Origin of the sequence: Nonomuraea cavernae, assembly GCF_014646355.1 — a bacterium.
GTDB classification, from domain to species: domain Bacteria; phylum Actinomycetota; class Actinomycetes; order Streptosporangiales; family Streptosporangiaceae; genus Nonomuraea; species Nonomuraea cavernae.
In genome coordinates this window covers 78434-134974 of sequence record NZ_BMNH01000001.1, presented here as the reverse complement: position 1 = coordinate 134974, position 56541 = coordinate 78434, and the positions used below count along the sequence as shown (strand labels likewise).

Here is a 56541-nt window from a genome sequence, read left to right as displayed (position 1 = left end):
GCTGGTCGCCGATAAGGAGAGCGGCGTCTTCGCCGATCCCGGGGCCGTGTCCCGACCCGACTACCAGGGGAAGTGGATCTCCGTACGCGGACCGCTCAGCGTGCCACGTTCCCCGCAGGGCCGCCCGGTGCTCATGCAAGCCGGCGCCTCCGAGCGCGGGCGTCGCTTCGCCGCCCGCTGGGGTGAAGTGATCTTCGCTTTGCAGCACTCGCTGCCGGACATGCAGGCCTTCTACCGAGATATCAAGAGCCGGGCTCGGAACGAGGGCCGCGACCCCGACCAGGTCAAGATCCTGACCGGTGTTCAGGTGGTGGTGGCCGAGACAGCCGAGCTCGCCGAAGTGAAGCGGCGTGAGCTGGAGGCCCTGATCGACCCCGTGGCCGGGCTGCTCACGTTGAGTTACCAACTCGGGATCGACCTGTCCGACTTCCCGCTCGACGACATGCTGGAGGCGATCGACGACGTGCCCGGCACGCGAGGCTCGCTCGACGTGGTCCTGCAGGGGACGAAGGCGGAGGGCCTGACCCTTCGGGAGGCGGCTGTCCGGTACGCGACCTCCGAACTCACCCCGCAGATCGTCGGGGACGCCGATCAAGTCGCCGACGAACTGGAGCGCCTCTTCGTCAACGAGGGATGTGACGGCTTCATCGTGACGCCGGGCCCGCTCCCGGCCAGCGCGACCGACTTCGTCGATCTCGTCGTGCCCGTACTGCAGCGACGGGGCCTGTTCCGCACGGAGTACGAGGGCCGCACCCTGCGCCACACCATGGGCCTGTCCCCGCTCTGACCTTGGCCAGGCGGCCGTCCACGAGAACGGAATCCGTTGATGAGCATCGCACCATCCGCTGTCCCGTACCAGCTCTCCACGACGCGGCACCTGACACGGGTCCGGCGCCTCCTGTCCGCCGAGCCGGGGCGGGGCGGACTGTGACCGGGCGGAAGACCCTCGTGTCCGGGAGCAAGCTCCGCTCAGCCGCCCGCGGCCTGCCGACCGGGGTCACGATCGTGATCGGCGGACGCGGGGCCGACGCACACGGGCTGACCGTCAACTCCTTCGCCACGCTGTCACTGGATCCGCCGCTCGTGTCCTTCTGCCTCAAGGAGGGCGCACGGCTGCACCCGCGGATGGCGGAGACCCGGGAGTTCGTGGTGAGCATCCTCGCCGAGGACCAGGCCGGGCTGGCTCTGCGGTTCGCGGACCCATCCCGTCCGGCCGGGTTCGCGGGAGTTGAGACGACCAGCCTGCCGGGCACCGGTGGGCTGGTCGTCGCCGGGGCGGTCGGCTACTTCGAGTGCCGCGTCCGAAGCATGGCTCCCATGGGCGACCACACCCTCATGGTCGGCGAGGTGACCGGGTGCGACATCCTCAGGGATCATCCGCCCTTGCTTTTCGCCGGTGGAAGGCTGCACCGCCTCGGATCTGCCCTTGCCTGACCTCCTGGCGAAGCCGGACCGGGAGACCGGACCGAGCCCCGGCCCTCCTACACCGCGGCCCTCGAACTCGTCCCGTTGAACGGGCTGAGCGCGGCGATGATCTTCTGCTGAACGGCATCGCGCTGGGGATGGTTCAGCTCGTCGAGGGTCCGATGGGCCTTGCGCCACAGGCGTAGGGCCCCTTCGGTGTCGCCGAGCTCGTACCTGAGGTCGCCGTACCGGCTCTGGGTCTCGGCCTGGCGGTAGCGGTGGCCCAGCCGGTCGAGCTTCTCGTCCATGGAGATGACCCGGCGGTAGCACCTGTCCGCCGCGGTCAGGGCTCCGCTGCGCTGGTGGGCCCAGGCAAGACTGTCCCAGGTGTCGGCCTCACCGGTCAGGTTGCCGGATCCGGCATAGAGCTTGAGCGCCTTGCGGCAGGTAGATATGGCCGTGTCGTAGTCACCGAACGACACGCAGAACCAGCCCAGAGCGTTCAGCGCTTCGGCCTGCCCGGCCAGGTTGGCATCCTTGCCGTGCAGGATGAACGCCTGCTCCGAGTGATGCTGACACTCACTCTGACGGTGTCGTCTGCCGTGGAACAGGGTGAGGCGGTAATGGGTCCGGGCCTGTCCGGCGACGTCGCCGAGCTCCTCGAACAGGGTGAGTGCCCGGTCCAGGCCATGCCTGGCGCTGTCGTCGGCGGGGTTGAGCAGGTCGGCCACGCTGCCGAGCTCCAACTGGGAGACCGCCTCGGCGTACAGGTCGCCGAGGGAGCGGGCCGTTTCAGCCGCCCTCCGGGCGGCCCTCCGCCAGTCATGCCAGTGGCCGAGCCGTTCGAGAAGGGGTGAGATCCGTTCGACCAGGCGCCAGCAATACAAGGGGAAGCCGTCGTCCGGAGCGTGGAGCAGCGCCGACATGATGGAGTCCCGATTGGCCTCGAACCAGGCGGCGGCCTCGGCGGGGGTGTGAAACCGGCTGACGCGAATCCGCCGTTGGGCGGTCGGCAGCGGTTTGAAACGGCGCATCGGCATCAACAGGGCTACGGCGCCGTGCACGGAGTGCACGTAGTAGTTGAGCACGCGGTTGCTCGCGAGGCACCGGCCGGTTTCGGTCTCCTCACGGTTCACCACCTCGACCGCGAAGCTACGGATCAGGTCGTGCATGGAGTACTGGCCCGGCCGCACGTTCTCGACGAGATGATTCCGCCTGAGGTCGACGAGGGCCTTGCGGGTGTTCTCCAGGGACATCGCGGTGAGGCTGGCCGCGGCGGCATGGTTGATCTGGTTCCCGTGATGGAGGCCGAGGAGTCGCAACAGTCTGCGTGCGTCATCGGTCAGGTGCCGGTAGGAGCCGTCGAGGAGGGACCGGACACTGGTCACGGTGTCGCCGGTGTCGAACCGGTCGAGCGGGCTCGGGATCGTCTCGAAGATCCCGATGAGCTCAGTGAGGCTCAGCGACGGCTGGATGCGCGCCTTCGAGGCCATGATGCTCGCCGCCAGTGGTATGCGGTCACACATCGCCACGAGCTTGGCCATCGACTCGGGCTCGGCTTCGGTCCGCTGCCGCCCGATGAGCTTCTCGATCAGTTCGATCGTCTCGCCTACTTCGAGAGGACCCAGGCTGACGGAGTGCGCGCCTGTCCGCACCAGGAGGCCGGTCAGCTGGTTGCGGCTGGTGACAATGGTCAGGCAGCCTTGGCTGGCCGGGATCAGGGGGAGCACCTGCTCCGCATCCTGGACGTTGTCGAGGATGAGCAGGACCCGTTTACCCGCGAGCGTGCTGCGGAACAGCGCGGCCTGGTCTGCCAAGCCCGCGGGGATGTGCTCCTTGGGGACCGCGAAGGCGTCGAGCAGGGACCGGAGCGCGGTCTCCAGAGCCATGGAATGGTCAGCGGTCTCGAAGCCGCGGAGATTCAGGAAGAGCTGGCCGTCGGGGAAGAGATCGGCCACCTGGTGTGCCCAGTGCACGGCCAGCGCGGTCTTTCCGATGCCGCCGATGCCGCCGATCACCACGACGGACGCCGCCGTCCGGCCCTCCCGTTGAGTCTCGTTCAGCGCGAGGTTCAGAGTGTGCCGGGCGTCGAGGCGTCCGGTGAAATGGCGGGGCGCGAGGGGAAGCTGGCGGGGGACCAGCGTCGGCGGTGGTTCGATCGTGGGCTGCGGCGCTCCAAGACGGCCGGCGCCGCCGCCGCGGCCTTCATCGACCCGCGGCTCCTCCTGAGCCTTGGGGAACGCCAGGCCGACATCGTCGTTGAGTATCGCCTGGTGCAGGCGTTGCAGTTCCGGTCCGGGCTCGATCCCCAGTTCGCCGACGAGCTGGCGGTGGACCTTCTGGAAAGCGGTGAGCGCGTCGCCTTTACGCCTGCTGCGGTAAAGCGCCGTCATCAACTGGGCCCAGAACCGCTCGCGGAGCGGGTGGGACTCGATCGTGCGCTCCAGCTCCAGCACCGCGTCATGGTGCTGGCCGAATCTGAGCTGCGCCTCGTAATGCAGTTCCAGTGTCCGCAGGTACAACTGCTCGATGTGCGGAAGTTCCCGCTCACGCAGGACGGTGGACGGGACCTCGGTGAACGGCTCGCCGCGCCAGAGTGCGAGGGCCTGCAGCAGCTCGGCCGCGGCGGTCTCCCAGCTGTCCTCCCGGACCGCGGCCCTCGCGTTCGCCGCGTGTCGCTGGAAGAGCAGGAGGTCGATCTCGTGTGTCTCGGCCTTGATCAGATATCCCTGCGGCCGGGTGACGATTCTGGCGCCCAGCTCCTGGCCGAGTGTCTGGCGCAGCCGCATCGTGTAGGTGCGTAGTGCCGCTCTGGCGTTCTCGGGGGGACGGTTGCCCCACAGGACCTCGATAAGGTGGTCCGCGGACAGCGGCTGGTTCGGGTTGACCAGGAGCGCGGCCAGCAGCGCCCGTTGTCGTCCCGAGGTCACGTGAATCGTGCGACCGCCGTCGCTGACGCACAGGGGGCCGAGAAGCCGTGCTTCCATCGTCCTTGTCGAGCCTTCCCGTCGATCGCCCAGATCCAGGCTGCATCCTATGCATAGAGATGATCTTAGTTTCGGTGATCTATAGGCGATATATCCGTGATACGGGCCATATGGCACGTTATGAAACGAGATCATTACTTCTTATGGCAGTCCTGTCACGAAAAGGTGTTGATGACCAGGTGACACCTCGCCGCCGGGTTCCGCCCAGGGCCGGCGCTGATCGGCCCGATCGGCGCCCAGAGAATTCCAGAGAGGAGCCGCCTTGCCCGACGAGGTGTTCGAGCGGTGGATCAGACGCTTCCACCCCGCGCCCGAGGCCCGCGTACGTCTCGTCTGCCTACCGCACGCCGGCGGCGGCGGGTTCTTCTCCCTCTCGGCTGCCCTGGCCCCCTCGATCGAGGTGTGGTCGGTCAAGTACCCCGGCCGTCAGGACCGCAGGCATGAACCGCTCATCCCCGACATCGGGCGCCTGGCCGCCGAGCTCGCCGGCGTGTTGGACGGGCGACTGGAGGGACCGTGGGCTCTGCTGGGCCACAGCATGGGCGCCGTGGTCGCTTTCGAGACCGCCAGGCTCCTGCCGGGAGCGCTCTGCCTGATCGCCTCAGGGAGACGTGCCCCCTCCACGCACCGCGACGAGCGCGTGCACCTGCGCGACGATCAGGGCATCGCCGATGAGCTGCGCTTGCTCAGCGGCACCGATCCGGCGTTCATCGGAGAGCCGGAGCTCTTCCAGATGATCCTGCCGGTCCTGCGCGCCGACTATCGCGCCGTCGAGACCTACGAGGCGGGTCGGGAAGCGGTCGTCGACTGTCCGATCACCGCCTTCGTCGGCGATGACGACCCCAAGACCACGATCGAGGAGGCCCGCGCCTGGCGGCGGCACACCTCCGCGACCTTCGGCCTGCGGATCTTCCCAGGCGGCCACTTCTTCCTCGATGACCGCCGGGCCGAGGTGGCCGCGGCTCTGTCGGGCATCCTGCTTGACCGGCCCGTGAAACGGCCATGACCCGGCCGCTCGCGGTCCTGCGTTGCGGAACGCCAGGCTCGGCTACCCGTTCTCCGGCGCGGTGCGCTTCGTGAACGGCAGCACGAGCCGCGACCGGTGGACGGCGTCGCGATAGATCTTGTGGGTGACGGGGCGACCCACCGGCAGGTGGAACGCGTCCGGCGGCAGCAGCGAGTTGTGCGCGTCGGCCAGCGGCTCGTCGTTGGAGAGCTCCACCAGCAGCCGATGACCGGGGCCGAACGTCGCCGCGAACGGGTAGAGCCGCAGGACGTACTCCTCGATCTTCCCGGGCTCCACCGGCACGGCGCGGGTGTGCGGGTGGTACGGGTCGCCCTCGGTCGTCCGGTCGTCCAGCTCACGGTGCGACGCCTTGAGGAAGCCCGTGGTGATCAGCTGGCGGCTTCCGTTCGGGGCGACGTCCCACAGCCGCAGGATGAAGTTCGTGTCATCCTGGTCGATCTCGGCGAACAGGTGCGCCGCGCCGGAGCCGATGAGCTCCGTGGGCTCCTCGAACGGCTCGGTGCTCCAGCTGATGATCTCCACCTTGTCGGTCACCGTCAGCGGCGCCTGGTAGAAGCCGTCCGGGGCGGCGTGCTCGGCGCCCATCAGCTCGGGCTCCGACGAGAGCTTGCGGCGCGGGCGCAGGTACAGCGGCCGGTACTCGATCTCCTTCGGCGGCCACTGATCGGCGGTGACCACCTCCCGCGAGCCCTCCACGAAGACGCTCACGGCCGGCTCGTCCATGACGCCGTTGTCGACGCCCTTGAGCCAGTACTCGTACCAGCGGAACATCTTGTCGTGCTCCTCGACCCAGGGGCGTGACTGCATCGGCGGGTAGGAGCCGATGTCCAGCCGCTTGGGACCCTTCAGCACGTTGAACAGCTCGATGTGGCCGTCCACGGTCCAGCCGCGACCCTGGTCGATCTGCAGATAGACCGGGATGTCGATGTTCTCGGCCAGCCGGATCGGGTTGCGTTCCTCGTACCACTCCCCGTCGAGGTGGTTCATCACGATGTCGAACCAGAACTCGCGGTTCTTCGGGTACTTCAGCACGTGCACGAGATTCGGCCACGCGGCCACGTCCGGGTCCCGGAGCCGCTCGTCGACGAGTTTCCCGAGCTCCTCCGGGGAGTGGACCTCCCGCATGCGGGACCTGACGTCGGTGTGCGCGATGCCGGAGTCGCCACCGCGTCCCTCGCGGGCGGCCCGTGGCATGAACCACATGACGCCGCCGTGGTAGGTGGTCTCGTAGAAGTCGAAGTGGCCGCCGCTGACGAAGATCGCCTTCAGGTGCGGCGGCCGCTCCGCCGCGGCGAGCACCTGCATCGAGCCGAAGTAGGAGATGCCGATCATGCCGACGTTCCCGTCGCACCACGGCTGCTCGGCGACCCACTCGATGACGTCGTACAGGTCCTGACCTTGGGGAACGCCACCGGCGTTGTAGTTGCCGATCATCACGCCGCCGGAGTCACCGGTGCCGCGCATGTCACCGATGACGTGGACGTAGTCCTCCTTGACGACGCGCGCGATGTCGCCGGCCTCGATGCAGCCGTCCCACATCGGGCTGGGGCGGCGCTGCGGCGGCGTGGTGAGGGCGAGGGCCTGCAGCTCCTTGCCGTACGCGCTCATCGCGATCAGGGCCGGCCGCGGCCTGTCCTCGGTGCCGTGGTAGGCGTCCACGGCGAGGGTGACCCCGTCGCGCATCGGCACCCGCAGGTCCTTGCGGACGGCGATCGTCTGCTCGCCCGCCTGGATCGTCTGGAAGTCGGCCATCAGTGCGAATCCTCTGTCACGTTCTGGTTGAAGTGTGTGCGGTAGCCGTGCATCGAGGTGAAGAACGGCGACGGCTCGAGCGTGGGATCGCCGGTGTAGCCGAGCCTCTCGGCCACGGAGGCGAACGGTGAGTACGGCGAGTCCGTCTCCCGCAGGCCGTCCGCAAGGCAGCGGCAGGCCGCTTCGCCGACCTCGGCCTCGATGGCCAGGCTCTCCTGGAGTGCCTCCCGAGCCTGGGCGGCGTCGAGCTCGACCCCGTACGGCGTGCCGTCCGCGCGGCGGTAGGGGTGCCCGAGGTACAGGTGCCGCGGACGGACCTCGTCGCGCAGGTGGCGCAGGCCGGCCCGGTAGGCGACCGGATCCAGGTAACCGGGGAAGCCGTTGGCGGCCCCGTGGACCTGGACGGCGTCGCCGACGAACACGGATCGCGGGCCGTCGATCACGTAGGCCACCGAGCCGGGCGTGTGGCCCGGCACCGAGTGGACGGAGACGGTCACGTCACCACCGAGCGAGAGGGTCTCGCCGCCGTTGAGCAGCATGGTCGGTTCCATCTCGCCGGAGATGACCGCATCGGCGGCGGCCGTCACCTTCGCCGCGCCCTCCGGGTCGTTCAGGTACCGCCCCCGGCCGTGGAGGTAGTCGTCCACGTGCGCCCGGCGCGAGCGCAGCATCGGGGCGTCGGCCTCGTGGATGACCACCCGCGCCCGCCGTCCGGTGAGCTCCCACAGGGCGTGGGCGCCGCCGACGTGGTCGATGTGGCCGTGGGTCAGCAGGATCCAGCGCACGTCCTCGATGCGGCGCCCGAGGGCCGCGAGCGCGGGGGCCATGCCCTCGGCGGGCGAGGAGGCGATCCCGGTGTCGACGACGGCCGGCTCGGGGGCGTCGATGAAGAAGCTGTACAGACCGAACCGGCCCCACGGCGAGACCAGGGGATGAACGTTCACCCGCGTCATGACTCGCGCCCCAGGAAGGCGGCCGTCTCCTCGAAGACCCGGTGGTAGGCCGGGATCCAGGAGAAGTTCTGCACGAATCCGTGGTTGGCGCCCGGGTAGCGACTCACCGTGGCGTCGACTCCGGCCTCCTTGAGGCGCCGGCCGTAGAGTTCGCCCTCATCGCGCAGCGGGTCGCACTCCGCGGTCACGATCAGCGCGGGCGGCAGCCCGGTGAGGTCGGCCCGCTTGATCGGAGAGACCCGCGGATCGGCGGGGTCGGCGCCGCCGTCGAGATAGAAGGCGTTGAACGGCTTCAGTCCCGCCGTCTCCAGGCCGTAGCCGACGGCGTTCTCGCGCAGCGAGGCGTAGCGGTCGACGTCGAAGTCGAGATCGAGCGAGGGGTAGAAGAGGATCTGATGGGTGATCCGGTCGAAGCCCTCGTCGTGCGCCATCGCGGCGACGGCCGCGACGAACGTGCCCCCGGAGCTGTCACCGGCGATGGCCAGCGTCGTGCCGTCCCAGCCCAGGGTCTCGCCGTTCTCGGCGGCCCATCGGACCGCGGCGTAGCAGTCCTCGAGACCGGCCGGGAAGGCGTGCTCGGGCGCCAGCCGGTAGCCGACGGAGACGACCTTGAGCCCGGTCTCCTTGGCCAGGGCGCGCGCGACGTGGTCGTGTGTCTCCAGGCTGCCGAGGAAGAACGCGCCGCCGTGGAAGTAGACCAGTACGCCGTACGCGTCGGCCTCGACCGGCGTGTAGACCCGGACCGGGACCTCGCCGGCGGCGGTCCGTGCGGTGAGGTCCTCGACGGAGTGGAGCGGCAGGCGGGCGGACACGGGCGGCACCGCGGCCTCCTCGCCGGCGCGCATCGCCTCCGGGTTCGGCGGACCGGGAGGCGGCGCCGGCAGATCGGCGAGGACCCGGGCGATGTCGGGGTGCAGTGGCATGGCGTCAGACCTCCGGCTTCTGGGAGGCGGGCTGCGGGGAGGCGGGCTTCTGGGAGGCGGGCTTCTGGGACGCGGGCTTCTGGGACGCGGGCTTCTGCGAGGCGGGCTTCTGGCCCGGGAAGACGTCGCTGATCTCGTCCTCGGTCCAGCCCTGGCGCGAGATCCGCTGCAGCTCGTCGGTCACCGGCTTGCGGGTGGCCTGGTAGCGCGCCAGCGCCTCCTTGACGGAGCCGGCCTCCCTGAGGGCGTCGGCGAGGCCGCCGGCGTCCAGGATCGCCGAGTTGGCGCCCTGACCCTGGTGGTGCAGCATCGAGTGGGCCGCGTCGCCCACGAGGACGACGGAGTCCGAGTGCCACGTGTCGACCGGGTCGATGTCGTAGACCGCGCGGCAGTTGACGGCGTCCATGTCGAGGCCGCGGGTGATGCTCACGATCCGCTCGTCGAACCCCTCGACGGTCTTCAGCAGGTCGTCCTTGGTGACCTTCGGCGCCCAGGTGCTGTCCGGGCACAGGGCGGTGATGTCGAACGAGACCTGGCCGCGGTGGCGCAGCGGCAGGAAGTAGATCTTCGTGCCCCGGCCGATGTACATCCGGAGGTTGTCGTCGACGGCCATCCCGAGGGCGTCGTCCACGGAGATCACGGCGCGGTAGGCGTGCTCGCCGGAGAACACCGGCTGGTTGTCGCCGAACAGCTGAGCCCGCACGACCGACTTGATGCCGTCGGCGCCGACCACCAGGTCGGCGGTGACCGACTCGCCGTTGGTGAAGGTCAGCGTCGCCTTGTCACCCACGTCCTTGACACTCTCCAGCTTGTGACCGAGGTGCACCATGCCGTCGGGGAGCACGCCCAGGAGAGCCTCGATGAAGTCACAGCGGTGGATGAGGTGGGTCTTCTGGCCGAAGGTGTCGATCTCCGGCCACGCCTCCTTCATGATCGGGTCGGCGGTGGGCGTGAGGATCTCGAAGTAGTCGCTCGGCGAGCTCACCTTCGCGATCGCGTCGAAGATGCCCCACTGGCCGAACTGGTCCATGGTGGACGGCCGCAGGCCGATGCCGGCGCCGACCTCGCGGGTCCGGCTCGCCTGCTCGTAGACGTTGACGGTGGCGCCGAGGAGGCTCAGGGCCTTGGCCGCGGCGGCTCCGGCGTACCCCGCGCCGACGATGGCGATGTTCAGGTTCTTCAGGTCTGAGGTGTTCATGCTTTGTGTCCTTGCTGGATCGTCAGGAAGTCGGCGGGGTTGTCGACGAAGATCGTCTTGATCGTGGCCTCGTCGAGACCGGCGGCACGGAGGTCCGGGATGAGGTCCTCGAAGAGGTAGTTGACGGTGTGGCCCTTCACGCCCGGCCAGCCCAGCGGGCTGCAGTTGGCGTCGGCCGAGGCGAGCACCTTGCCCAGGTGTCCCTGACCGATGAACCGGAGGAAGTGGTCCAGCCGCTCCTTGCGCGGACGGGCCCAGAACGGCGGGTCCTCGAGCTCGGTCTCGTAGCCGAAGGTGTCGAACCCGATCCGGCCGCCCTGCTCCGCGATCCAGGTGTCACGGGTCTTGTCGGCGTTCACGCCGTCGTCGACGTGCCCGAACAGGACGCGGTCGAGCGGGAGCCCCTCCGCGTCGAAGACGGCGATCGCGTTCTCGGCGTCGATCGCGAGGTGGGTCAGGACGGGCACGCCGGTGATGAGGGCGGCGCGGGCGGCGGCGCGGTAGATGCGCTTGTCCAGGTCCGTCATCCGGCCGCCACGGCTCACGCCGACCTTGATGATGCCCGCGCGTCCGCCGGTGTCGCCGATGCCGACGGTGATCTCGTGGATGAAGTGCTGGGCCAGGTATTCCACACTCGCCCGGGCGAAGAACGGCAGCGCGGTGTCGCCGCCGACGAAGCCGGTGCTCGCCACGATGTGCACGCCGGTCTTCGCGGACAGCGATCTGTAGTAGTCGACGTCCCGGCCGTTGCAGATGCCGGTCGCGTCGACGAACGTGCCGCCGCCGTACTCATGGAACCGGCGCAGCTTCGGGACGGTCTCCTCGTATCGCTGCTCGGGGGTCTTCCACCACTTCGTGTCCAGCTCGGAGCCCGGCATGCCGTACCCGATGTGCTCGTGGACGGCCACCAGACCCAGCTCTTCGGCCGGGATCGGCCCCAGGACGGTATTCACTCTCGACACAACACTCACCCTTCAGCGGAGAACTTGACGATCTCGGGCCGCGCTCAGCGCACCGACAGCAGGTCGCGCGGGTTGTCGACGAGGATCCGCTGGACGTCCGCGTCGCTGAGGCCCTGTGCCTTGAGGAGGGGGACGAACGCGGTCAGGACGTAGCTGTAGGGCAGGTCGTTGGCCGGGTGGCCCTTGGCGACGCCGGTCGCGCCGCTCGAGAGCAGGATCCGGTCGCCGTGACCGGCCTCGACCAGCTCGGCGACCAGGGCGGCGCGCTCGGTGTCGGTGACGTGGGCGTCGTCCTCGGTACCGACATGGTCGAGGGCGACGTAGGCGCCACGGGCCGCGACCTCGAACGGCGCGCCGGCCGCGACGGCGTCCTCGCGGTCGAGCCCGCCGACGACGACGCGGTCGGCCGGCAGCTTCTCGTCCAGGACGATCTCGAGGTCGCGTACGGCGTCGTCGCCGTAGCGGATGGACACCGGGACACCGGTGGTCAGGGCGGCGCGGGCCGCGCCGCGGAACAGGCTCTCGTCGGTCGCGGTCATGCCCGCGAGGGTCGCGGCGGTGGCCACGAGGCCCGCGGCGCCCCGCCGCTCGACGCGGGGGACCACCATGCCCTCGGTGACCTCCTTGGCGAAGAGGTCGGCGAACTTCTCGGCCGGCCACGGCGTCGGCGGGTTGGTCTGCGGCGTCAGGAAGTAGCCGCCGAGCATCTCCTCGGGGCCCTGGCCGGTCGACGCGACGATGTGCACGCCGGTCGTGCGCGAGAGGGTCTCGTACAGCCGCACGTCGCGCCCGTGGAACATGCCGGTGCTGTCGACGATCGTCCCGCCGCCGTGCCCGCGGAAGTCCCGCAGCTTGTCGGCCAGGGTCTCGAAGATCTCGGCACGGTCGATGGTGACGTCGAACGCGTACTCCGCTCCCGGAACCACCGACAGCAGAGCCTCGTGAACCGCGACGACCCCCAGCTTCCGCGCGGGAACGGGGCCTAGGACGGTGTTGACGACGCTGTCGGTGGTGTTCTCGGCAGTCTGGGCACCCATCGCTGCCCCTCCTTTCGGTGTCGGCGAGTGATCGCGGTCACGCCACTCTGGAAGCGTGTCATTTAGGTTTACGCCACGTCAAGAGAATGTCCTGCACGTAAATTCAATTTTATACGCGTACGAGAGGGTCACTCGGCGGGGGCGAACTCCTCGTCGCTCAGCGGCTCCTCGGCGTCGGCGCGCTTCACGCCGAAGAGCCCGAACAGCGTCAGGGCCGCGGCAGCGGCGGCGCAGAGGCCGGCGACCAGGAACCCGAGGCTGTAGGCGCTGCCCAACGACTCGAACGCGAGCAGGCGAAGGCTCTCCGGCATCGGCACCGGCGGCAGGTCAGGACCGGCGCCGGGCACGACCGGCATCGAGTTGATCGCCAAGGCGCCACTGCCTTGCGCGATGCCCCCGGCGATGTCGGTGTAGGGCGGCTGGAGCCCGGACTGGCCGAGCGCCCCGCCGAAGCCGGCGCTCAGGTCACCGTTCGCCCGGCTGACCGCGAACGCGGCGATGAGCACCGGACCGAGCGCGAAGCCGAAGTCGCGGAGCAGGTTGGTGGTGGCACTGGCCATGCCGGCCAGCCGCAGCGGAACGGTGTTGATGGCGACGGCCGTGATCGAGCCGACGGTGAGCGCGAAGCCGACGCCGAGGGCCAGCATCGGGCCGAAGAACCGGGTCCAGTCCAGGTCGTGCACGTCGAACGTCGAGCACCAGAGGCCGCTGACGGAGATCAGGGCGAAACCGACGGTGAGCACCCAGCGAGGTGAGAAGTTCCGGATCAGGTGGGAGACGGCCGGCACCAGCACGAAGGCCGGACCCTGGATGAACAGGAACAGCACGCCGATCTTCAGAGCGCTCTGGTGCTGGATCGCGCCGAGCCAGATGCTCATCGAGTAGCAGGTCGCGAGGAACGCGAACATGCCGACCACCGTGGCGATCGCGACGATCGCGTAGGAACGGTTGGCGAAGATGTTGAGGTGCAGCAGCGGGACGTCGGTCCGCAACTCGATGACGACGAAGGCGGCGAGGAGCGCGAGGCCCGCGACGAAGGCGCCGATGATCTCGGGCCGGGCGAAGCCGGCCTCGGAGCCCTGGGTGGCGGCGAACAGGATGGCGATCAGGCCGAGAGCCAGCGTGACCTGGCCAGGGATGTCCAGCTTGCGCCCCTCCGGCGCCGAGGAGTCGGCGGCGAACTGGGTGATGATGATCGAGACGACCGCCGCCATGATCACCACGAGGTACGACGTCCGCCAGTCGCCCTCCGCGGCCAGCCACCCGCCCATCAGCGGGGAGATCGCCGCGCCGATCGACAGGAAACCGGCCCAGACCGCGATGGCCTTGGAGCGGGCCTCCTGCGACGGGCTGACCGCGGCCAGCATGGCGAGCGAGATCGGGTAGAGGATCGCGGCTCCGAGGCCCGCGACGACCTGCCCGATCCACAACATGTGGACCGTCTCGGCGAGGCAGCTGACGAGCGAGCCGGCGACCGTCAGCAGAGCACCCGCCTGCAGCAGTCGCTTGCGACCGAACAGGTCACCGATCACGCCGGTGGTCAGCTCGAAGACGACCATGGGGATGGCGAAGGCGGCCGTGACCCAGGTCAGCTCGGCGCCGGTGGTCTGGAACTCCTGTTGGAACGTGCCATTGAGCGCGCCGGGCAGCGAGTACGCCACTTGGGCGAGGAGTACGGCGAAGCAGCCGGCGACCACCGTGGCGGTGTAGCCCTGCTTGCGCGCAGCGGTCTGCGTCATTGCGATTTCTTCCTTGTCGATAGGCCGGACCGTCGATTCCGGCCGCTCGGGATCGGCCACCCGATGTGAGCGCAATCACCTGCTGGGTGTGCAAGGTGCCATATGATTTAACACAGCGTCAATAGTTTGAGCAGCACGTATTCAGCACGATCAGCGAGAGCGGAGTGCGGCCGCGGTGCCCTATGCTGGCCGGCATGGCGACGCTTCGTGCGGCACAGAAGGAGATGACGCGCAAGCTCCTGCTCGACGCCGGCCTGGACCTGTTCGGGTCGAAGGGCTACGCGACGACGACGGTCGACGACATCGCGTCAGCGGCGGGGACGACGCGGGTGACCTTCTACGCGTACTTCCCCTCCAAGGTCGATCTGATGAAGGCCCTCGTCTCGGAGCGGCTCAACCCCGCGCTCGACCGGCTCCCCTCCGCCGAGCACGGGTCGACCGAGCGTGAGCTGGTCGCCGTGGTCGAGGACGGCTCGCGCGAGCGCGTCCGCGCGTGGCTCGCGTCGACCTCCGAACGATGGGATGTGATCCGTCCCTACACCAAGGCCGCCTTCGAGGCCGCGGCCGTTGACCCCGAGATCCGCACGCTCCTCGACGAGTGGCTGAACGAGGCCATCGGTGACATCAAGGAGGGGCTCGACCGCGCCGACCGGTTCCCGGTCGGCACCCGCCACTTCCGCGGCGTCATCGCCATCACCGAGCTGGACCACGTCGCCCGCCACTGGAAGCCGGGGACCTGGGGCGTCGACCGCGACGAGATGCTGGACGTCCTCACCGAGAGCTGGATCGGCTCGATCGGGCGTCAGTGAGCGCCAAGCCGCGTCCACCCCACGGCGAGCGCCCCCGATCCTCCCGGCGCGCCCTGGTGAGGCTGGTGGTCGTGACGCTCTTGCTGGGCATCGCACTTGGCGCGGCTCACCTCGAACGAATACGCCCGCGTGCTTCCCGATGTCGAGCGGACGGCGCAGTTTAGGCCCAGAAAAAAAGTGACGCTATCGTCGGCAATATCCGAATGCCTACCGCCGCGATGGCCAGGCCGAACAGGATGGCGACCTTCCTCCCGCAGAGCAGGGCGACCACGAAGCCGGTCGGAGGGGCGCCCATCCACAGCAACCCCACCAGCGATGTCGGCATGCCGATCACCTCATGCAAATAGAGGTAGCCGATGTCCGTGGTCAAGAAGTTGTACAGGTCCAGCGTGGTAGCGAGCCATATGATCGCCAGCACGAGCAGAGTGCCTGATACCGGCCGTCCACCTTGGGGGTCACGGTGGGCATTATCCACGCCGCCTAGCTCGCCGGCGTGTTGGCCGCGCGGCCCAAGCCCACGATCGAGGAGCCCCGCGACTGGCGGCGGCGCACCTCCGCCGCCTTCGGCCTGCGGGTCTTCCCCGGCGGCCGCCCTGGCATCGGGCCCGGCGCGCAGCTGCCAGACGACCGCCCGGGACAGGATCTTCGGCGGACAGCTTCAGGGTCTGATCACATGATTCCGGCGGCAGCCGTGTCCATGCGGCGGCCAGCGGGTCGAAGCCGCCTGGACAGACCGGTGAGGATCACCAGCACGCCCAGCACCGCCACCTCACCCAACTGGCAGCCGGTGACCAGGTGGGAGACGATGGCGCCCGGGCAGTGAGCGAGCACGCGATGACCTACACCAGGCACGCCCGCTACGCCCGTCCCGCACAGGTGGACGGGGACCCGGGGCTGGCCTTCGTCGTGGGGGGACGGCTCGTGGGGGCGCTCGGCTTCACGTTCACCGACGACAAGATCATGGAAATGGAAGGGATCTTCGATCCGGAACGCCTGCGGCGGGTCGTACCGGAAGGAGCAGCAGGGTGACGCCGGTGGCGGGGCGGGCCCGCGGATCGGCGCCGGAGAGCGACCTGGACACGTCAGCAAGGCTTACGTACGATTCGAGAACGCCGGGGGGCCACGTCGCTGCATGTCCAGGGGGGCATCTGTGCGTGAGGGGGAAAAGCGGAGCAGGGCCGAGGTCTGCATCCGCCGGGCCGAACACGCCCTCCATGAGGAGGGCAACCTGCGTACCAGCCGTCGCTGGTTCGAGGAGGCACACCAGGAGGCCGAGCGCTGGGGCGACACCGCGGCACAGGCCAGGGCGGCGCTGGGCCTGGGCGGGATCTGGCTGAACGAGCATCGCACCACCGCCGAGTCGGTGATGATCAGCACTCGCCAGCAGCAGGCCCTGGCCGCCATCACCCCCGGCTCTGCCCTCGCCGTACGGCTGCGCGTGCGATTGGCCGCCGAGCGGGACAACCTCATCGGCGAGCACGCCTCGGTCCTGCGGACGCTGGCCCACGCCAGGGCCACCGGCGATCCGGTGGCCCTGGCCGAGGCGCTGAGCCTGTCCCACCACTGCTTGATGAGCCCCGAACACCAGGACCTCAGGTTCGAGCTGGCCCGGGAACTGATCGGCCTGGCCAGCCGGACCGAACGCCGGGGCGACCTGCTCATGGGGCTGCTGTGGTGGACGGTCGACCTGTTCCTGGCCGCCGATCCGCACGCCGAGCGATCTCTGGGCGAGTTACGCGACCGGCTGGCCGCCTGGGACCATCCCGCGATCGGGTTCGTCATCGACGCGATCGAGGTCATGCTGCTCATCAGGGCGGGCCGGTTCGAGCAGGCCGAGCGGGCGGCGGCGGCCTGCTCGGAGCGCGGCACGGCCGCGGGTGATGTCAACGCCGTCGGCTGGTACGGTGCGCAGCTGGTGACGATCCGCTGGTATCAGGGACGCGTCGCCGAACTGCTCCCGCTGCTGTCGGACCTGGTGAACTCCTCGGCACTGTGCCACGCGGACTACGCCTACTTCCCCGCGCTGGCGGTGGCCGCCGCCGAGGCGGGAGACCGGCGCCTGGCCGAGACGATGGTGGGCCGGCTGCGCGACATCACGCTCCCACCGGCGAAGAACTGGCTGGCGGCGATGTACGGGCTGGTGGAGGCAGCCCACCTGCTGGACGACGAGGCTCTGGCCGCGCGGGCCTACGACCTGCTCAAGCCCTACGCCCGGCTGCCGATGATCGCCAGCCGCGGAGCGGCCTGTTTCGGCTCCGCCCACCAGTCTCTCGGGCTGGCCGCGCTGACGGTGGGCCAGGTGGAGCGCGCCGTCGAGCACTTCGGCGAGGCGTTGCGGGCCAACCAAGCGCTCGGCCACTGGCCTGCGGCGGCGCTGAGCCGCTGGCGGCTCGGCCATGCGCTGGTCCGGATGGGCGGGCCCCGCGATGAGCTGGTGATGGCGGAGAAGGAGGCGGCGGAGCTGGGCATGGCGCTCCCCGAGGTGCGAGGCCCGCAGGCGCGTGCCGCCGGGCCGTCGGTGGCGGTGTGCTCGAACGGCGGGCGCTGGTGGCGGGTCGAGCTGGCCGGCCGGACCGCGCTGGTCAAGCCGAGCGTGGGCATGCGCCACCTTGCCATGCTGATCGCCAACCCCAGACGGGAGATCCGCGCCATCGACCTCGTCGCCGGCGGGGAGGACACGTCGGCCCAGCGGGCCCACTCCGCACAACCAGTCCTGGACGAGCACGCGGAACGCACCTACGTGGCGCGGATGACCCAGCTCGAAGAGGAGATCGGAGAGTTGGAGGCCGCCAACGACCTGGAGCGCGCCGCGGCGCTGCGGGCCGAGCGTGACTGGCTGGTCTCTGAGCTGACCGCGAGCACCGGGCTGGGCGGCCGGGTGCGGCACTTCACCGATGACCAGGAACGGGCCAGGATCGCGGTGAGCAAGGCCATCCGGCGGGCGCTGACGCATATCGCCGAGGTCGACGATGTGATCGGCGCGGAGCTGCGCGCCACCGTGCGGACGGGTCTCCGCTGCTCCTACCTGCCTCGTTGATCACGGGGCCGGTCATGCCGGTGGTCTTCAGCGGGGCGGCTCGCTCGTCGCTCCCTGACCGAGGACATGCTTGATTTCGTCATCTGTCAGATCAGGATCGCGGCATTGTCAGACAGTGGCGCTTTTCTACCTCAGTGCACAAGCTTTGGTTATCTATAAACATCTGAGGTATGCCTGGTGGTCCCACGGCCGCATGTGCTAAAGGTCCTCCTGGTGGAGGTAGGCGATCACATGTATTGCGTTTGGGTCACATGCATATCGCCAACCTTGACGCTCCTGAATACATCTGAGGAATATAGGTCGCACCGTCGCCCCTCAGCTGGAGATAGCTCATGTCGGCTCGACTCATGCACCTGTCCCGCTACAGATCCCTACGACGTGGCCCCGTGAAATTCGCGGGCCTGGCGTTCGCCACGGTCCTCGCGCTGAGCGCCTGCGGAGCGGGCGAGACCGCGGACACGGCCGCCGCAGCGAAACCCAAGATCGACGCGCCGGAGATCAGCGCGAGCCTCTCGCCGATGGATCAGGCTGAGGCGTACGACAAGGCCGTGGGCAAGGCGTCCACCAACTACAAGATCGCGGCCCTCAACACGTGTTCCGACCTGAACGCCTGGTGCCAGGCCATGTCCAAGTACCAGAAGGAAGCGGCGCAGAAGTACGGGATCACCCTTGAGGTGTACGACGCGGCGTTCGACCCGGCCAAGCAGCTTCGGCAGGTGCAGGACGCCATCGCCAAGGGCGGCTACGACGGATTCATCTTCCAGCCGGTCGCCGCGGCCCCCGGCTGCCAGATGATCAAGCTCCTGCTCGACACCGGCCTGCCGGTGCAGCAGGCCAACAGTCCCGTGTGCCAGGACAAGGACTACCACGAAGGCACCACCGGGATGGTGGCCACCAGCACCGAGGCCTACTACGGCAAGTACCTCGAGCACATCTTCGACTCGTGCGACGGCAAGCCGTGCAAGGCGGCTGTCATCGGCGGCGTGGCCGGCCAGGACGGCTGGCGTCGGCTCCAGGCCGCCATCAAGGACACGTCCGCGAAGTACCCCAACGTGGAAATCGTCGTCGAGCAGCCCGCGGACTACGACCCCAACAAGGCACTGCGCATCACGCAGGACGCGCTCACCGCCCACTCCGACGTCTCCGTCATCATCTCGGCGTACGACGAGATGTCCCGGGGAGTGCTACAGGCGCTCGGCGACGCCGGACGCAAAGTCGGTAAGGACGTCAAGCTGTTCAGCATCGGGGGCACCCCGTACGGGCTGTCGCAGGTGAAGGCGGGCAACTTCACCGCGACCGTGCAGTCCGATCCCAAGCCCGAAGGCTGGTTCTCGGTCGTCGAACTGGTCCGCGCCCTGGACACCGGGCAGCAGACGAAGGGCTGGTCCAGCACCGGCGACTGGGACGGGATCAAGGACGGGCCGGGCAGCGAGATCCTGACCGTCGAGAACGTCGACCGTTACACCCCGAGCTACGGATGAGCGGCGCGACCGAATCCGGCGCGACCGCCCTGGAGGTGAGCGGGTGCTCGAAGACCTTCCCTGGGGTCAGGGCGCTCACCGACGTCTCCATCGCGGTCGGCGCCGGAGAGGTACGCGGACTGGTGGGCCAGAACGGCGCCGGCAAGTCGACGCTGATCAAGGTGATCTCCGGGGCCGAGCACGCTGACAGCGGGACCGTTTCGGTCAACGGGCAGCTGCTCGCGCCGGGCGTGGCCGCGCACCGCGATGCCGGCATCGCGGTCATCTACCAAGATCCGGGAGTCGTGCCCGCGCTCTCCGCGTGCGAGAACGTCTTCCTCGGCGACCTTCCGACTCGTGGGCCGTTCGTCGACCGCGGTCACATGCGGGCGCGGTTCGAGGAACTGTGCCGGGAGTTGCAGGTCTCGATCGATCCGTCGGCTCGCGCGGCGAGTCTCTCGCTGGGAGATCGCCAGCTCATCGAGATCATGCGTGCGATTCGATCGGCGTCGACAGTGCTGATCCTCGACGAGCCCACCAGCGCCCTGCCGGAGGAGGAGCGGGTCAGGCTGTTCGAGGTGATCACCAGGCTCAGTGGAGCCGGCGTCGCGGTGGTGTTCATCTCCCACGACCTCGACGATGTGCTCGACATCTGCGACACCGTGACCGTGCTGCGCGATGGCGGCCTGGTGTGCACCAAAGCGGCGTCGAGCATGACGCGGGACGACCTGGTGACCGCGATGACGGGCCAGACGATCGAATCCGCGCCGCGCTCGGTGACCGATCGGTCGATCGGCGCCGAGGTCCTCCAGATCACCGACCTGACGACCAGGTCGGGCGCCGATCAGGTGGATCTTCGAGTGCGCGCCGGTGAGATCGTCGGACTGGCGGGTCTTCTCGGTTCCGGCCGTTCCGAGATCCTGCGCGCCATCGCGGGAGCCGACCGCGTTCAGTCAGGCCGGATCTCGCTCCTGGGCGAACAGGTGGCCTGGCCCAGGTCCGTACGCGAGGCCAAGAGCCTGGGCATCCACCTGGTCGCGGAAGACAGGCGTAGGTTCGGCCTGGTCGGCGGCGAGAGCACCACGATGAACGTGGCACTCGGCGGTTTCGACCGGCGACGCTGGTTCGGACACGTGTCCCGGTCAGCCGAGATGCGAAGCCAGCACGAGGTGCTCCAGCATGTCGGCTACCCCATGGGCAGGGAATCCCAGCCGGTCAGGAACCTCTCGGGAGGCAACCAGCAGAAGGTGCTGCTGGCCCGGCTCCTCGCCCTGCGGCCCAGGGTCGTCCTGCTCGACGAGCCCACCGCGGGCATCGACGTGCAGGCCACCGCCCAGATCCTCGACCTGGTCCGCGGCCTGGCGAGCGAGGGGGCCGCGGTCATCGTCGTGATTTCCGACCTGCAGGAGCTCATCCACGCCTGTGATCGCATCAACGTCGTGCGGAGCGGCCGCATCGTGGGCCAGTTCGCCTCCGACGCCGTCACGGAGTCGGACATCTTGCACTTGGCGTTCGCCCAACCAGCCTGAAAGTGATCCATGACCACCGAAAGACTTGCCCCCACACAACCAACCTCTGGGAAGCGAAGCGCTGTCCGAGCCACGACCTGGCTGCTCGACCACGCGGTGGTCGCGCTCCTTGTGCTCATCGTGCTCGCGCTCGCCGTGCTCAGCCCCTCCTTCTTCACCGGGGCCAACCTGGCCAACCTCACCGGCCAGTGGGCGGCGGTCGGTGTTCTGGCCATCGCCGCGACGTACCTCATCATCGCCGGTGGATTCGACCTGTCGATGGGTGCGACATTCGCCTTCTGCGCCGTGGTCGCGGCCGGAGTCGGCACCCAGTATGGAACGATCCCAGCCTACGGAGCCGCCATCGCCGTGGGCTGTGTCGTAGGGCTGGTGAACGGTCTGATCGTACGGCTCGGCGGGATCAACCCGTTCGTGGCGACCTTGGGCACCAGCTTCATCATCACCGGCATCGGCTTCGCCATAACCAATGCGCAGCCCTTCTACATCTACGACGGTTCGTTCCAGTGGCTGGGCAGCGGGCGACTGTGGACGATCCCCTACTCAGGGGTGCTGCTGCTCGCCCTCCTCGTCATCGCCGGCCTGGTGCTGTCCAAGACGGTGTTCGGAAGATCTCTCTACGCGATCGGCGGCAACGAGGAGGCGTCACGCCTCGCCGGGCTGAGGGTCGACCGGACGCTGATCACCACGTACATGATCTCGGGGCTCGCGGCGGCCGTCGCCGGCATCATCTCCGCCTCCCAGCTCGGTGCGGGTCAGATGACCACCGACATCTCGATCCTCTTCGACGCGCTGACCGTGGTCATCATCGGCGGCACGTCGCTGTCCGGTGGGGTGGGGGCCATCTGGCGTACGGGGATCGGCCTGGCGATCCTGGCCTGCCTCGGCAACGGGTTCACACAGCTGAACCTCTCGTCACACCTGCAGGACATCATCACCGGACTCATCGTTCTGGCCGCGTTGGGCCTGGACCGACTGCTCACGACCTATCGCAAGAGAGGAATGGAGGTGTGACCGTGGAGACCCAGATTCACGGGTACGTCGCGCCTGGATTCGAGCGCGTTCGCACCCAGTTCGAGCGGAACTTCGCGGTGTTGGGCGAGGTGGGGGCCTCGGTGGCGGTTCATCACCGGGGATCGCTGGTGGTCGACCTGTGGGCGGGGAGCGCGGGCGACGGGCGGGACTGGGAGGAGCGGACCATGGCGCCGGTCTTCTCCGTGTCGAAGGGGATCGCCGCCATCGTTCTCACGTACCTGGCGTCCCGGGGTGACCTACGGATCGACGCGCCCATCGCCGAGGTCTGGCCGGAGTTCGCGCAGAACGGGAAGGCGGGCGTCACCCTGCGGCACGTGCTGTCGCATACCGCGGGCCTGCCGTGGTTCGACGGTTCCAGTGAGGTCGTGAGCTTCGACTCCATCGAAGGCTGGGCCTCCCGTGATCACGTGGAGGACTGCATCGCCAGGCAGGCGCCGCTGTGGGAGCCGGGCACCCAGGTGGCCTACCACTCCTTCACCTATGGGTGGATCGCCGACGCCGTCGTACGCCGAGCCACCGGGCGAACGATCGGTGAGGTGCTGGCGCGGGATCTCGCGGGTCCCCTGGATGCAGACTTCGCGATCGGTTATCGCGGGGACCCTGGTCGCGTGGCCGAACTGGTCCCGCCGAAGCAGATCAGCGACACCCGCAAGGCGGACACCGCCGGTGACGCCGCGCGGGCGATGTTCTACGGCCCAGAGGTCAGGCCCATGTGGGAGATCGCGGGCATGCCTTCCTACTGGGCCCTCGGCGGTTGCGCCGCCGGAGGCGTCGGCAACGCGCGGGGCATCGCGCGCCTGTACTCCTTGCTGACCACGAGCCAGGAAGAGGGCGGGCTGATCCCCGAGGCGAGCGTCGCCGAGCACACCAGGGAGCAGTTCTCCGACCGGGACCGCGCCTTCGGCTTCTGGTCCCGTACCGGACTCGGCTTCGGGCTGGCCACCGAGGACGGCATCTCCTACGGTCCGTTCGTCAACGCCGCCGGGTTCAGCGGGATGGGCGGGGCGCTCGGCTTCGCCGATCGGACCCGTGCGGTCACCTTCGGGTACGCGATGAATCAGATCCGGCTGGAGAGCTATGGGAATGTGTCGACCGTGGCCGCCCTGCTCGACGCGCTAGACCAGTGCATTGACTGATCCACGCCCACATTTCCGGCTCAGCGATCTTGTGATCTCCGGCTGAATCGTAGGTGAACCTGCTTCTGGCCCCGAGCGCATCGGACGTGCGATGTGCTCGGGCTGGCGGTGCGGCGGGCGAATGCGATGAGTGCTCTGGAGACACGAGTCCTTCGTGGAAGGACTCAGGGGCGTCGAGACCGGCGACAGGCGGGTTCGGGCCAAGAAGATCAGGAGCATTCTGGACCGAGTTCGGCGGCTCGGCCACGATGAGGGCATGACGAAGAGTGGATCAGCGCAGCCACCGACGGCGGGTGGAGGAGCAGGCTTGCGCCTGAACTGGCCGGCTGTGAGCGCTCTGGCGGCTGTGGCTGCCGCCGTGGTCGCACTGATGGCCTTCCTGGCGCCGCCGGCCACGCCTCCGCAGCCCCAGCCCGACGCGGTGGCCCCCACCCCGGCCACGCAGTCGTCGTCATCAGATCCTGAGACCACCCGGCCCGCACCGCCGACCCCGAGTCCATCGCGTGAGTCCAGCCCGCCCCAGTCACCGATGCCAAGCTCCACGCGGGCGGCTCCGGCTTCCTCCGAACCGCTGTCAGCGGTACGCCCCGGCGGCTGCGACGCGGCGGCGGCGGCGCTGACCGCATACCGTCAGAACGCCGGGACCGTCCGCAGCAGCCAGGCGGCCGCGGCTCAGCAGACGTACCGCGACCTGATGGGCGCGGGCCTCGACGCGCAGGGAGTGGTGGGGGCGAAGATCAGTCGGCTGGCCGCCGAATTCCAGGAACTGAACTTCCGCTTGACCGGCATGACCGGCGGCGATCCCAACCAGGTGATCGCGGACATCAATACGGACGTCACGGAGCTCAACAGGCTGTGCGGATCCCTCTGACCCGACGACACGTCGCAACCGGACTGGCACGCGACGGCTGCGGAGCGGCGAGGGCCACGTGCTGCTGGCCGCAGGCCTTGCCTGGACGGTACGGCCTCTCGGGCCAGATCAGGCCTGGTCGGTCCAGACGAAGCCCTTGTTACGACACAGGCAGAAGGGGTGGCCGATCGGGTCGGTGTAGACCCGCCAGCCGTAGCCGTTGGGGCCGATGAAATCCTGCTGCAGCGTCGCGCCGAGATCGAGGACGCGGCGCTGCTCGGACTCGATCTCGTCCACTTCGAAGTCGAGGTGGAACTGCTTGGGGTGCTCGCTGTCGGGCCACCGCGGAGCGCGGTAGTCGTCCACCCGGATGAAGGCCAACTCGACCTCCCCGAATATGATCCCGGCCCAGTCCTCGTGGCTGCCTTCCTTGATCGGGCGGCCCGTCACCTCAGAGTAGAAGGCCGCCAGCTTCATCGTGTCCGGGCAGTCGATGATGAAATCGGTGAGTCGCAGCATCTCGCGATCTTGTCACAAGATCTCGATGCAGGCCTTGGGCCACGTTCGTGGACGTGCAAGACCGCGGGTCCGGCCGGAGCCGCAGGAGACGAGGAAGCATGCTCGGGTGATCGCATGGACGTGCTCGTGCCGGGCCATGGTGTACGAGCCGTGCCAGTCGGGCGGTATGGCCTTCCTGCGGCGCACGGCGCGCTGCTGGAACGCCATGGTGGCGGAGAACCGGCCGTATCCGGGACGGCCAGGACTCACCGGTCAGTCGACGGGTTGCGAGGCCGCAGTGATCACGTCGTCGAGGACGTCGCGGGAGGTGATGAGGTCGCCGATCATGCGGTCGATGCGGTCACGTTCGGCGGTCAGCTCGGCGACCAGCTTCGCGTCGGCGATCATTGAGGGGCCGCCGTCGGCGTCGCGCATGCACGGCAGCAGCTCTGCGATCTTCCTGCTGTGCAGTCCCGCGGCGAACAGCTCCTGGATGCGAATGACCCGGTCGATCGCGGCGTCCGGGTAGTCGCGCTGGCCGCCCGAGGTACGGTCGGCGGCCAGCAGGCCCTGCTGCTCGTAGTACCGCAGGGACCGCTCGCTCACCCCAGTCCGCCGCGCCAGCTCACCGATGCGCATGTCACCCCTCGCTTGAACTTGACATTAATGTTAGGTCTTACCGTTCCGGCATGGCACAGGACCTGAATCTCTTCGAGTACAACCCCATCACCGAGCGGCCGACGATCACCTGGCCCGGCGGCGCCCGGGTCGCCGTGTACGTCGGGCTCAACGTCGAGCACTTCCTGCTCGGTCGCCCGTCCACGAGCATCTGGCCCGGTACCGCCCATCTGGTGCCCGACGCGCTCAACCACGGCTGGCGTGACTACGGCGCCCGGGTCGGCATCTGGCGCGTCACCGACATCCTGGACCGGCACGGCGTCCGGGCCAGCGTGCTGCTCAACTCCGACGTCGTCCACCACTACCCACAGATCGTCAAGGCCGGGGTCGAACGCGGGTGGGCGTGGCTGGCGCACGGGCGGACCAACTCGATCCTGCACACCGGTATGGACCGCGACGACGAGCGACGCGTTCTCACCGAGATCACCGACACCATCGCCGAGGGCACCGGCCGCCGGCCGAGCGGCTGGATGGGGCCCGGCCTGACCGAGACGTTCCATACCCCAGGGCTGCTGGCCGATCTCGGCTTCCGCTACCTGCTGGACTGGACCAACGACGACCAGCCGTACCCACTACGGGTACCCGGGATGATCAGTGTCCCGTATTCGGTCGAGCTCAACGACCTGATGCTGTTCGGCAACGGCACGACCGGGCCGGAGTTCCTCCAGATCGTCACCGACCAGTACGAGCAGTTGCACGCCGAGTCCGCGCACAGCGGCCGGGTGATGGCGCTGGCTCTGCACCCGTTCTCGATCGGCCAGGCATTCCGTGCGAAGTACCTTGACCGGGCGCTGGCGTATCTGGCGGCGCAGCCGGATGTCTGGCTGACCACCAGCGACGAGATCGCCGAGCACTACCTGCGTACAGCCGACCCGCGCCGGGACTGATCAACGCCACGTTCGCCGATCCCGCCCTGGCCGGGGTCACCTGAGGACGCCGGCCGTCCCGCTGTGGTAGGGCGCCCGGGGCTCGATTCGCACCGACAAGCGCGAGCGGATCTACCAGGGCACCGTCGTGCATCGGCTCGATCTGCAGTTCTGCGCTCCCGACTGGACGAAGCACGCCCCCTCCTGCCCCGTACGGGTAGGCGGCTGGATCTTCGTCAAGCCCAAAGGCAAGAGCAAGCGAACCGTGATGATCCCACCGCCGCTGATCCCCCTGCTCAAGCTGCACCAAGAAGCCCAGCAGTCCGAACGGCAAGCAGCAGGAGAAGCGTGGCAGGACTATGACCTCGTCTGGTGCAACCCGGACGGACGCCCCATCGACGCCGGTCAGGACTGGGACGAATGGAAAGGACTCCTCCGCCTGGCCGAGGTCGACGAGGACGCCCGCGTTCACGACGCGAGGCACACGGCCGCGACGCTGCTCATCGAGCAGGGCGTGGACATCAGCGTCGTTCAGGAAATTCTCGGCCACTCACAACTGACCACGACCAAGCGCTACACCCACATCACGGCGTCACTCTCGAACGACGCGGCAGCCCGAATGGGCCGCGCGCTCTGGGGCTAACTGCAACTGGAAATGCAACCGGGCGGACTTTCTGATCATGAGGATCGGGGAGTCCGCCCAGGTCATTGAGGTAGGGCGCCCGGGGCTCGAACCCGGAACCTACGGATTAAAAGTCCGCAGCTCTGCCAATTGAGCTAACGCCCCCTGCAACAGCAAGGGTACAGAGATTACCGCCCTCCACGCGACGCACTTCCCGCCCCCCTCAGCGGTAAGCGGACAGCCCGGTCAGCGCCTCGCCCAGCACCAGCGTGTGAATCTCCTGGGTGCCCTCGTAGGTCAGCACACTCTCCAGATTGTTCATGTGCCTGATCACAGGGTACTCCAGCGTGATCCCGTTGCCCCCGAGGATCGATCGGGCCTGCCGCGCGATGTCCAGGGCCGCCCGCACGTTGGCCAGCTTGCCGAAGCTGATCTGCCGCGGCTCCAACCGCCCCGAGTCCTTCAGCTGTCCCAGGTGCAACGCGGTCAGCCCGGCCTGGGCCGCTCCGACGTACATCCAGGCCAGCTTCTCCTGCGTGAGCTGGAACGCCCCGATCGGCTTGTCGAACTGCACCCGCGTCTTGGCGTACGACACCGCGGCCTCCAGGCACGCGCGGGCGGCGCCCACAACACCCCAGAGGATCCCGAAACGCGCCTCCGACAGGCACGACAGCGGCCCCTTCAGCCCGGAGACACCGGGCAGCACCGCGGACGCCGGGAGCCGGACGTCGTCGAAGTAGAGGGAGGAAGTGACGGATGCCCTGAGGGACAGCTTCTTGTGGATCTCAGGGGCGGAGAATCCCGGGCTGTCGGTGGGCACGACGAAGCCGCGGATCCCGTCGTCGGTCTGCGCCCACACCACGGCCACGTCGGCGATGGAGCCGTTGGTGATCCACATTTTGGAGCCGTTGAGCACCCAGTCGGAGCCGTCGCGCTTGGCGTGGGTGCGCATGTTGGAGGGGTCGGAGCCGTGGTCGGGCTCGGTGAGGCCGAAGCAGCCGATCGCCTCGCCGGACGCCATCCGGGGCAGCCACTCGTCCTTCTGCTCGTCGGAGCCGTACCGCCAGATGGGGAACATCGCCAGCGAGCCCTGCACCGACACGAACGACCGCAGGCCCGAGTCGGCGGCCTCCAGCTCGCGGCAGGCCACGCCGTACGAGACGGCGTCCGTGCCCGCGCAGCCGTAGCCCTCCAGGTGCATGCCGAGCAGGCCGAGCGCGCCGAGCTCGGGCGCGAGCTCGCGCGCCGGGAAGGTGGCCTCCTCGAACCAGTCGCCCACGTACGGCAGGACGCGGTCGGCGACGAAGGCGCTGACCGTGTCGCGGATCAGCCTCTGGTCACCGCTGAGCCGGTCGTCGAGGCGCAGCAGGTCGTCCATTGCGGGTCCTCTCCTCGAATTAGGGGGCTACCAGGGTTGTACCAGGGGCAATCCTGATGTGCGAACACCGGGTCCAGGGGCAGTCTTGAAGCATGAACGAACAGAACATCAAGCACCTGCGCAGGACCCACAACGGCCGGATCATCGCCGGTGTCTGCTCGGGAATCGGCGACTACGTCGGCATCGACGCCAACCTCATCCGCATCGGACTCGCCATCGCGACGCTGTTCGGCGGCGTCGGGATCGGTGTGTACGCGATCGCCTGGCTGCTCCTGCCCGAGGAGGGCAAGGACACCTCGATCGTCCAGGACCTGATCAGCAAGCAGCAGGCCAAGTCCACCTGGCAGGGCAGCACCGACACGTGGAATGACGAGCAGAAGCCGCAGCAGTGATCAGGCGGGGGCCTGCGCGCCGCCTCGGGCGGCGGTGCCCTCCTCACGGGACTCGGTCCAGATCATGGCGAGCACGGCCGCGCACGTCACTCCCATGACGCCGGCCAGCGCGACCACGGGCTCTGGGCCGAGTCTCTCGGCGGCCAGCCCGCCGGCCAGGATGCCGATGCCCTGCGCGGCCATCAACCCCGCGTGCACGAGACCGAACGCCTGGCCGCGCCGCTCGGCGGGCACCCGCTGAACGAACGCGGCGTTCGCGGCCAACTGGTAGGCCCCGCCGATGCCCGAGACGACCCACGCCACCAGCACCACGGCGAGCGGCGGCCGCATCGCGGTCACGATCAGCGGCAGGCAGCTGAGCATGGCCAGCCAGCCCATCATCCGCAGCCGCCCGGACGGCGACACGAACCTGCTGAACACGAACGCCCCCAGCACCGTCCCCATGGGCATCGCGGCCATCAACAGTCCCGTGATCACCGGAACGGGCAGCGTGCCCGTGTAGAGCTTGGCGGCGTAGGGCGCGGCGAGGCCCTCGGGCAGGATGTAGAAGCCGCACAGCCAGGCGAACAGCACGAGCGTGCGTAGCTTCCGGTCACCGAAGACCAGCCGCGCACCCGCCCTCGTCATCGCCCACATGGACGGCTTGGCCCCGTCTCCTCCGCTCGCGGCCGGCCGCCGTCGCACACCTATGACCAGGATGAGCGCCGACGCCAGGAACGTGGCAGCGTCGAGCGCGAGGGCCCGGTAGGGGCCCATGGTGGCGATCATCGCGCCGCCCGCCGCGAAGCCCAGCATCTGAACGGCCTGGTTCGTCATGTTCTGCAACGCGGAGCCGGCGACGTAGCGGTCGCCTTCCAGGATCTCCGGGAGCAGCGCCGCGCGAGCGGCCGAGAACGGCGCGCTGAGCAGCACCACGAAGAACACCAGCGCGCAGAGCACCGGGAACGGCACGCCGGGCAGCGCCATCACGGCGACGAGCGCGGCGCGGACCAGGTCGCAGACGAGCATGACGCCCCGGCGCGCGAACCGGTCGGCCAGCCCCGCCAGCAGCGGGCCGCCGAGGATGGACGGCAGGTAGGTCAGCGCGTAGACCGACGCGGTCGCGAGCGCCGATCCGGTGCGGTCGTAGACGAGCACGGCCAGCGCCACCTGGGCGAGCTGGTCGCCGAGCAGCGACAGGCTCTGGCCGTACCAGAGTGCGCGAAACTCCCTGATGGCGATGACCTCGCCATAGGTGGCTTGACGTTCCAGATCACGGCGATGCCGCCCGGGCAGCCGTCGCGTCCGCATGGCCCCCATTGGACTCCGCTGTGCCTGACTCAGAGTGTTCGGTATGTCACCTAAGGTGCCTGAACACTTGGCAGGCCGCAACCCAAAGCAGTCAACCCGCTGCAAGCGGTTACCAGCCCAGCTCGTGCAGCCTGTCATCGTCGATGCCGAAGTGGTGACCGACCTCATGGACGACGGTGATCCGCACCTCGTCGACCACATCGGCTTCGGTATCGCAGATCTGGCATATCGGATTGCGGTAGATCTCGATCCGGTCGGGCAGAACTCCCGAGTACCAGTCGCCGCGTTCGGTGAGGGGGACGCCGGTGTACAGACCCAACAGGTGGGGTTCGGGCGGGTCGTCGACCACCGTGACGACGACATTGCTCATCGCGCGGGTCAGCTTTGGCGGGATCGTGTCCAACGCCTCGGCCACGAGCTCCTCGAACTTCTCCCGCGAAACCTCAATCACCTTAACCATTCTGCCCCGCTGGTCAGGTAAGCAAGAAACTGTATGAAGTTCGTCGACAGGTTGACCGCCGTTGTCCAGTCCCGCCTGGCCAGAGCACTGGTCGTGCTCCTCGTCGCCGCCGTCGGCGCGTGGCTGGGCATCTTCCTCAGCGGCACGCTCAGCACCCAGGTGGGCCCCGTCGAGACCGGTATGTCGCTCCGTCCCGCCTGGGACGGCGAGACCGTCGTCGACGCCAGCCCCCTCGGCACGCTCACGTTCAACACCCACGACGCGCCGCTCCGGCTCCGCATCACGCTCGAGAACATCGACCAGGAACGTGCCAAGACCCTCTTCGAGGACCCGCGCCTGGCCGACCGGCTCCCCGAGATCATCGAACGCGACCTGCTCGACGGCACGCGTGCCCTGATCATCCGCTCGCTCCTGTGCGCGGGTGCGGGCGCGCTGATCGCCGTCCTCATGGTGTTCCGGCGCCCACGCGTCGCGCTGCTCGGCCTGGTGGCCGCCTCCGTGGCGCTCGCCGCCACCGGCGCGCTCGCCGCCCTCACCTTCCGCCCGAACTCCCTCGTCGAGCCCCGCTACACCGGCCTGGTCGCCGCCGCGCCGTCCCTGGTCGGCAGCGCCGAGTCGATCGTGACCAAGTTCGAGTCGTACCGCTCCCAGCTCACCAAGCTCGTGACGAACGTCTCCAAGCTGTACGACACGGTCTCCACCCTGCCTGTGTACGACGCCGACCCGCGATCCATCCGGGTCCTGCACGTCTCCGACATCCACATCAACCCGATCGCCTGGAACGTCATCCGGTCCCTAAAGGAACAGTTCGCCGTCGACCTGATCATCGACACGGGCGACATCTCCGACCACGGCACCAAGGCGGAGAACAAGTTCGTCGAGGAGATCAGCCGCCTCGGCGTGCCGTACGTCTTCGTTCGCGGCAACCACGACTCGAAGGTCACCCAGAAGGCGGTCGCCGCCCAGAAGAACGCCATCGTCCTGGACGACAAGACCGAGACTGTGGCCGGCCTCAAGATCTACGGACTCGGTGATCCGCGCTTCACTCCCGACAAGACGACTGCGGTCGACTCGAACCCCGAGGCGCTGGCCCAGTTCGGCCGCTCCCATCTCGGCAGCCTGGACGAACCCGACCTCGTCGCCGTCCACGACTCCCTGATCGGTCGCGGCTTCTCGGGCGCGACCCCCATGGTTCTGGCCGGCCACGCCCACGCCCGTTCCACCAGCGTGCTGCCCAGCGGCACCCGCGTGCTCGTCCAGGGCTCCACCGGCGGCGCCGGCCTGCGGGCCCTCGAACACGCCGAACCCACCCCCGTACAGGCCTCGGTTCTGTACTTCGACAAGGAGACCAAACGCCTCCAGGCCTGGGACGACATCACGCTCGGCGGGCTGGGGGAGCAGTCGGCGTACATCCAGCGTCACGTGGAGGAGAACCCGGGACGTATGATTTCTCCAGAGCCATCGAGCGCCCCGTCGCCAACGGGATCCGTGAGTGGCACGCCAACGCCGGCCGCCGGTCCGCCACTTTGGCATCAGGGGCGATCGTCCCCTATGCTTCAGAGGTCTCCGACGGAAGGCGACCGGGAATCCTAAGCCCCCATCGTCTAGCGGCCTAGGACACCGCCCTTTCAAGGCGGCGGCACGGGTTCGAATCCCGTTGGGGGCACGGCGAAGCGTCTAGCGCCACTAGGAAAACGGTAGGTCGAAGACCTCCGGAAGACTGGTAAGCTAAGCGAGTCGCAAAGCAAGGTCCTGTAGAGCAGTTTGGAGTGCTCGCCACCCTGTCAAGGTGGAGGTCGCGGGTTCAAGTCCCGTCAGGACCGCTTCTGGTCAGGTAGCTCAGTTGGTACGAGCGTCCGCCTGAAAAGCGGAAGGTCGGCGGTTCGACCCCGCCCCTGACCACATCATCTGACCGGCCAAGATGCCCCGAAGCGAAGACCGCTCCGGGGCGTTTTCGCGTCTGCGACAGCAACGTCGCCACCTCCAACGCATGGTCGACCATGGCACGCTGGTGTTCGTGTGGTTACTTCCTTGGCCTGTGGCGAAAGATTCGGACCACGGCACAGTGCTGCCCAGGGCGCTCCGGACGGTTCGTGCCGTCGACACCGCCACGATGATCGAGTTGCTGCATGAGACCTCAGGCTCCGTCAAGCCGCAGGCCATCGAGCTTCTGGCTGCCCATCTTGCTCCAGGTGGAACCCACTACGTGGTCCCTTGGCCACGTACGTCGTGGGATGTGGCCGTAGAAGGCTGTATCTCTGCAGCCATGGTGCTCAGAATGAACGACGGTGCGCTCATCAAGAGCGGTCTCAACAGGTCTGTACCGATGCCGCGTTTCCAGCAGCTTCCCAAGACGCTGTCTCGGTGGGAGGAGTATCGGACGGCTTGGCGCGCCAGGGGCATAAGGCAGGACTTCCATGTGTGGACCCGTGATCACCGGCACGACCACAGTTGCAAGCACCCGCACTGCGTTGTAGAGCGCGAAGGCCACTGCCCCTGCTACACGTTCTCGGAAGACCTGCGGACAGCGCGTGACCGGCCCGCTGGCTTGGAACGTGGTTCGGCGCAGGAGGCCGTCAGGGGCTTGATGGCCAATGCGTTCATAGAGATTCGTGCCGTCAGTCACCTGGCGGAGCTCGCGTTGGCTGATCGGGAGACCGATACGGCACTGAGGCATCTGGAGCACATGCGCATGATCGCCAACGTGTGTCACAACCTGCCGGGAGATTTTCTGCCCAAGAGGCGCAGGGACCGCGAGCGGAAAGCCATCGAGAGCCTCCGGTTCCACTTACGGGAACTCGATCCCGACGATCGTGCTGCCCAGTGGGTCGCGGGGCACCTGAAAAGCCAGGGGTTCGACTACGTTCCTGTTCTCCGAGATCGGACCAAATGGAAGCACGTTCGGTAACGGCGTCACCGAACGTGCTGACCAGCTGTGAAAAGGGCTTGGCTATCCGAGGGCATCTCCCAGCTTGCGCAGGGCGATGCGCTTGTCGTCGAGCGATGCGTGAGCGTAGATCGTCATGGTGACCTCGATGTCGCTGTGGCCGACGATGTCGCGAACGACCTGGGGCGGGACGCCGAGGTTGAGCAGGAGCGTCACACAAGTGTGTCGTAGATCGTGAAACCTCATCTCGCCGAGGCCGGCAGCCTCTCGGATGGCTCCCCAGCTTCGCCGTAGGTTGTCCGGCTCCATGGGGGTTCCGCAGCGCGAGGGGAAGACGAGGCCGTGTTCCGTCCACTCCTCCCAGCGGTTGGAGCGTTCGGCGAACTGCTTCCTTCGGTGCTCCCGCAGGGCCTCCACACAGATGGGCGGCAGCGGGACGGTTCGCTCCGAGTCGGAGGTCTTGGGGCGGACGAACTGGAGACGGCCCGCGACCCTCTGGAGGCTCTGGACCACTTCCAGCTTGCCGGCCTCAAGGTCGACGTCCGCCCAGCGGAGCCCGAGGAGCTCCCCACGGCGCAGGCCGAGGCAGAGCGCCAGGACGTATAGCGCGTAGAGGCGGTGGTCCCGAGCGGCCTTGAGGACGGCACGGGCCTGCGGGACGGTCAGGCCGCGATTGACCTTGTACTTGGGCACCGGGACTTTGACGAGCTTTGCGACGTTACGAGCGATGATCTCCTCTCGTACGGCGCACTCCAGAGCGTTCCGAAGGACAGCATGGATGGACTGGACCATGCGGGTGGACAGGTGGGAGTCGCAGCACTGGCCGCCCTTGAGGGCGCAGCAGGTTGGCCGCCGTCGCTGTCGACGGGCGTGCCGAGCAGGGCCGCGAGGTGTTCGAGTTCGGTGCGCATGTCGGTGTCGTCGGCTCGTGGGATGAAGTGGTGGACGATGACCCGGTCGGGGGTGGGGATGTCGGGGCGTGCCTCCAGGAATCCGGCCAGGGCGTGCAGGCCGACGATGAGGTGAAGACGCGGATGCGCGACGGGCATGGTGTTCCCTCTTTCAGTGGGTTGGTGCGGTGGTCAGGGTGCGCAGTAGCTCTGCGGCGAGCTGGCTGGAGACGCCCAGGCGGGTGCGGAGCTGGTCGCGGTTGATGGGCTTGCCGTGGGCGGTGTGGTATTCGTCGGCGACGCGGCGGGCGTAGTCGACCAGCGCCGGGTCAGGCGCCGGGCCGTCGCCGGGACGGTCGTCGTCCTGGTCGTCTTCGTGGGCGGGGACGAGCGCGGGACGGTCGGCCGGCGGGACGGCTTGGGGACGGTCCGGGACGGTCGGGGACGCCGCCGTCCAGGACGGGGACGTCTGCGAGACGTCCGAGGCCGATTCGGTACGGGTCGCGCTGGCGCTGGCACGGCGTTCCAGCATGGAGACGGCGACGAGGAAGGCGGCGGCTGGGGTGGCGGCGGTGATCCGGCCCCAGGCGGTGGGGTCGGCTTGTTGCAGGTTGGCGGCCAGGGACAGGATGATGCCGCCGGTCAGGACGAGCACGGGCCAGGAGATCGGGCCGCGCCGGACGCGGCCGGTCTTCTTGTCGCGTTGGCGTTCGCGGGCGGCCATGACGCAGGTCAGGTCGATGCATACGGCGATGGCCCAGGCCATCCATCCGTGCTGGCCGTGCTCGGTGGCGGTGTCGCGGATGTGGGTGAACGAGCCCGCTCCGGCGATGAGGGCCAGGACCAGGACGGGGCCGGTGTCCAGCAGCCAGGCGGCGAAGTGGCGCATCAGGAATCTCCCTCCTCTCAGTGACTCGGGTCAGGCGCTCTGTGAGTCGGGCGTCTCGTAGGGCTGGGCGGCCATCACGTCGGTCCAGGCCGGTGCGAGGTCGGCGTAGGTGTGGGCGGCGTGTTCGGCCGCGGCTTCGCTGACGTAGAAGGACCGGGCCCGGTACCACTGGCCGTCCTGGGAGGCGACGATCGCGACGCCGGGCGTCTCGGCGGCAATCGCCCGCGCGGAATCCAGCGCGGCCGGGTCGAGATCGCCGAGCGTCATCGTGGCGGTCTCCGGGTCGTTGACCCGGTGGCAGATCCGCCCCGAGCATTGGGCGCGTAGGGCGGTGACGCCGGGGCCGAGGTCGGAGCCGATCCTTTGGCCGCAGCAGAACAGGTAGATGCCGAACGCCCGCCCGAGCTGGGCGACGCGCAGGAGCGCGGTGGAGGTTTTGGCGATCTCGTCCTTCTCGCTCTTGTCGGCCATCAGGTAGAGCTCGGCCAGCTCGTCGACCAGGACCACGACCGGGACCGGGCGGAGGGTGGGTGGGAGTTGCCAGATGTTGCGGGCGCCGGTCATCCGGCACACGCCCATCCGATCCGTCATCAGGGTGACCAGGTCATCCAGCAGCCCGCCGCACTCGGCCCGCGTGGTGGCCAGCGCCGACAGGCGCGGCGCGTACGGGGTGAACTCCACCCCGCCCTTGAGGTCGAAGCCGACCAGGGCGACCGGTTGCGGGGCCAGGCCGGCGATGAGGGCGTTGGCCAGGTTGGACTTGCCCGACTGAGTTGCTCCAGCGTTCAGCCAGTGCGGCACGGTGCGGAAGTCGACCACCCACGGGCCGCCGGTCTCCAGCCGACCGACGGTGACCTTGAGCAGCTCCGTCGAGGCCGGGAGCTGGCCGACCCTGACCAGCGGGTCGCGGATAGTCGCGGCCAGGCGCACCCGGCCGGGCTTGTCGGAGGTGACGCGCACGGCGTGCACGCCCCAGGAGTGCGCCAGCCGTTCGGCCACGTCGGCGTAGTCGGCCGGGATCTGTCCTTCCAGAGTGTGCAGGGTGACCGCCAGCCGTGCCGGGTGGGCAGGGGAAGCCACATGAACGGCTTCGTATCGACGGCGATGCGCTGCCACTTGCGGCGCACCCGCACGACGCCGGTGGAGGCGACCAGGCCGGGCACGGTGGTGAACCAGAACCGCTGCCGCTTCTTGGTCAGGCCGCAGCCGAGTGCGACCTTGCGCCAGGACGCGCGGACGCTGATCGCGGTCAGCGGGAAGCCGATGGCGAGCCAGAAGGACGGGTGGTGCCAGCGGCGCCAGGCCCAGAGCCCGGCCGCGACAGCGGCCAGGACCCCGAGCAGCCAGACGGGCAGGTCAGACATCGGCGGCCTCCCGCAGCGGCAGGAGCGCGGTGGCGCGGTAGCTGATGCCCCACCGGCCGGCCATCTCCCAGACGTAGCCGAGCAGGCCGACCGCGTTGACCGGGTCTCCGACGGTGATGGGCGGCTCTCCGGTGATGCCGATCTTGACGAGTTCGATCCGGCCGAACTCGTCCTCCACCGAGACGGTCACCTCGTAGGCGGTGTTGCCGTTCTTATCGGTCTTGATCTCACCGGTGTCCCGGTTGAGCACGCGAGGGCGCGGGGCCTTCACGCAGGTGATGGTGAGCTTGCCGGTGTCCACGGGGATGGGGACGGTACGCATGGCGAATTGACCTCTCGTCAGCCTGTTGATCAGGCGTTTCAGGACGAGGGAGGCCGTGCCGTCAGCTCGGAGGCGATAGCATCGAAGCGCCAACTAGGGTGCTTATCGCATCCGGCCTGGGCGGGTCTCCCGCTCAGGCCACTTTCATGTGTGGCCTGTCCTCCTCGCGGGGAGTGGCGTTGCGGTATCCACCCCCGAAAACGCGAAGAGCGTTTGTGCTGGGCTGCAACCATCCGATTACGGAGAGTTCCAGCTACAACACAAACGCTACCTCGCACGGAGAGTAACTGCTAGTACTTTCAGTACTACGACACGTACTTTTTCTACGCGCCAACCCGATCGGCCAGCCCGCGCAGGTCAGACGAGGCCGGATCCTGCATCGCCAGCAGATCCGAGACCAGCTGACGGACCACGCGATGGTTATGGATCTGCTCCGGTGTGATCGCCTCTGCCGTCAGCAGCGCGGCCACGGCCTCATCGACCTGACGGCGCTGAGCGTGCGCACGGGCCAGATCGATGTTCAATCGGGCCCGCCGCTCACCCGACAGCGTCGAGGTGTCCACCGCGGACCCCACCCGCAGCGCATGCCCGGCGTCACCTACCTCCACCGCCACGGCCACCTCATGCAGGGCGACGTTGGCCGGACCGAACTCGGTGTTGTAGTCGTTGCGTCCGTCGCCGAGCCGTCCGGCCATCTCACGGGCCCGCGCCAAGTGTTGGTAAGCCGTGTCGGCTTGGTTGAGCCGGGAGGCGGCCACGGCGCGTTGCAGGGTCAGGCCGCCCCACAGCGACATCGCCTCCGGCTTGCCCTGATCGGTCAGGAACCACAGCGCCTCGGCGGCGGTCCGGGCGGTCTCCTCTGCCTGGTCGAAGTGACGCGCCCCCAGGAAGACGAAACCGAGCCGGAAGGCGCCAGCGGCCATCATCAGCGGGTCGCCCGCGCGTTCGGCCGCACCGATGGCCCGGTCGGCGGCGATCCACGCGGCCTCCGGCTCGCCCAGCTTGGCCAACGCCGCAGAGCACGCCTGATAGGTCACGGCCAGCAGCTCGAACAGCTCCGGCTGCCGCTCGGGCGGGGCTGAGCGGACCGCGTTCTCCAGCATCGGCACCAGCCCGCGTAGCAGGTCGGTCAGCTCGACATAGCGGCTCGCGTGCGCCAGCTCCCACGCGTGGTCGACCCGTGGCTTCAGCTCTGCGGTGGCGGGAACGGGTGTGGCGTGCAACATCGCCTGCAGTGAGTGGGCGCCGGACAGGACCAGGCGCAGCCCGGCCGTGCCGGGAGCCTCTTCGGTGGTTGCGGCGATCACGGGCGCTTCGGCGGCCAGCTCCGACAGCGGCACATCCAGGGTCTCGGCGACCTTCTCCAGCACCGACATGCGGTCGACCTTGCGCACGCCGCGTTCCACCTGGGAGATCCACGCCACCGACCGGTCCACCAGCCGGGCCAGCTCCGTTTGCGACAGGCCGCGCCGTTTGCGTTCTTGGGCGATGCGCCGTCCGAGCGCGCGTTGATACTCGGTGCTCACGGCGTGATGCCTTTCCCGGTTTGCAGGTCGAGCCAGTCGACCTCGACCGAGGCCAGCAGATCTTCGCGCGCTGCCAGGAAGTGCCTGGTGTGCTCGGTCTGCTCGTGGGCGTCGAACGCGGCCCGGTCACGGTAGAGCTCGTAGAAGATCCGCTGGAGCGGCTGACCGTCCACCCGGTGTGAGGCGTAGACGAGGGTTCCCGGTTCGTGCCGGCGGATCGCCTCGATCGTCTCGGTGACGAGCTGGTCGAACGCCGTGGCGCTCGTGTCGTCCTTACAGGTGAACCGGACCATGAGTCCGAACATGCACCCTCCTTGGTCGCCGCCCCTACCTGGATCGCTGCTCTTTACCTGACCAGTACTTATTGTGCGGCGCAAGTACATCGAATCACTTGTACTAGAAGTACAGTACCAGTACTTTAAGTACCGATGGTAGATGTCAGTGCTTTGAGCTGCACGAACGCGAGGTACGCCGACATGATTCCAGCCCCGAACAGCCAGGACAGCCGCAAAGAGATCCACCGCTGGCGCCGCACCTTCCCCGGGACCCGGAACCAGATCCGCCAGGCCCGCCGCTTCGCCGCCAGCTACCTAACCGGACATCACGAAGCCGACACCGTCCAACTGATCGTCTCCGAACTGGCCACCAACGCCCTCCGCCACACCCACAGCGGACAAGCCGGCGGCCACTTCCACCTCACCCTCTACATGGGCAGCCAACTCCTCCTTCTCGCCGTAACCGACGAAGGCGGCCCACTGACCCCGCACATTCAGCACACCGGCACCGACCAGCCCAACGGACGAGGCCTGCACCTCGTCGCCGAGCTGACCACCCGCTGGGGCGTCTACGGCGACCACCACGGCCGCACCGTCTGGGCCCTGCTACCCCTCACGCCGCCGAACCCCGCCGCCGCGTGAACGACTGCCTTTCGCCCCATGTCCCCCCGCCACAACCGGGCTGCACCAAACTCGACTGGCTCCAACCCCGCGGCGATTCACCGTGCCGAGTCATCGCCTGGACCTGCGACTGCCAGAACATCGTCTACGAACTATGCGGCGCAGGCGGCCAGATCTACCTCAAACGCACACGGATCGACGCCTCGGCTACCTTCGAGTCGCACCGGATGTACACACGCGAGGGATGGACCACATGGCACGCCCTCCTCTCCGGACACGCACGATAAGCGCAGGCAGCCCAACAGCCCCTCCGAGATCCAGGCTCGACCAAGATCATTTTCGGGGGCTCACTCCGGATGAGAACTTTCTCTACGGTTTCAAGGCCGCCCGCCTGCGGCGGTCGGCGCGCGTCGGGGCCGCTGGCCGCGCTGCGGCTCTTCGGCCGGTCGCGGCCAGCACCGCCCACGCGCCAACAACTCAGCGAGAGGCGGCAGGGTAACCATCTGCGGCTGGCGCCGCTCTGAGCGGGCACATCGGTATGCGCTTAGCTCAGCGACCCACCCAGGGAAGATGTTCCAGAGCGTCTGGGGCGTCTGGAACGTCCATGGGAGTATCCGCGTAGGGGCCGCCGGATATTTCAACACCCCAATCCTCGCGGGCATCCCGAATTTCCGTAACTAGCTGTCGTCTACGATGGACGGACAGGACTCTTGGTTGGGCCTCAATCCGCTCGCCTAGCGACTCGAAGGGCGATATCGGATCGCGTAAGTCTGACAACCCAAGGCGATCTAGTATATAGGCGAGTTCAAAGCTAATCGGATTTCCCGAAGAAAGAACATGGCATATCTTGAGGAAGATTCTCGCTCGCTGGGTTAAGCGGTAATAGACGGCACCTCCGCGCTGCTGAAGCATTCCCGCGGCCCAGAGGCTTTGAACTCGTGAGCGTGTGGTTGCCGGTTTGGCCCCAAGGCGAGCCGATAGGTCTGAATAGTTTTAACATCCCGCTTCGGGCAAACTCCTCCAGGCAAGCCAGCAAGAATCCGGGGATGCCAATCTCATTCAAGAACATCGAGATATCGCTATGCGTAAGCCGACCGAAGAGAATGTTCATGAGAAGATCGTCGGCAATTTTTTCGACAATCAGGTCATGGATGGCCTCTCGCTGGCCTTCGCTGTCTGCGTCAAAACCGGCGGGGTAAGAGTAGAGGCGCATGAGTTCAACCTTGTTCGCCATTGACGAACGAGCTCGGTGGAGCGTGTCTCTAATTCGTGTTGCATTTCGCGCGGTATCTGAATAAAGATATACCGGTATCTCTGCGTCGTCGGCGAATAGTAGCCAGTTTATGTCCTTCTCGATCCCCTCGGAATGATGGGTAAGGGTTTGCCCTACAAGCGGGCGAGATCGATCCCGCTCGAGAATGCAAGCAAAATCGAATCCGCCTCTATCTGCCTCTGTGTATCCGTAGAGCTCAGACTTTGAAAGCTTTTCAACTGCTTGGATGAAGGTAGAGGTAACAAACTTATGCTCTTCGGACTGAGGCATTGATCCTCCATTATTGACTATCTGAGGGTATCTTAGCCCAGTCCAACGGATTTTTCTTGCGTACTGAAACTCTGTTAGCCGTGCGGTTTCGTGATCGCTCTCCGAGGTTGAGGTGGGTGAAGCCTTTAGACAGTCATGTGTCATGGCTTCCGTACCTTTAACCCCTGCGCCCTTTAAGACTTCAAGTCAGTTCGCATTCAAAGTAAGACCACGATGCATCCAGCAGCGTTGCAGCCATTGCTCTACACGCGCTTCAGTCCCGTCAACTCCCGCATATGGAAGCACGCTTTCGAACGCTGCTGCAAGAGAAGGGTGGTACGCCCGAGTAAGGTAGCTAATCTCGGAACCAAAGGCATATGCGATCTCGTTCAGAGTGCCACCGCGGGCCGTATGCTCTGCAAGTGCATCGCCCTGACTTTGGATTGCGGAAAGTGCAGCGCGTGCGTTGGCCAAGGTAGCGGGCAGTGATGCATGAGAAAATTCCCCAAGACTACGGTTCAAAATCGACAGGCGGCGCCACCCAGCGGTGTCAAGCCAATCCCGGGTGCTCGTTTGACTCCCGCGCGCTTCAATGTTCCCCGCCTTCTCTGGCTTTACACGCCACACCCTAAGTCTAGCCGTCTGCTCAACCACAGTACGCGCCAGAACCAGGGAGCGATCGTCATCTTCGAGCCAGAGCCAGAATGCTGCTCGCAGAGCACTAGAGGCCACCATCAAAGCATCCGATACCGGCCCATCGATCCAGGATGCCAAAATGGCGGCAGTTTCGTTCAACCATATATACGCAAGTTCTCGTTGGGCCAGGTCGTTGGGGGCGAAACGATCACCCAAATGTTGCCTCTCCGCCTCGAATGCTCTGATGGCGGTTGATGCTGCACGACCTCGCCGGGACGCAAATGCCTCCAAACTCCTCGCCGAATAAACCAGCTCCCTGCCCTTTTGCCCCGATGCCAGCTTCTTTACGTCAGATAGATGTGCAGCACCATAGCGCGCTACAGCTTCACCCACTCTGGAGAGCATCTCCAGAGTCAACGGCCAAACGACGGTCGGATTGCCCCCCATCCTCACTTCCGAAGGAAGAGAAAGGGGCATTTCCAGAAGTGGGTGATAAGAGCTGGCTGCAGATCCCAAGTTCCGCGTAAGACTCACTACACCAAGGAGAACTTGACGCAGGGAAAGCTCGGTCGCTGTAAGCGAGTGCAAGAATATATCCTTGCTTGCTCCGATTCGTCGAGGATCGGCAAGGTCAACGCTTTCCCACCGCGCAGATGCAAGCAATGGTCCGCGACCATGCAGAAGTTCAGACAGTGAGGTCCAGACGGTACCCGCCGGCAACTTCGGGCCCTCTGGCATCCATATCCTCGTGTAGTGTTCGGACGTAGAAACTCCATCTTCCTGCTCAATATCATTGGAGGAAATGCGGTTGTAGCTCCAACGCTCAAGTTGCGTCCGCGCGACGGCCGCCGCTCCAAGCGGGTTGCATGCCAGGAGCATGCGCGAAACCTGACACGCGCTATCTAATCCCCACCGTAGTTGCCCAGGCCAGCCACCTGCCGGATCTGAAGGTGGTTCGGTGAAGCGAACTCCCATCCGCCACAAGAAGGCGTCGAGCGGATATATGACGTGAAGCGATTCTGCAATCGGCTCACTCAATGGCGTAATGTTGTGGTGAACGTTGCTCCACCGTTGGTTGTGTCGTGATATTAGAGCTTCAACTATTCCTGCATGGCCCCGCGTTTCGGCCGCTCGCGTATAACCCGCCGGCGTAGGTGGTACTTGCTTGCCACGGCTCTCTGCCTGCGCAGCCTTCACTCTCTCCCGGTACTCGGGATCAGTACGGCGACGAAGCTTCTCTCTGCTCTTCCTGCCCACAGTCGCCAGTTTGCCTTGATGCAGCTCGGGCGTGCGACCCATTTCCGACCATTGCGCACGCATGTCGAGCGCACTTCCGGGAAGGGCTCTCTCGCTACGGAGCAGGGGCTGAGCGCAGCAACGTCGCCACTGTACCAACACCGACCTCTTGCGACCTCTGCCCAACCACGCAACCTCCACTTCGACCCTCGATAACCTTGAGGCCACGAGTACACCAAAGTGGTTGGTTCAGGCCGGGACGATCGCTGACTTCGGTGCCCGTCTCACTGGCTGGGGCGATCGCCGGCAAGGCCCTCCTCCGTCGGGCCTTGCCACCGGGTGACCCTGGCTGAGGTGACAGCAGCACTGACAGCAACGTCCCCGCACGCCGACGCATCCGCGCCACCGTCCACCCGCGCCTGACCACGGTCTCGATCAGCCGAGCAGGGTGCTTGCCCCGCCTGAAAAGCGGAAGGTCGGCGGTTCGACCCCGCCCCTGACCACCTCACACGACCAGCAAAAACGCCCCGAAGTGATCACCGCTCCGGGGCGTTTTCGTGTCCGCTGACGGCAACGCCAGGCGGATGGTCGCCGGTAGGGAGCGGCAAGTACGAACCGGGAAGCATTGGGCCCGGCTGCACCTAACGGGCGAGTCGAGTAAACCGGGAACCCCTCTCAGGGCGCCCATGCATCATGGTGGCCATGCGAGAGATCGGCTCTAGGAAGGATGACCACAGGCACCCCTGAGGCAAGGGGTCATTCCGCCGGCCCATCTCTTGGGGATCAGATAATCTGATTTTATGAAGGTGATGACTGCCACCGAAGCGTCCCGGAGCTTCGCGACGGTGCTCGATGCGGCCGAGCATGGGGAAACGATCGTGGTGACTCGCGGTGGGAAGCAGATCGCTGTGATCGGTCCCGCGCCGACAGCCCCGGGACGTATGGTCAAGGCGTTTCTGGCAAGCAGAGCGGGGACGTTGGACGCCGATTTCGAAGCTGACGTCGCGGCGGCCCGCGAGGCGACCGACAACGAGATGAGGGGCACGTGGCCCGACGCCTGATCCTTGACACCGGTGTGCTCATTGCCGCCGAGCGAGGCAAGGCGTCCGTGGACGCGGTGATAGGAGACGCCGATGATGTGGCGATCTCGGCGATCACTGTGGCCGAGCTGCTCGTCGGTGTAGAGCTGGCCGATGCGGCCCGCCGGCCCGGTCGGCAGGCCTTTGTGGACCAAGTTCTCGCGTTGATCCCGGTCGAGGAGTACACGACGGACGTCGCTAGAGTCCACGCCCGTCTTATGGCGCATGTTCGCCGCGAGGGCAAGTCGCGAGGCGCGTACGATCTGCTGATCGCGGCTACGGCCGCGGCCACCGCGAGAACGGTGCTGACGATGGATGCGTCTGCTGCATTCGACGATCTCCCTGGCGTGCGCGCCCAGGTAGTTCCTCGCTGAATGCCGACGGCAACCCTGACGGCAACCCTCACGGCAACGTTCGTCACCGTAGCCATACGTGAGGCACCGTTGGTGGCCTTCTACCTCCAGATCGCGGTAGGTCAGTAGGACGATCGCCACGCCTGAAAAGCGGAAGGTCGGCGGTTCGACCCCGCCCCTGACCACCTCACACGACCAGCAAGAAAGCCCCGAAGCGATCATCGCTCTGGGGCGTTTTTGTCTTGACGACAGCCCTGACGACAACCGGCAGTGGCAGCCGTGCCTGAGCTGCTGCAGAATCTCCGTGTGAGCCGGACCGACAACACGATGCCGCTGCGCATCCAAGAGCAGGACGGCCGCCGCTACAGACACGACGTGGGCGGGTCCTATAAGGACATCGGCGTGGACACGAACATCGCGGAGCGGAAGGCTCGACAGCGCGTCCGGCTGATCCTGCTAAGGGGCGATGAGCCGGAGCCTACGAGGCACCGCCACAGCGAGAAATGGCTCTACTAGCGAGCATGAAGAAGCGCCCCAGGAGATCCCGGGGCGCTTCACTGTAGGGCGTGGGCAGATCAGCTCAGTGCCGTACCCAACTTCCTGAGGGCTTTGCGCTTCTAGCCCAGGGAGGCGTGAGCGTAGATCGTCATGGTGACCTCGATGTCGGAGTGGCCGACGATCTCTCGGACGATGTGCGGAGGTACGCCCAGATGGAGCAGGAGGCTCACGCAGGTGTGGCGGAGGTCGTGAAGCCGAACGGCTCCGGGTCCAGCCGCCTGACGAATCTCTCCCCAGCTACGCCGCAGGTTGTCCGCTCCATGGGCGTGCCGCGCCGGGACGGGAAGATTAGGCCGTGGTCGTCCCAGTCCGGGTAGCGGTCAGCGCGTTCTGCGATCTGCCGCTTGCGGTGCTCCTTGAGCGCGTCGAGGCAGACGGACGGGAGCGGGATGGTGCGCTCAGAGTCCGCTGTCTTGGGCTTGACGAACTGGAGGCGACCGCCGACCCGCTGGAGGGTCTGGATGATTTCCAGGGTGCCCGCTTCAAGGTCGACATCTTCCCAGTGGAGCCCGAGGAGTTCCCCACGGGCGCAGGCCGAGGCAGAGCGCGGTGTCGACGATTCAGCTGCGTGGGGGGAAGAGCGGTTCCTGCTGGGCGCGGCGGTATCGGACGTTCGGACTGCGATGGCTACCACCGACGGTCTCGATGACGTTCTCTTCACGTAGGACGCGAAGCCATCTGCGGACGATCTGGTCTCCGAGACCGGTGCGCGAGGACAGTTCGGCGCGGGAGAGCGTTTCGTGGCCCAGAGCGTCGAGGATCGTCTGCCGGCGGTCGGCGCGCTGCGGGTGCGGTGTGGATCGATGCTCCGCCAGGTGATAGCGCGTCCACCGGCCGGTTCCTTCCGGAAGGATCAATTCGCGGGAGACCAGATCCCGGAGCTCGAGTGTCGCGACGCGTGAGTCGACGCCGGTGTGCTCGCGATAGGACCTATTGTCCATAGGCTCGTCTTCGCCTTGCCGTAGGAGAGCGAGGAAGAGCCCTTGACTGTCGGTGAGGCCGCTCTGCCCGAGGGCAGCTATCCACGCGATCGTCTCTGCGCTGAGCAGTGTGTGATTGGGGAAGGTCACCGAGAACCGAGATATCTTGTCCTCGAAACGGGGCGGGCTCATCCCAGCGCTGCGCAGGGCGTCGAGCATCGCACGGATGCCGGAGCCGCGGTTCTCGCACACAGTTCGGGTCTCGCCGGGGACCGCCACGTCTTCCAGCAGTCTCATCAGGGTCGCGTTGCGTGCGGAGGAGACGCCTTCTTCGCCTAGATCGTCGACTGTGAGCGCGCCGTATAGGCCTCCGGGGTTCCGGATGACGAGCCGGTCGGGGTACATCTCGATCTGGACCTGTCCGCCTCGCGCCGCTGAGGACAAGTCTCGATGCACCAAGGCGTTGACGATTGCCTCGCGCAACGCCGTCTCTGGATACTCCCAGACGTCTTGCCGGCCAAGTCCGACTATTACGGCGCGCCGAGACATGTTCCGCCGGATCGTGTTGAGCGCGTCTCGGACCATCACCGGAATCGGTCCCTCAAGCGCGATGTTGTCCAGGAAGCGTTCACCTGAGGGCAAGGGAGCGCCGGTGATGGTGGGATAGGAAACGAAGGTGATCATGAGCTGGGGAAAGTGTTCCTGGGGATAGCGGCCGAGGGCCAGCAGCCCGCCGAGTGAGACGGTGTCGCTGCCGTCCGCTGCGCGGACGATCACCTTGGCGCGCCTGAGGAGACTGTCTCGATCGAGTCCCTGGAACGCGTAAGGGCGCGTGACCCGCAGCCGAGCGACCAGCGCCTCGACACCGGCTGCGTCGAGGCATTCGAGGCCCACACCCGGCACGGGTTCCTCATCCTCCCTGGGCTGTCCACGCGATGACAGCATGAGCTGTACCTCGTAGGTGGTCAGCCGCCGATCTCCATCGCTCACCCGGATGAAGCTGCCCTTGCTGATCCCCGCGCCTTTGTAGAAGCAGGGTTTCAGTGTGGGAAGGGCTTCGGGGATCTCCGCTACGAGCACATGGCGACCCTCGAATTCGTGGATCCCGATCTCCGCTCGTACCGGCGGTTCCATCTCTTCCGCGCACATCGCGCCGAGATCGGCCGCGAGCTTTGCGGGATCCGCCAATCCCGTGGCCTTGAATCCGCGCCCCTCTTCGAGTCCGAGGATGATCACTCCGCCGTTCCTGTTGGCGAACTGTCAACGGTCAGTAGGTTCTCCCCGTAGGCGGCCTGGAGTTCTCCCCGCTGGCGGCCATGAAGACCTCCCCAACGGCGGCCATCTATCTCCCCACCGCTGGTTCTGATCTGGTTAGCTGAAGGGCTTGACCCCCTGCCCGGTCGTGGCTTGGGTAAGCCGGAAGCTGTCACCCTGAGTGACGACGACATGGGCGTGGTGAAGAAGCCTGTCGACCGTGGCGGTGGCCAATGTCTTGGGCATGATCTCGTCGAAGCCCGAGGGATGCAGGTTGGAGCTGACCGCGAGACTGCGTCGCTCGTAGGCGGCATCGACCAGGCGGTAGAAGCCCTCGGCGGCGTCCGGGGAGACCGGGAGCAGGCCGATGTCGTCCACAATGATCAAGTCGGCGCGGGTGATGCGGGTCAGCGCACGGGCGATGGAGTCATCCACGCGATGGCGGCGGACCAGCGCGCCGAGGTCTTCGATGGTGAACCACATGACGGCCATCCCGGCCTCGACCGCGGCCTGGCCGAGCGCCTCGCTGTAGTGGCTCTTGCCCGTGCCCGACGGGCCGCAGATGCAGAGATTCTCCCGTCGTGTCACCCATTCCAGGGCCTTGAGCGCATCTTGGGTGGGGCGAGGGATGGAGGAGACGGTCTCATCCCAGTCGCCGAAGGTCTTGCCGGTGGGGAAAGCAGCACGTTTTCTGCGGGTGTTGAGGTTGGCCCGGTCACGTCCGGCGGCCTCTTCGGCCAGCAGGACGCGCACGACCTCGGCCGGATCCCAGCGCTGGGCCTTGGCGGTGGGCACCAGATCGGCCAGAGCGCGGCGGATGTGCGGCAGTTTGAGCCGTCTGGTCAGCTCGATGGCCTCAGCCAGCGGGTCGCCGGCGGTGGCGGGGAGGGTGCGCGGCGGGGTGGCCATGTCAGATCAGATCCTTCTCATCGTCGTCGTGAGCGGGCGCGGGAGAAGCCGCAGGGGAAACCGGGGGTGTGCCGGTGCCGAAGGCGGCCCAGGCCGATGTACCCGGCTGCAGGCTGTGGCCCTCGCCGGCACGGGTGGGCTCGGCGTCGGCCTGGCGGAGCTGGTAATCCAGGATGGACAGCAGGTCCGCATCGGCGAACCGGCCGGTGATCGCCGCAGTACCGAGCGCGCGGTCAACGGCGGCGGGGGTGTGCAGCTTGGCCAGCGCGACGGCCTCGGCCATCTTGGCGCGCACTCGCCGGGTGCCTGCCGCGGCGGCCTCCACCAGCCACGAGGCGGCGCCGGGGCCGAGCATCAAGAACGCCGCCTCCTCGGCCGTGGCCGCCTTGGGGGTGCGGTCGGCCTGCTTGTCCTCGCGCGGCGGGTAGTGCGCTTCGTCGATGACCGGGGTTCCGGGAGTGCCGCGCCGGTGCCGGGCCACCTCGGCCGCGGTGCCGTCCCCGGCGACGGCGGTGACGATCAGCTCATCGCCATGGAAGCGAGCCCACACGCGGGTGTCGACCAGAGGGTGCGGCACCGAGTACCGCACTCCTTCGACGGAGATGGTGCACTCCCAGGTCACCCGCCGCGTGGTGCCGAACGCCGCGGTGAACGGCGCCTTGGGCAGCGGGTGCAGCCGCTGGCGTTCCTCGGCCAGCATCTGCTCCGGAACCCGGCGCGTCTGCCGGTGCACGCGGCCGTTGACCCCGGCGCAAAAGTCCCGGCAGGCGGCCTCCACCTGCGCGAACGTCCGGTACTCGGGCAGCAGATTCGTGTCGGTGGGCACCAGGTCGGCCTTGGCGATGCGCACCGTGGCCTCGCTGCCGCCCTTGGACTCGGGGTCGGCCGGGATACAGGTGCGAATCGTCATCCCGTAATGCTTGGCCACCTCCACGATCTCGGCGTTGCGCACCGCGATCCCGGCCACGTGATCGGTGGTGACGGTCTTCTCGTTATCGGTCAGTGCATAGGCGGGCACCCCGCCGATCTTCCTGAGTGTCGCATCCAGGCAGGCCACGATCGTCGGCAGCGTCTTGTCCCAGACCGGGATCACCACCCGAAACCGAGACCAGGCCAGCCAGGCGCACCACAACGTGACCTGCCGCCCCTTGATCACCGGGCCGGTTCCCCAGTCCCACTGCAGCCACAGTCCCGGCTCGGTAACCCAGGGCCGGTAGACCCGGTGCCGACCCAGCCGGTACTGGGCCTTGGCCTCGGCCACCGTGCGCCGCGTGGTGCGCTCGCCGCCGGCGAACCCCATCGCCGAGATCCGCTTGTGCACCACATCCGCGCGGACCTTCCCCCGCGAGCGCACCACCAGCTCTTCGATCTTCGGCAGGTACGCGTCGATCGCCCGTTCCCGGTGCTTGCGCTGCTCGGGCGACTGCCCGGCCGCGCGCATCTTCACATACCGGGCCACCGTGTGGTGGTCGCACCCGGACAGCTCGGCCGCAGCGCGGTAACTCCCCGTGAGGTCATACGCCTCAAGAATCTCCATGATCTCCCTGCTGCTCTTCACCCGCTCGACTCTCGCCGACCGGGACTGATCACGATCAAGCGGGGAGATATCTGGCCGCACGTGGGGAATCCCGTGGCCATCAGTGGGGCGGTATCTGGCCGCCTATGGGGAGCTTCTCATGACCGCCGTCAGCGAACGCGGACAGTGTTTCCCGCAACGACTTCGGCAGCCCGCCCTCCGCCTTCTTGACCTCGACGTCGCTGATGTCCGCACCCACCGCCCGCAGGTTCTGGACGATCTCCCCAAGATCGGCGGTCAGCACCATGAACTCCCGAGCTTGCTCGCCAACATGTTTGTAACCATGCTAACGAACAAGTTGTTCTGACGAACGGGTTTCGCCGAGGTGACGGATCGGGGAAGCGGTGCTAACAAGGTGACCGGGCTTGTCTCGGATGATGAGGAGACGGCCCGCCGAACAACGCCGCACCCGCGATCGTGGCGACCGCTGTGGATGAGTTGCTTGTCGGCGTGGAGATGGTCGATGTGGCCGACGGCCCAACGAGCAGGCTTTTGGGGACGACGTCCTCGTGTTGGTCCCTGTTGAGAAGTACGCCATGGACGTCGCCAGGGTCTATGCACATCTCGTGGCGCATGTCGGCGGGAGGGTAAGACTCGATGAGCGCACGATCGCGCCCCGACCGCGCCACCCGTTGGACAGAATCGGTATTGGGGGCCGGACGCCTGTCGCCGTCGTTCCGCAATCACAGGGCAGTCGCCACCCGCCTCTCTGAGGTTCCGCATCCGGCAAGAGAGGTGTGCATGCGAAAATTCCGGATCGATGTCGGCCTAGCCCTTTTCGCGCTGGCCGGAGTCGTTGGCGGGCTTGCTTGGGTCAGCGAGGCTTTGCTCAACTCGCTCATGTTTTGGGCCGTCGCAGCGTTCCTGGCCTGGAAGGGCATCCTAGCTTTTCTGGGCAGGATCGAACCCTCGCAGACGCCGCCCCCGTCCCCCCTCACACCGGCGGACTCAGCGGGGCCTCAGAAAGCGCCCGACGGGCAATCCTTCCCTTCGGCCGCCTCGGGCGACAGCGCGCTCGACACGCCGCCACCCCCTGCGCGAACGGATCACCCGGATGAACTGCTGGCAATGGGGGAGGTTGTCAAAGACTTCAAGTTGTTCATGCGTCGCGTCATCGCCGTGCTTCTTCTTTTCCTCCTGGTGCCGCTGACGCTGATCTCCTCCATCGGGGGGTGGTCTTGCTGTCCGAAGGCACGGTGCTGGGAGCTGGTGCCGCTTTCCTGATGGCCGGAGGGCTTGGGTGGTGTTGCTGGGGCCGCCCGCTGCGCAAACTCTGGGGAGGCGACGGCGATGAGGAATCGCAGGTCACCGAGGATCACACGAGGGTGGGGGTCGAGTCCGGAAGTGGCTACGAGAGTGGCGGTACGGCGTCGGGCAGCGCGGGGCCCGGGTCCGCTCCAGTGCAGCTGTCCCTTCCCGAAGAGATCCTCCTCCTCTCGTACCGCAATGGGGTCGCCTACGATGACGAGCGGAGCGCGATTGCTTGCGCGGGGGCGGAACTCGGCGAACTCGCGTTGCGCCGTAGGGTGCAGGTCACGGCTCGGAAGTTCAGGCTTTTCGGCGTCCAGGTGTACGGGTCAGGCGCGATCCGTGTGCTGGACCCTGCTCCCACCGGACTTGCCTGGGCCGACGAGCTTATGGCAGAGCTGGAGCGCCTCGAAAAATCGCGGCGACGCCTCATGCCCTTTGCTACGGCCCGGACAAGCTCCGAAAGCAGGCCGGTAAGCCTGGACAAGTGGCTTCGGCTGCGCGGCGACAAAGCACTCCTCCTGCACAGGGAGGCGCTGACCGAACGTCGTGTGCTGTTTCACAGTCCAGGCTCTCGGCCGAGACAGGAAGAACGCCACTACCCGGATCCCTCCGTGCGCAACGAGCTGATCAGCCGGCTTCGTGCCGTCGGCGACGGAAGGGTTCCCCTGGACGAACACATGCTGCTCTTGCTGAACCTCATGGCGGAGGCCGGGCTGAACGACGAACTGGGACTGACCTCGAGCACGAGCCAACGATTCAACCGCGTCCACGGAAACGGAGCGGCGGGGGCACTGTCGGAAGAGATGAGGGAAACCAGCGCAATGCTTGCTGTGAGCATTTCCCGGAGAAGTCGAGGTGACGGGGGCGGTAGTGACGGGGATGGTGGTGACGGTGGCGAGTAGCCGCTGACCCGATCATGTCACTTGGCATGAAAGGGGCTCACTGTGCCGGTTCCGGTTCACCGTGGGTCATCGGTACGGGTGCACTGCGGGTCATCGGTTCCGGTCCATTGCGGAACCGGTAACCGATTGACCGCAGGTGTCGATATTCCGCGAAGGACAGCAGCAGGGACGTGACGGTCCCGCAGAGGTTCAGCGTCAGCCATATCCAGTGGGGCACCTCTTTGGAGTCGCCTTCCCAGAGCTCTGAGACATTGATCAGCAGCATGATGAGCGTTGTGCCGATCGGCGCGAGCAGCGGGTGGATCTCGCCGGTCCACATGCCGGTACGCGCTGCCCAGTAGATGGTGCAGCCCCAGAAGCAGCAGTACCAGAGGAGAAGGAAGGGCAGCGCGAGTATGAGGGCGAGTACTCCTACTCCCTCTCCGTCGATGTTGATGGAGGGATTGGGGTGAAGAAACAGCAGGAGGAACGGCAGGCAGATGACGGTCAGTGCGAGCGCCGCACGTACCAGGAGACGCCGCGCACCGGGCAGGAGTCGGGCGCGGTGGCCGGGACGGGTGATGATGAGCATCAGGAGAAGCGACAGCGGCGGCAGAAGAAGAGCAGTGCCTCCAGTCTGCAACATCTTCCCGAATGAGTTGGCCCAAGGGTAAAGAACGCCATGGTACCCGGAGGTGATCACCACGATGGTGGCCATGCCGACCGTTGCTCGCCAGAATGCGAGCCGATCCAGTATCCGGTCTTCTCTGAGTGGTCCGACTCTGGGTTTGAACACGAGCTTGGCGGCGAGCCATGGGTGGAGCATTATGGCGAGGACGCGCGAGTGGGATGACTGCAAGCATTCCTCCCGTATCCCGATTCGGGTATCCCGTCTGTCACGGTTGTTCGCGTTATCATCCGAACGCCACCTACTGTCGCTGCCTTGCTGGAGAGAAACTTCTCTCGGCCCGGCACGTCAATCGAAATACGTCTCCTCCCCCGCAGGGATTACCGGCGGCGTCATTCTCAATGATATTGAAAGGACTTGCATGCCGCTTGCAGGGAATTTGACCAGGAGGAGTCATGTTCTAGAGAGGCCGGTCAGGCGGAAGTGGGTGCAGCCTCATCGCACAACGCCCTCTTTATGGCGCATGTCCGGAGCCGCATACCCCGGCGAGCCACTAGAACGCGAAGCGGCGTATTCTTCGCCCGTGGGACTGCGGTTCGAGATGCGTCGGTCCGACTCGCCGTGGGTCGACACCGTGTGGACATGCAGGAGCGAGCAGGTCACTGCGATGACGTCCGTCGCAGGGGTGTGTTGGGGCCTGGTGTTCTGGGAGCAGGCCGGCCGGACGTACGCGGGCATCACCGGTCCCGAGACCCGGACCGGCACGGCGCCGGTGCCGGAGGGCGCGACCTTCACCGGCATCGAGTTCGCCGTGGGCACCTCGTTGCGGGCCGTGCCCACGCCGGCGCTGGTCGACGGCGGCATCGGGCTCCTCGACACCAGGCGGCGGACGTTCCGGCTGGACGGCGCGCGCTGGGAGACGCCCGGCCCCGACGACGCCGAGGCCCTGGTCGACAGTCTCGTCCGGGCCGGGACCGTGGTCCGTGACCTGCTCGTCGCCGACGTGCTGCGGGGTCACCGCCCGGCCGTCTCGGGGCGCACGGTCGAACGCCGGTTCCGCGCCGCGACCGGACTGACGCGGGGCGTGGTCCGGCAGATCGAACGGGCCCGCACGGCGGCGGCACTGCTGGCCGCCGGCGACCCGGCCGCCGACGTCGTTGCCAAGCTCGACTACTTCGACGAGCCGCACCTGGCCCGAGCACTGCGCTCCTACGTCGGACGCACCGTCAGGCAGCTGCGCGAGGGCGCCGGCGGCGCGATCGCCCTCGACCTGGGTCAGCGCTTGACGTCGTAGACCAGCTTCAGGATCCCGTTCGAGTAGCTCTCCGACTCCCGCAGCGTCAGCAGGTGCTTGTCTCGGTCAGCCCGGCCGAACAGGCTCTTCCCGGCACCGAGCAGCACGGGGAAGACGAGCAGGTTGTACTGGTCGATCAGGCCTGCATCCGACAGCCGCCGGGCCAGCTCCGCGCTCCCGTGGATGAAGATCGCGCCGCCCTCGCCCTCCTTGAGCGCGGCGACGTCCTCGGTCGAGCGCAGGATCGTCGTCGGCCCCCACCCGTCGACGAGGGCGTCGTCGGACAGCGTGGTCGACACCACGTACTTGGGCAGTTCCTTGTAGTCGGCGTGGTCCTCCGAGCCGGGCCAGACCGGCGCGAACGCCTCGTAGCTGCGGCGGCCGAACATCAGCGCCGTCGTGTCGGTGAGTTCCTCGCCCTTCAGCGACCAGGCTTCTGGGACGAAATCGAGGTCCTTGACCACCCACCCGCCGCTGCGGTGCTCCTCGCCCGGCCCGCCGCCGGGCGAGTCCACGACGCCGTCCAGCGACATGAAACCGGTGTAGACCAGGTCACGCATTGTGCTGTCTCCTCATATTCGGGCGAACTACTGGGTCCACGGTAGATCGTGGACCCGGCGGGCGTCTTGGACGAAAACGACAGCGGGTCGAAGAAACGACAGCGGGTCGAAATGCATAGAGGGTGAATCCGCGGATGGGGTGTCTCTCCCGGGATTCACGGAGGGAGGGGGCGCGCCCTCAGGCGAGTCCCCTTGGTTGTTAGCGCTAACATTCCGCCTTTCGATCAAGCTTTCGTCTCTGTCGAGCGAGTTGTGGTGGCGGAGAGGAGCAAATCTCAGGCGGAAGGGGCTGTCAAGGGCCCCGTAAGCGGCGGGCCGGAAGGAGCGAGAGGCGCGCCGGCCTATCTGGTGTTCCAAGGGCGGCCGTACCTGCCCGGTGAAGGTTGTGCGTGATGAACGTTTCATCGGCGATGCCGTGACTCGGGTGACGGTGCCGCAACTTTCAGGAGGATCAGACGGACGTCGGAGCATGTCCGTCGCATATGTGTTGGGTAGGTAAACCGAAACTTTCTGGGGATGCTTGACACATTTCGTAATGGTTTCCACACTGAGTCTCCGAGACGGTCTTCCTGCCAGTCGGTGGTGCGGCTGGGATCGCCGTTCGCGACGCCCGGTGGTGTGCGTCCCCGGTGAGGGACGAGGCGTCGGTCCATGGGATGTCCCCCGTGTTTCCCCGCTTTCCATGATCAAAAATGGAGGCTCAGTCATGGGCACGAATGCCATACCCCCGCCCGGAACCAGGCGGCCCTTCAGTGGCCCCCGCCGGGCCCTGATCGCCGGCGCTGTCGGAATCCTCGTACTCGGCACGATCACGACGGTGACCGGCCCGATCTCTGCCGGTGCCGCTTCCGCCAGTGCCGCGGCGAGCACGCTCGGCGCGGCGGCCCAGCAGAGCGGACGATACTTCGGCACCGCGATCGCCGGAGGCAAGCTCGGCGACTCGGCGTACACCACGATCGCGAACCGCGAGTTCGACATGGTGACGGCCGAGAACGAGATGAAGATCGACGCCACCGAACCCAACCGCGGCCAGTTCAACTTCACCAACGGCGACCGCGTCTACAACTGGGCCGTGCAGAACGGCAAGCGGGTCCGCGGGCACACCCTGGCCTGGCACAACCAGCAGCCGGGCTGGATGCAGTCCCTGTCCGGTGCGACGCTGCGCCAGGCGATGATCGACCACATCAACGGCGTGATGGCCCACTACAAGGGCAAGATCTACGCCTGGGACGTGGTCAACGAGGCCTTCGCCGACGGCAACTCCGGCGGCCGGCGCGACTCCAACCTGCAGCGCACCGGCAACGACTGGATCGAGGTCGCCTTCCGCACCGCACGCGCCGCCGACCCGGCAGCCAAGCTCTGCTACAACGACTACAACATCGACAACTGGACCTGGGCCAAGACCCAGGGCGTCTACAACATGGTCCGCGACTTCAAGTCGCGCGGCGTGCCGATCGACTGCGTCGGCCTGCAGTCACACTTCAACAGCAACAGCCCCTACAACAGCAACTACCGCACCACCATCCAGAGCTTCGCCGCCCTCGGCGTCGACGTACAGATCACCGAGCTGGACATCCAGGGCGGCTCGGCGACCACCTACGCCAACGTGACCAACGACTGCCTGGCCGTCCCCCGCTGCACGGGCATCACCGTGTGGGGCGTCCGCGACAGTGACTCCTGGCTGGGCGCGAACACCAGCCCCCTGCTCTTCGACGGCAACGGCAACAAGAAGGCCGCCTACACGTCGGTCCTCAACGCCCTCAACGCCGCGGACCCGAACCCGGATCCCACCCCGACGCCCACCCCCACGCCGACCTCGGGCGGCGGTACCGGGCAGATCAAGGGTGTGGCCTCCGGACGTTGCGTGGACGTGCCCGGCTCCAGCACCACCGACGGCACCCAGGTGAACCTTTGGGACTGCCACACCAATCCCAACCAGCAGTGGACCTACACCGCCGCCGGTGAGTTCAGGGTCTACGGCAACAAGTGCCTGGACGCCGCCGGCACCGCCAACGGCGTCAAGGCTCAGATCTACACCTGCTGGGGCGGCGACAACCAGAAATGGCGCATCAACGCCGACGGCAGCATCACCGGCGTGCAGTCCGGCCTGTGCCTGGACGCCGTCGGCACCGGAACCGCCAACGGCACCCTGATCCAGCTCTATGCCTGCTACGGCGGCAACAACCAGAAATGGACCTGGAACGGCACCCCGGGAACCCCCGACCCAACGCCGACCGGCACGTGCGCTCTTCCGTCGACGTACCGATGGACATCAACGGGCCCGCTGGCGAACCCGAAGTCGGGGTGGGTCTCGCTGAAGGACTTCACCGTCGTCCCCTACAACGGCAGGCATCTCGTCTATGCGACGACGCACGACACCGGAACGACGTGGGGTTCGATGAACTTCGGCCTCTTCACCAACTGGTCCGACATGGCCTCGGCCAGCCAGAACACGATGTCCTCCGCCACTGTCGCGCCTACGCTCCTCTATTTCGCACCGAGGAACATCTGGGTGCTCGCCTACCAGTGGGGTGGGACCGCCTTCTCCTACCGGACGTCGAGCGACCCCACCAATCCGAATGGCTGGTCGTCGCAGCAGGTGCTCTTCTCCGGAAGCATCTCCGGCTCCGGAACAGGACCCATCGACCAGACACTCATCGGTGACAGCACGAACATGTACCTGTTCTTCGCCGGGGACAACGGCAAGATCTACCGGGCCAGTATGCCCATCGGGAATTTCCCGGGCAGTTTCGGCACGACCTCGACGGTGATCATGAGTGACACGACGAACAATCTGTTCGAAGGAGTTCAGGTCTACAAGCTCCAGGGCCAGGACCGATACCTCATGCTCGTCGAGGCGATCGGCTCGCAGGGGCGTTACTTCCGCTCGTTCACGGCCACCAGTCTGAACGGTTCGTGGACACCGCAGGCCGCGACCGAGAGCAATCCCTTCGCCGGCAAGGCCAACAGCGGTGCCACCTGGACCAACGACATCAGCCACGGCGAACTGGTTCGCAGCGATCCCGATCAGACCATGACCGTTGATCCCTGCAATCTGCAGTTGCTCTACCAGGGACGTAACCCCAGCTCC

The 56541-nt window shown here is 67.1% G+C and carries 54 protein-coding genes, 6 tRNA genes and 1 pseudogene (1 of these 61 running past the window's edge); 29 read left to right on the top strand and 32 right to left on the bottom strand.

Annotated features, from left to right (window positions below):
• Both IEY82_RS00705 and IEY82_RS00700 read left to right on the top strand, forming a co-directional pair.
• A protein-coding gene (locus IEY82_RS00705; protein WP_225261914.1) for an LLM class flavin-dependent oxidoreductase crosses the window boundary here: on the top strand, positions 1-787 show its 3' portion. Its footprint begins 542 nt before the window's first position; 787 of the gene's 1329 nt are visible here — the last part of the coding sequence; the start codon falls outside the window, past its left edge; its stop codon occupies positions 785-787.
• A gap of 161 nt (positions 788-948) precedes the next feature.
• Entirely contained in the window at positions 949-1434 is a 486-nt protein-coding gene (locus tag IEY82_RS00700) for a flavin reductase family protein (RefSeq protein WP_189121962.1), read from the top strand.
• A 47-nt stretch (positions 1435-1481) separates the two neighbouring features.
• On the opposite strand, the gene IEY82_RS00695 is transcribed toward IEY82_RS00700, so the two are convergent.
• The gene (locus tag IEY82_RS00695; protein ID WP_189121961.1) at positions 1482-4391 is read right to left on the bottom strand and encodes an AfsR/SARP family transcriptional regulator; all 2910 of its coding nucleotides are present in this window, start codon (positions 4389-4391) and stop codon (positions 1482-1484) included.
• Positions 4392-4653: 262 nt separating this feature from the next.
• Here IEY82_RS00695 and IEY82_RS00690 point away from each other — a divergent pair, with 262 nt between their 5' ends.
• Positions 4654-5397: a thioesterase II family protein gene (locus IEY82_RS00690; protein ID WP_225261912.1), complete on the top strand. Its 744-nt coding sequence runs from the start codon at positions 4654-4656 to the stop codon at positions 5395-5397.
• A 42-nt stretch (positions 5398-5439) separates the two neighbouring features.
• Here IEY82_RS00690 and IEY82_RS00685 read toward each other — a convergent pair whose 3' ends face one another.
• From IEY82_RS00685 to IEY82_RS00655, 7 genes are all read right to left on the bottom strand, one after another.
• Positions 5440-7170 (bottom strand): CocE/NonD family hydrolase, encoded by a 1731-nt coding sequence (locus tag IEY82_RS00685; RefSeq protein ID WP_189121960.1) that lies wholly within the window; start codon positions 7168-7170, stop codon positions 5440-5442.
• A complete protein-coding gene (locus tag IEY82_RS00680; protein ID WP_189121959.1) occupies positions 7170-8123 on the bottom strand; it encodes an MBL fold metallo-hydrolase in 954 nt (317 codons plus the stop codon). Before IEY82_RS00680 ends, IEY82_RS00685 begins: the two co-directional genes overlap by 1 nt.
• Entirely contained in the window at positions 8120-9046 is a 927-nt protein-coding gene (locus IEY82_RS00675; RefSeq protein ID WP_189121958.1) for an alpha/beta hydrolase, read from the bottom strand. Before IEY82_RS00675 ends, IEY82_RS00680 begins: the two co-directional genes overlap by 4 nt.
• A gap of 4 nt (positions 9047-9050) precedes the next feature.
• On the bottom strand, positions 9051-10244 hold the full coding sequence (locus tag IEY82_RS00670) for an FAD-dependent oxidoreductase (protein WP_189121957.1): 1194 nt from the start codon (positions 10242-10244) through the stop codon (positions 9051-9053).
• Positions 10241-11206, bottom strand: coding sequence for a phosphotriesterase family protein (locus IEY82_RS00665; protein WP_189121956.1), 966 nt, complete (start codon positions 11204-11206; stop codon positions 10241-10243). The genes IEY82_RS00670 and IEY82_RS00665 overlap by 4 nt, the downstream gene beginning before the upstream one ends.
• A gap of 44 nt (positions 11207-11250) precedes the next feature.
• Complete coding sequence (locus IEY82_RS00660) at positions 11251-12243, bottom strand: phosphotriesterase family protein (protein ID WP_189121955.1); 993 nt, start codon at positions 12241-12243, stop codon at positions 11251-11253.
• Between the two features lie 128 nt (positions 12244-12371).
• A complete protein-coding gene (locus tag IEY82_RS00655; RefSeq protein ID WP_189121954.1) occupies positions 12372-13982 on the bottom strand; it encodes an MFS transporter in 1611 nt (536 codons plus the stop codon).
• 194 nt (positions 13983-14176) lie between these two features.
• Between IEY82_RS00655 and IEY82_RS00650 the strand changes: the two genes are divergently transcribed.
• A complete protein-coding gene (locus IEY82_RS00650) occupies positions 14177-14791 on the top strand; it encodes a TetR/AcrR family transcriptional regulator (RefSeq protein WP_189121953.1) in 615 nt (204 codons plus the stop codon).
• A gap of 160 nt (positions 14792-14951) precedes the next feature.
• On the opposite strand, the gene IEY82_RS00645 is transcribed toward IEY82_RS00650, so the two are convergent.
• Both IEY82_RS00645 and IEY82_RS00640 read right to left on the bottom strand, forming a co-directional pair.
• The gene (locus IEY82_RS00645) at positions 14952-15209 is read right to left on the bottom strand and encodes a hypothetical protein (protein WP_189121952.1); all 258 of its coding nucleotides are present in this window, start codon (positions 15207-15209) and stop codon (positions 14952-14954) included.
• A gap of 251 nt (positions 15210-15460) precedes the next feature.
• A complete protein-coding gene (locus IEY82_RS00640; RefSeq protein ID WP_189121951.1) occupies positions 15461-15622 on the bottom strand; it encodes a hypothetical protein in 162 nt (53 codons plus the stop codon).
• Between the two features lie 3 nt (positions 15623-15625).
• Here IEY82_RS00640 and IEY82_RS00635 point away from each other — a divergent pair, with 3 nt between their 5' ends.
• From IEY82_RS00635 to IEY82_RS00605, 7 genes are all read left to right on the top strand, one after another.
• Positions 15626-15820, top strand: a complete 195-nt coding sequence (locus IEY82_RS00635; protein ID WP_189121950.1) for a hypothetical protein — start codon at positions 15626-15628, stop codon at positions 15818-15820.
• 121 nt (positions 15821-15941) lie between these two features.
• Positions 15942-17828: a hypothetical protein gene (locus IEY82_RS00630; protein WP_225261909.1), complete on the top strand. Its 1887-nt coding sequence runs from the start codon at positions 15942-15944 to the stop codon at positions 17826-17828.
• A gap of 386 nt (positions 17829-18214) precedes the next feature.
• A complete protein-coding gene (locus IEY82_RS00625; protein ID WP_189121949.1) occupies positions 18215-19309 on the top strand; it encodes a sugar ABC transporter substrate-binding protein in 1095 nt (364 codons plus the stop codon).
• The gene (locus tag IEY82_RS00620; RefSeq protein ID WP_189121948.1) at positions 19306-20817 is read left to right on the top strand and encodes a sugar ABC transporter ATP-binding protein; all 1512 of its coding nucleotides are present in this window, start codon (positions 19306-19308) and stop codon (positions 20815-20817) included. The genes IEY82_RS00625 and IEY82_RS00620 overlap by 4 nt, the downstream gene beginning before the upstream one ends.
• 96 nt (positions 20818-20913) lie before the next feature.
• Positions 20914-21828 carry an ABC transporter permease gene (locus IEY82_RS00615; RefSeq protein WP_189121947.1) on the top strand — a complete coding sequence of 305 codons (915 nt, stop codon included), beginning with the start codon at positions 20914-20916 and terminating at the stop codon, positions 21826-21828.
• A gap of 2 nt (positions 21829-21830) precedes the next feature.
• Positions 21831-22985: a serine hydrolase domain-containing protein gene (locus tag IEY82_RS00610; protein WP_189121946.1), complete on the top strand. Its 1155-nt coding sequence runs from the start codon at positions 21831-21833 to the stop codon at positions 22983-22985.
• A gap of 307 nt (positions 22986-23292) precedes the next feature.
• A complete protein-coding gene (locus IEY82_RS00605; RefSeq protein WP_189121945.1) occupies positions 23293-23856 on the top strand; it encodes a hypothetical protein in 564 nt (187 codons plus the stop codon).
• Between the two features lie 108 nt (positions 23857-23964).
• On the opposite strand, the gene IEY82_RS00600 is transcribed toward IEY82_RS00605, so the two are convergent.
• On the bottom strand, positions 23965-24354 hold the full coding sequence (locus IEY82_RS00600) for a VOC family protein (RefSeq protein WP_189121944.1): 390 nt from the start codon (positions 24352-24354) through the stop codon (positions 23965-23967).
• A gap of 252 nt (positions 24355-24606) precedes the next feature.
• Positions 24607-24972 carry a MerR family transcriptional regulator gene (locus IEY82_RS00595; protein ID WP_189121943.1) on the bottom strand — a complete coding sequence of 122 codons (366 nt, stop codon included), beginning with the start codon at positions 24970-24972 and terminating at the stop codon, positions 24607-24609.
• A 50-nt stretch (positions 24973-25022) separates the two neighbouring features.
• Here IEY82_RS00595 and IEY82_RS00590 point away from each other — a divergent pair, with 50 nt between their 5' ends.
• Positions 25023-25898 carry a polysaccharide deacetylase family protein gene (locus IEY82_RS00590; RefSeq protein WP_189121942.1) on the top strand — a complete coding sequence of 292 codons (876 nt, stop codon included), beginning with the start codon at positions 25023-25025 and terminating at the stop codon, positions 25896-25898.
• Positions 25899-26025: 127 nt separating this feature from the next.
• A complete protein-coding gene (locus IEY82_RS00585; RefSeq protein WP_189121941.1) occupies positions 26026-26520 on the top strand; it encodes a tyrosine-type recombinase/integrase in 495 nt (164 codons plus the stop codon).
• A 71-nt stretch (positions 26521-26591) separates the two neighbouring features.
• On the opposite strand, the gene IEY82_RS00580 is transcribed toward IEY82_RS00585, so the two are convergent.
• A tRNA-Lys gene (locus IEY82_RS00580) sits at positions 26592-26664 on the bottom strand.
• A 58-nt stretch (positions 26665-26722) separates the two neighbouring features.
• The gene (locus IEY82_RS00575) at positions 26723-27877 is read right to left on the bottom strand and encodes an acyl-CoA dehydrogenase family protein (RefSeq protein WP_189121940.1); all 1155 of its coding nucleotides are present in this window, start codon (positions 27875-27877) and stop codon (positions 26723-26725) included.
• 92 nt (positions 27878-27969) lie between these two features.
• On the opposite strand from IEY82_RS00575, the gene IEY82_RS00570 reads away from it, so the two are divergent.
• Positions 27970-28269 (top strand): PspC domain-containing protein, encoded by a 300-nt coding sequence (locus IEY82_RS00570; protein WP_189121939.1) that lies wholly within the window; start codon positions 27970-27972, stop codon positions 28267-28269.
• On the opposite strand, the gene IEY82_RS00565 is transcribed toward IEY82_RS00570, so the two are convergent.
• Together IEY82_RS00565 and IEY82_RS00560 are read right to left on the bottom strand one after the other, a co-directional pair.
• Complete coding sequence (locus IEY82_RS00565) at positions 28270-29559, bottom strand: MFS transporter (RefSeq protein WP_225261908.1); 1290 nt, start codon at positions 29557-29559, stop codon at positions 28270-28272.
• Between the two features lie 109 nt (positions 29560-29668).
• Complete coding sequence (locus IEY82_RS00560; RefSeq protein WP_189121937.1) at positions 29669-30019, bottom strand: metallopeptidase family protein; 351 nt, start codon at positions 30017-30019, stop codon at positions 29669-29671.
• Positions 30020-30052: 33 nt separating this feature from the next.
• Here IEY82_RS00560 and IEY82_RS00555 point away from each other — a divergent pair, with 33 nt between their 5' ends.
• The 5 genes from IEY82_RS00555 to IEY82_RS00535 all read left to right on the top strand — a co-directional run bounded on the left by IEY82_RS00555 (position 30053) and on the right by IEY82_RS00535 (position 32927).
• On the top strand, positions 30053-31612 hold the full coding sequence (locus tag IEY82_RS00555; RefSeq protein ID WP_189121936.1) for a metallophosphoesterase family protein: 1560 nt from the start codon (positions 30053-30055) through the stop codon (positions 31610-31612).
• Positions 31613-31685: transfer RNA gene (locus IEY82_RS00550), tRNA-Glu, on the top strand.
• A gap of 82 nt (positions 31686-31767) precedes the next feature.
• Positions 31768-31842, top strand: a tRNA-Asp gene (locus tag IEY82_RS00545).
• 5 nt (positions 31843-31847) lie between these two features.
• Positions 31848-31921 (top strand) — tRNA-Phe (locus IEY82_RS00540).
• 88 nt (positions 31922-32009) lie between these two features.
• Entirely contained in the window at positions 32010-32927 is a 918-nt protein-coding gene (locus tag IEY82_RS00535; RefSeq protein ID WP_189121935.1) for a hypothetical protein, read from the top strand.
• 42 nt (positions 32928-32969) lie between these two features.
• Here IEY82_RS00535 and IEY82_RS00530 read toward each other — a convergent pair whose 3' ends face one another.
• From IEY82_RS00530 to IEY82_RS00505, 6 genes are all read right to left on the bottom strand, one after another.
• The gene (locus IEY82_RS00530) at positions 32970-33599 is read right to left on the bottom strand and encodes a site-specific integrase (protein ID WP_225261904.1); all 630 of its coding nucleotides are present in this window, start codon (positions 33597-33599) and stop codon (positions 32970-32972) included.
• A gap of 369 nt (positions 33600-33968) precedes the next feature.
• Positions 33969-34685 (bottom strand): DUF2637 domain-containing protein, encoded by a 717-nt coding sequence (locus IEY82_RS00525; protein WP_189121933.1) that lies wholly within the window; start codon positions 34683-34685, stop codon positions 33969-33971.
• A 30-nt stretch (positions 34686-34715) separates the two neighbouring features.
• Entirely contained in the window at positions 34716-35765 is a 1050-nt protein-coding gene (locus IEY82_RS00520) for an FtsK/SpoIIIE domain-containing protein (RefSeq protein WP_308015904.1), read from the bottom strand.
• A 276-nt stretch (positions 35766-36041) separates the two neighbouring features.
• Positions 36042-36371, bottom strand: a complete 330-nt coding sequence (locus IEY82_RS00515; protein WP_225261902.1) for an SCO3933 family regulatory protein — start codon at positions 36369-36371, stop codon at positions 36042-36044.
• Between the two features lie 323 nt (positions 36372-36694).
• A complete protein-coding gene (locus IEY82_RS00510; protein ID WP_189121932.1) occupies positions 36695-37897 on the bottom strand; it encodes a helix-turn-helix domain-containing protein in 1203 nt (400 codons plus the stop codon).
• A complete protein-coding gene (locus IEY82_RS00505; protein ID WP_189121931.1) occupies positions 37894-38202 on the bottom strand; it encodes a putative quinol monooxygenase in 309 nt (102 codons plus the stop codon). The genes IEY82_RS00510 and IEY82_RS00505 overlap by 4 nt, the downstream gene beginning before the upstream one ends.
• A gap of 171 nt (positions 38203-38373) precedes the next feature.
• Here IEY82_RS00505 and IEY82_RS00500 point away from each other — a divergent pair, with 171 nt between their 5' ends.
• On the top strand, positions 38374-38814 hold the full coding sequence (locus IEY82_RS00500) for an ATP-binding protein (protein WP_189121930.1): 441 nt from the start codon (positions 38374-38376) through the stop codon (positions 38812-38814).
• Between the two features lie 790 nt (positions 38815-39604).
• On the opposite strand, the gene IEY82_RS00495 is transcribed toward IEY82_RS00500, so the two are convergent.
• Together IEY82_RS00495 and IEY82_RS00490 are read right to left on the bottom strand one after the other, a co-directional pair.
• Positions 39605-40336 (bottom strand): hypothetical protein, encoded by a 732-nt coding sequence (locus tag IEY82_RS00495; RefSeq protein ID WP_189121929.1) that lies wholly within the window; start codon positions 40334-40336, stop codon positions 39605-39607.
• Positions 40337-40522: 186 nt separating this feature from the next.
• The gene (locus IEY82_RS00490) at positions 40523-42271 is read right to left on the bottom strand and encodes a hypothetical protein (protein ID WP_189121928.1); all 1749 of its coding nucleotides are present in this window, start codon (positions 42269-42271) and stop codon (positions 40523-40525) included.
• A gap of 353 nt (positions 42272-42624) precedes the next feature.
• Between IEY82_RS00490 and IEY82_RS00485 the strand changes: the two genes are divergently transcribed.
• From IEY82_RS00485 to IEY82_RS00465, 5 genes are all read left to right on the top strand, one after another.
• A tRNA-Phe gene (locus tag IEY82_RS00485) sits at positions 42625-42690 on the top strand.
• Between the two features lie 297 nt (positions 42691-42987).
• Positions 42988-43248 carry a type II toxin-antitoxin system Phd/YefM family antitoxin gene (locus IEY82_RS00480; RefSeq protein ID WP_189121927.1) on the top strand — a complete coding sequence of 87 codons (261 nt, stop codon included), beginning with the start codon at positions 42988-42990 and terminating at the stop codon, positions 43246-43248.
• Complete coding sequence (locus IEY82_RS00475) at positions 43233-43640, top strand: PIN domain-containing protein (protein WP_189121926.1); 408 nt, start codon at positions 43233-43235, stop codon at positions 43638-43640. The genes IEY82_RS00480 and IEY82_RS00475 overlap by 16 nt, the downstream gene beginning before the upstream one ends.
• A gap of 96 nt (positions 43641-43736) precedes the next feature.
• Positions 43737-43804 (top strand) — tRNA-Phe (locus IEY82_RS00470).
• A gap of 121 nt (positions 43805-43925) precedes the next feature.
• Positions 43926-44135, top strand: a complete 210-nt coding sequence (locus IEY82_RS00465) for a hypothetical protein (RefSeq protein ID WP_189121925.1) — start codon at positions 43926-43928, stop codon at positions 44133-44135.
• A 101-nt stretch (positions 44136-44236) separates the two neighbouring features.
• On the opposite strand, the gene IEY82_RS38805 is transcribed toward IEY82_RS00465, so the two are convergent.
• From IEY82_RS38805 to IEY82_RS00440, 6 genes and pseudogenes are all read right to left on the bottom strand, one after another.
• Positions 44237-44404: a tyrosine-type recombinase/integrase gene (locus IEY82_RS38805; protein WP_229697540.1), complete on the bottom strand. Its 168-nt coding sequence runs from the start codon at positions 44402-44404 to the stop codon at positions 44237-44239.
• Between the two features lie 333 nt (positions 44405-44737).
• Complete coding sequence (locus IEY82_RS40220) at positions 44738-45781, bottom strand: ATP-binding protein (protein WP_504783518.1); 1044 nt, start codon at positions 45779-45781, stop codon at positions 44738-44740.
• A 6-nt stretch (positions 45782-45787) separates the two neighbouring features.
• Positions 45788-46342 (bottom strand): annotated as a pseudogene (locus IEY82_RS40530) (AlbA family DNA-binding domain-containing protein); the annotation flags it as partial.
• Positions 46343-46468: 126 nt separating this feature from the next.
• Positions 46469-47260: an IS21-like element helper ATPase IstB gene (gene istB / locus IEY82_RS00450; RefSeq protein WP_189121923.1), complete on the bottom strand. Its 792-nt coding sequence runs from the start codon at positions 47258-47260 to the stop codon at positions 46469-46471.
• Position 47261: 1 nt separating this feature from the next.
• Entirely contained in the window at positions 47262-48818 is a 1557-nt protein-coding gene (istA, locus tag IEY82_RS00445) for an IS21 family transposase (protein ID WP_189121922.1), read from the bottom strand.
• A 79-nt stretch (positions 48819-48897) separates the two neighbouring features.
• Positions 48898-49083, bottom strand: coding sequence for a hypothetical protein (locus IEY82_RS00440; RefSeq protein ID WP_189121921.1), 186 nt, complete (start codon positions 49081-49083; stop codon positions 48898-48900).
• 494 nt (positions 49084-49577) lie between these two features.
• Here IEY82_RS00440 and IEY82_RS00435 point away from each other — a divergent pair, with 494 nt between their 5' ends.
• The gene (locus IEY82_RS00435; protein ID WP_189121920.1) at positions 49578-50060 is read left to right on the top strand and encodes a hypothetical protein; all 483 of its coding nucleotides are present in this window, start codon (positions 49578-49580) and stop codon (positions 50058-50060) included.
• 176 nt (positions 50061-50236) lie between these two features.
• Positions 50237-50989 carry a GOLPH3/VPS74 family protein gene (locus tag IEY82_RS00430; RefSeq protein WP_225261897.1) on the top strand — a complete coding sequence of 251 codons (753 nt, stop codon included), beginning with the start codon at positions 50237-50239 and terminating at the stop codon, positions 50987-50989.
• 37 nt (positions 50990-51026) lie between these two features.
• Here IEY82_RS00430 and IEY82_RS00425 read toward each other — a convergent pair whose 3' ends face one another.
• Positions 51027-51686, bottom strand: coding sequence for a hypothetical protein (locus IEY82_RS00425; RefSeq protein ID WP_189121919.1), 660 nt, complete (start codon positions 51684-51686; stop codon positions 51027-51029).
• Between the two features lie 577 nt (positions 51687-52263).
• Between IEY82_RS00425 and IEY82_RS00420 the strand changes: the two genes are divergently transcribed.
• A complete protein-coding gene (locus IEY82_RS00420) occupies positions 52264-52890 on the top strand; it encodes a helix-turn-helix domain-containing protein (RefSeq protein WP_225261895.1) in 627 nt (208 codons plus the stop codon).
• Here IEY82_RS00420 and IEY82_RS00415 read toward each other — a convergent pair.
• On the bottom strand, positions 52872-53450 hold the full coding sequence (locus IEY82_RS00415; protein ID WP_189121917.1) for a dihydrofolate reductase family protein: 579 nt from the start codon (positions 53448-53450) through the stop codon (positions 52872-52874). The two genes, IEY82_RS00420 and IEY82_RS00415, sit on opposite strands and share 19 nt — an antisense overlap.
• 817 nt (positions 53451-54267) lie before the next feature.
• Here IEY82_RS00415 and IEY82_RS00410 point away from each other — a divergent pair.
• The coding region (locus tag IEY82_RS00410) for a non-reducing end alpha-L-arabinofuranosidase family hydrolase (protein ID WP_229697497.1) at positions 54268-56541 on the top strand (2274 nt) is incomplete at its 3' end.

Bases quoted from the DNA above. Each gene is read 5' to 3' on its own strand.
- IEY82_RS00695 (WP_189121961.1), bottom strand. From the start codon at position 4,391: ATGGAAGCACGGCTTCTCGGCCCCCTGTGCGTCAGCGACGGCGGTCGC.
- IEY82_RS00685 (WP_189121960.1), bottom strand. From the start codon at position 7,170: ATGGCCGACTTCCAGACGATCCAGGCGGGCGAGCAGACGATCGCCGTC.
- IEY82_RS00680 (WP_189121959.1), bottom strand. From the start codon at position 8,123: ATGACGCGGGTGAACGTTCATCCCCTGGTCTCGCCGTGGGGCCGGTTC.
- IEY82_RS00675 (WP_189121958.1), bottom strand. From the start codon at position 9,046: ATGCCACTGCACCCCGACATCGCCCGGGTCCTCGCCGATCTGCCGGCG.
- IEY82_RS00670 (WP_189121957.1), bottom strand. From the start codon at position 10,244: ATGAACACCTCAGACCTGAAGAACCTGAACATCGCCATCGTCGGCGCG.
- IEY82_RS00660 (WP_189121955.1), bottom strand. From the start codon at position 12,243: ATGGGTGCCCAGACTGCCGAGAACACCACCGACAGCGTCGTCAACACC.
- IEY82_RS00655 (WP_189121954.1), bottom strand. From the start codon at position 13,982: ATGACGCAGACCGCTGCGCGCAAGCAGGGCTACACCGCCACGGTGGTC.
- IEY82_RS00650 (WP_189121953.1), top strand. From the start codon at position 14,177: ATGGCGACGCTTCGTGCGGCACAGAAGGAGATGACGCGCAAGCTCCTG.
- IEY82_RS00635 (WP_189121950.1), top strand. From the start codon at position 15,626: ATGACCTACACCAGGCACGCCCGCTACGCCCGTCCCGCACAGGTGGAC.
- IEY82_RS00620 (WP_189121948.1), top strand. From the start codon at position 19,306: ATGAGCGGCGCGACCGAATCCGGCGCGACCGCCCTGGAGGTGAGCGGG.
- IEY82_RS00600 (WP_189121944.1), bottom strand. From the start codon at position 24,354: ATGCTGCGACTCACCGATTTCATCATCGACTGCCCGGACACGATGAAG.
- IEY82_RS00595 (WP_189121943.1), bottom strand. From the start codon at position 24,972: ATGCGCATCGGTGAGCTGGCGCGGCGGACTGGGGTGAGCGAGCGGTCC.
- IEY82_RS00590 (WP_189121942.1), top strand. From the start codon at position 25,023: ATGGCACAGGACCTGAATCTCTTCGAGTACAACCCCATCACCGAGCGG.
- IEY82_RS00575 (WP_189121940.1), bottom strand. From the start codon at position 27,877: ATGGACGACCTGCTGCGCCTCGACGACCGGCTCAGCGGTGACCAGAGG.
- IEY82_RS00570 (WP_189121939.1), top strand. From the start codon at position 27,970: ATGAACGAACAGAACATCAAGCACCTGCGCAGGACCCACAACGGCCGG.
- IEY82_RS00565 (WP_225261908.1), bottom strand. From the start codon at position 29,559: ATGCGGACGCGACGGCTGCCCGGGCGGCATCGCCGTGATCTGGAACGT.
- IEY82_RS00560 (WP_189121937.1), bottom strand. From the start codon at position 30,019: ATGGTTAAGGTGATTGAGGTTTCGCGGGAGAAGTTCGAGGAGCTCGTG.
- IEY82_RS00555 (WP_189121936.1), top strand. From the start codon at position 30,053: ATGAAGTTCGTCGACAGGTTGACCGCCGTTGTCCAGTCCCGCCTGGCC.
- IEY82_RS00535 (WP_189121935.1), top strand. From the start codon at position 32,010: ATGGTCGACCATGGCACGCTGGTGTTCGTGTGGTTACTTCCTTGGCCT.
- IEY82_RS00525 (WP_189121933.1), bottom strand. From the start codon at position 34,685: ATGCGCCACTTCGCCGCCTGGCTGCTGGACACCGGCCCCGTCCTGGTC.
- IEY82_RS00515 (WP_225261902.1), bottom strand. From the start codon at position 36,371: ATGCGTACCGTCCCCATCCCCGTGGACACCGGCAAGCTCACCATCACC.
- IEY82_RS00505 (WP_189121931.1), bottom strand. From the start codon at position 38,202: ATGTTCGGACTCATGGTCCGGTTCACCTGTAAGGACGACACGAGCGCC.
- IEY82_RS00500 (WP_189121930.1), top strand. From the start codon at position 38,374: ATGATTCCAGCCCCGAACAGCCAGGACAGCCGCAAAGAGATCCACCGC.
- IEY82_RS00495 (WP_189121929.1), bottom strand. From the start codon at position 40,336: ATGCCTCAGTCCGAAGAGCATAAGTTTGTTACCTCTACCTTCATCCAA.
- IEY82_RS00490 (WP_189121928.1), bottom strand. From the start codon at position 42,271: ATGCGTGCGCAATGGTCGGAAATGGGTCGCACGCCCGAGCTGCATCAA.
- IEY82_RS00480 (WP_189121927.1), top strand. From the start codon at position 42,988: ATGAAGGTGATGACTGCCACCGAAGCGTCCCGGAGCTTCGCGACGGTG.
- IEY82_RS40220 (WP_504783518.1), bottom strand. From the start codon at position 45,781: ATGATCACCTTCGTTTCCTATCCCACCATCACCGGCGCTCCCTTGCCC.
- istB (WP_189121923.1), bottom strand. From the start codon at position 47,260: ATGGCCACCCCGCCGCGCACCCTCCCCGCCACCGCCGGCGACCCGCTG.
- IEY82_RS00440 (WP_189121921.1), bottom strand. From the start codon at position 49,083: ATGGTGCTGACCGCCGATCTTGGGGAGATCGTCCAGAACCTGCGGGCG.
- IEY82_RS00435 (WP_189121920.1), top strand. From the start codon at position 49,578: ATGCGAAAATTCCGGATCGATGTCGGCCTAGCCCTTTTCGCGCTGGCC.
- IEY82_RS00425 (WP_189121919.1), bottom strand. From the start codon at position 51,686: ATGGCCACCATCGTGGTGATCACCTCCGGGTACCATGGCGTTCTTTAC.
- IEY82_RS00420 (WP_225261895.1), top strand. From the start codon at position 52,264: ATGACGTCCGTCGCAGGGGTGTGTTGGGGCCTGGTGTTCTGGGAGCAG.
- IEY82_RS00415 (WP_189121917.1), bottom strand. From the start codon at position 53,450: ATGCGTGACCTGGTCTACACCGGTTTCATGTCGCTGGACGGCGTCGTG.